Raw genomic sequence first — 56,780 nt, forward strand, 5'->3', positions numbered from 1 at the left:
GTTGGCGATGGTATCTTGCCATCTGGTTCATCGCTGGGCTGATGGCGACTGGCTTGTCTCTTTTGAACCCTCTAAGGATCGCCGCCGTGCTGCTCGCAGCCGCTGCAGCTAGCTATCTCTACTGGCTTCTCGCCGGAAAATCCGCAGGGGATCGGCTACAAGGCTGGCGGAGGCGGGAGCGCAACGGCGGCTTCAAATTTGTAAACTATGCCGCCTACGCCGTCCTGGCGTATATTGCCATTCAACTGGCGGCATACGCCTATCATGGCGGTAAGCTGCTCTGGGTTACCTTTGTTTCCGAGCCAGAACCCGGAACGCCTCCCTTTCAGGTGAGGTTCAAACGAGGACTGACTGCTTCACAGAAGGTCGCTCTGATGGATTTTCCTGATCCAGCTTCCTGTCTGAAGACGTCGGAAACGGATGGTCTGCCACTTGATCGCCTCAAGGAAATGGATTGGAATCGGATAGACAACACGGACGAAGCGAATGTCTGTATGTTCAGACTGCTGGGTTCCTATCCGAATTTGTCCTACGCAACCGATTGGTATGAAGCGCAGGGATTCAGGGTCCCGGACAACTTCAGTAGCGCTCAGCCCTACCTTGAGCAGGATGGTACGCAGCGCGTTTCCGCCTCTTACTCGATCCGAAAGAATGGCCCGAAATTCCCAACAACGGCATCGTTCGGCGGGCGTTTGGATCAATTCCATACGGTATGTCCGTGGATGCTACATGGTCGAAGGACGGTAAGCAGTTGCTATGGGTGGAGACGGGATTCAGCACTTTGTAGTCAGTGGCCGCTAGGTCTTCGGCTGGATGCAGCGAAATGGCCATTGAGCTTCCACGTTCAGGATTGGTCGCCAATTGCCGTCATCATAGCTTTGCAAGATTATCTGTTCCGGGCGCAAGAGGGGGATGCAAATCGTTGAGGCAGCTATCTGGCACCACTCTTCTTGTGAAAGAAGCTCCCAGTCGTCGACACTGCTCGCATAGAACGCCGGTTCCGCTCGAAGCGCTTCGAGGCGAATACGCTTGAAAGCGTCAACTTCGTCGGCGTTGATACGCCGGACAGTTGATCCGCGTATGTCCATCGTGATCTCCCGTGACGCACTGGTTTTGATTAATAGGAGCGGCAAAATAAGGGGAATACAACCGTGCCCGTGAAGCAATCGAAAAATACCTCTTGAGGTGGACGTTACATCATACCGTAAGAAGGTTGGCGCGGGAGCTTTCGATGGATGACGGGACAGAAAGAGAAACTTGGGTGACTGCAGCGGAATGCTCGCGCCGTATCGGTCTGAGCGTTCGCGCCCTACGCTTGTACGAGCACCATGGCCTGATCTCTCCACGCCGAACGGCCAAAGAATGGCGGCTCTATGGTGCTCAGGAGATTGCACGTCTGAACGAGATACTTGCGCTCAAGGCATTGGGCCTCAGCCTGCGAGAGATTTCCAAGCTCTTACGGGGACAGTCCAACGATCTGGCGCAAATACTCGCCTTACAGCGTGACACATTGGCCGACACCAAAAGTCGGGCTGAACGAGGGCTCCGCCTAATTGAAACCTTGGAGTCGCAGCTCCGGTCGGGAGCTGCAGCGTCGATTGACGACCTCCTGAAGCTTGCAAAGGGAACCAACATGACTGATTCAATGAAGGATACTGTTGCCTGGCGTCGCTATGAACAGATGCGACCGCGTAACGAGACTAACATCGATACCGCGCTCTACGACGACTACGTCGGAGCATATGAATTTGTCGATGGAACGCTTTCAGTTGTGTCACAGCATGATGGGCGGCTCTTTTACCGGATCGTCGGACAGTCTGATCTTGAGATTTTCCCTGAGAGCGACACAGATTTCTTCATGAAGGTCTTGCCGGTGCAGATAAAGTTCATGCGCGACCGTGATGGAAAGGCATGCAGCCTGGTTCATCATCAAGGCGGTTCAGAGGACCCTGCCGTCAGAACAACCGATCTCCGAGGGAGAGGTCGTCCATTTCCACATTTAGACCGCAGCCCTTTTTTCGGCATTCTGGAGCAAGTGCCACAAGATTCCTGTAATCTCTGATGCTATCGCCTGGGCCTGACCCAAGGAGTATCGCGCATGGCAGTCGTCGAGGAATTCTAGAAGAAAGTGGCGGGTTTAACTCCCAAATCCAATGGGAGCGCGACGAGATCGTCGGTCTCGAAAGCCCGTCCGCTGTCGATGGGATGTGGTCGTTCGAAAGAGAATGGGAATTGCCAATTGGCAGAAATATGCTAATATTTTGCCAGAAAGAGAGGATGCCATGCAGCTCCAACCTATTGCTTCGACTCCCTTCAACAGAACATCGGCTGAAATCACTGATGTGGAAGCAGGGGCGCTTGCTCGCACTACTGTGAACCTCTTCAACGCTTGGAAGCTCACAGACGCGCAGGCTTGCACCTTGCTCGGTGGTTTGTCAGCCCGCACGTGGGCACGTTGGAAAGAAGGCAACGTGGGACGTGTTGATCGAGACCTGAAAATGCGGATGGCTCACCTGATGGGTATCCATAAGGGAGTGCGACATCTGTTTAAGGACCCATCAAGGGGATATGAGTGGATCAAAGCGCCTAATACGGCGTTTGGCGGCAAGTCGGCGCTAGACGTGATGCTTCAGGGCGAGCTTTCTGATCTTTCCGTAATGCGTGAATGGCTCGATGCGGAGCGGAGCGCATGGTAAGTGGCCTTGCTGTCCGTTCCCACGTACAGTGGCCTAAAACCTACCGCATCATTAGATCGATCTATCCGCCTATCGATTTGTTCGAGGACATCGCCGACCCCCGCGACTGGGAGGCTCTTGTCGCTGTCGAGGCAAAAACGAATCCGCGCATTCGATTTGAGATAGGCGATCTTGGCAAGGTGCCCGCGGACCGATGCGTTTCGGGACCCGGCGCTAGTTGTGTAATGGCCCCATTTGTCCATTGCTCAACAGCGCGGCCGGGACGCTTCACGGACGGAAGCTATGGTATCTACTATGCAGGCGATAGTGAAGAAGTCGCTGTCGCCGAAACAATACATCACCATCAGAAGTTCATGAGTTCAACGCTCCAGCCTCCAGGGTGGACATCGGACTTTCGTGTCTTGGTGGGCAGCGTTGACCGGGCACTAGACGACGTGAACGCGGTGCCTGACGTCCTGCATCCGCACGATTACACTGCTTCCCAAGTTGAGGGACGTGGACTTCGGGCAGCGGGAAGCGATGGCCTCTTGTGGAACAGCGTTCGAAAGCCTGGTCAACGTTGTATCGGCATCTTCTGGCCGGACGCTATAACCATTCCTGTCCAAGGGCGGCACTACTGCTATCATTGGAACGGCATACGGGTAGATTTCGTGCGTCAGTACGACACTGGGGCGATACTGGCGGTAACTTAACAGGCGGCTTGCGGCACATGCTCCATAATGCCGCTTTTTTATCGACCTTAGCCTTGGCAATTCCACCTACAGCGTTGGACGCAAATAAAGATGGCTGATCTTTCCTCGACGGGTAATAGCGAAACCCCTTTGAACGACAGTGTCTTCAACGCACCTGCCTGCTTTACCTCATCGTGAATGAACTCCTTCCGCTCCTCCGCGAGAACTGCCAACGCTGGCGACATTTCGTCTAGGTTAGGTTCGCCGCGAGCATGTTCCTCAATCTCGCGACGCAGGATACGCTCACTTTCGGATACCGCCCTTTGATCCTTGATCCGTTGCTGTACCTCATTCTCAATCTGCAGAACCTCTTCCAAGTCCACCCTGGCGGCGTAATCCTCCGACCCGTTTTGATGATGAATCAGGTTTCGCACCTGGCCATCTGGACCCGTTCGAATATTTGAACGGGCAGGACCTTCATGAAGAAGGCGGTGTCACTCTCGGGAAAAATCTCAAGATCGGACTGTCCGACAATGCGGTAGAAAAGCCGATCATCACGGTGTGACACGATAGAGAGAGTGCCGTCGGCCGTCTCGTAGGCTCCAGCATATTCCTGGTATAAAGCGGGTTCGACGGCAAGCTGGGTTCTTGGACGCATCTGTTCGTAACGACGCCAGGCTACGGAGTCCTGTAAAGAGTCAGCCATATTCGTTTCCTTTGCCAAGTTCATGAGATCGTCGACCGAGGCAGTCTGGCCGGATCGAATCTTTGATTGCAGCGCTTCAATCGTGCGTAGCCCTTGTTCGGCTCGGCTCCTGGCATCCGCTAGCGTCTCCCGCTGGAGAGCGAGCGTTTGCGCACGAATGCTCAGGCCAATCCGGCTGGCGCATTCTTTTGCGGTCAATAAGATTTCTTCCTGAGCGCGACCGTGCATTGAAAGCTCCTTCGGAAACCTTCTTTACGGTCTGACGCAGGGTTCGGCCCAAGTGGTTTTTTCGGATGCCTGGCCAAACTCGCTGGATCACAGCGGGCCGATGCATAAAAACACTCGCAGCAGTCGGGAAGTGAGACCACCGCATGTCAATTCTGATTAGAAAAATGCAAACAGCCGATAGTTCCTGTTGGGCGGAAATGCGGTTCAAGCTCTGGGATTTCCTCCTCAAGGGTTAGACGCGATGTATCGAGAATCTCGCACCCAGCCTGCCACATCGGCTTCTGCCATAAACTAGGAACGCCGAAGCGCCCATCCTTTGGTTGGCTTGACCACCACTGAGCGCGATGTCGACGTTTGCGAATTGTTGCATGTAGAGCGGTTTGGATGTGCCACGTTTGATTGATCGCGGCAAGAAAATGGCCGGATCGCACCGAAATAGGAATACAATCCTACACTTCACTTCCGGCGCAGCGTTCAGAAAATCTTATGGGGTATTTTCGGAACTGAATTGCGATTTTTTGGAAAATCGAGCTTCGCTCTACAGTTGTCTTGGCATCTTGACGGGTCGGACTCTTTGAGAAATGCTAAGATGTCAGACCAATTTAGCGTCTGCTTGGGAAGACATCGGGGAACCATGAAGGCAAACGTCAGCGATAATCCCTTGATCCGGCCGCTTCCGGTAATGGATCGCGCGCGTCAGGTCACAGACGCGTTGGCTCACTACGTCGACGCCGCGAAGCTTAAAACAGGCGACAGGCTGCCTGCCGAACGCGAACTCATGGCAGCCCTTGCCGTCGGCCGTTCGACCATTCGCGAGGCGATCCGGCACTTTCAGGCACTTGGAGTCATCGAGACGCGCAAGGGAAGCGGCACCTATCTGCTGAAGCCTGTTTCCAAGGCGACCATCCACATGCCGCTGTCGCTCGACACGGCACATCTTCGCGACGTGCTTTTGCAGACGCTGGAGGTTCGCCGCGGTATCGAATGCGAAGCGGGCATGGTGGCCGCGCGGCGCAGAACAGCCAGAGATCTAGTGATCATCGAGGAGAAGCTCGGCGAGATGGAACGAGTGCACCATGCGAAGGGCACATCCGGTCCCGAAGACCTCGCCTTTCACATGGCGGTTTACGACGCAACTCACAATCCGCTGTTCGGTCAGCTTCTTGAACAGATGCGTGAGGCCTTCGAGCGCTTCTGGACCCACCCGTTCGACCGGGAAGACTTCGCGCGCCGGTCCTTTCCGTTCCACCGCACGCTTTTCAACGCGATCGGCGCTCAGGACGCGGAGGCTGCTCGCGAAGAAACATTGAAAATTCTCGAGGTCGTCGAGGAAGACATCAAGGAAATGTCCAAATGAGCAGCGGCTTGCAACCGTTCGATCTTGCTTCGCTGATCACCGCGCACGACGAGGGCAACTTTGCCGACGCGGTCGTTCCGCCGATTTTTCAGACATCGCTTTTCACCTTCACCGATTACGACGACATGATTGCCTCCTATCGCGGCGAGAAGGTGCGACCGATCTATACGCGCGGGCTCAACCCGACGGTGCGTATGTTCGAGGAAATGCTGGCAAAGCTCGAAGGCGCGGAAGATGCGGTCGGCTTTGCAAGCGGCATGTCGGCGATCTCGTCTGCAGTTTTAAGTTTCGTCGAGCCTGGCGACCGGATCGTGGCGGTCAAGCATGTCTATCCCGATGCTTTCCGTCTGTTCGGCACGATCCTGAAGCGCATGAAGGTTGAAGTGAGCTATGTCGATGGACGCGACGAGGAGGCAGTCGCCAAGGCACTGCCCGGCGCCAAGGTCTTTTACATGGAAAGCCCGACGAGCTGGATTATGGAAGCCCATGACGTCGGCGCGCTTGCGGCACTTGCCAGGGCGCACGGCGTCGTCACGATGATAGACAATAGCTGGGCTAGTCCTTTCTTCCAGCAGCCGCTGACCTTGGGTGTCGATCTCGTCATTCACTCGGCATCGAAATATCTCGGCGGCCACAGCGATGTCGTCGCCGGCGTGGTTGCAGGCTCCAAGGAAATGATCGCGCATATCAAGGCCGAGGCCTATCCTTATCTCGGCGGCAAGCTTTCGCCCTTCGATGCCTGGCTCCTGATCCGCGGTCTCCGTACCCTGCCGCTCCGCATGAAGGCCCACGAGGCTGCGGCGATGACGATCGCCCAGCGCCTGCAGGCGCTCGATGTGGTCGAGCAGGTCTGCCATCCTGGCCTTACCAACCGCCTGCCTGTGGGCCTCAACGGCACGTCGGGCCTCTTTTCGTTCATATTCCGCGATGGCGTCGATATCCGCGCCTTCGCCGATCACCTCAAGCTCTTCAAACTGGGAGTGAGCTGGGGTGGACATGAAAGCCTGATCGTACCAGGCGAGGTCGTGCTTCAGCAGAAAGCGCAGCCGAATTCCGCGCATGCCTTTGGCATTCATCCGCGGTCCGTACGCCTCCATGTCGGCCTCGAAGGAACCGAGGCGCTGTGGAGAGATATCGAAGCGGCGATTGCCGCCGCTTCATAATCTTCAACCTGAGAGAACACCAAAAAGGGGGAACTGAATATGAAAAGACTGATAACCGCAACGCTCTTCGCCACGATGATCGCAGGCACGGCCCTTGCCGATACGACGCTGAAGCTCGTCGAAGTCATCACCAGTCCGGAGCGCACCGAGACGCTGAAATCGATCGTCGGCAAGTTCGAAGCCGAAAACCCAGGCACCAAGGTCGAGATCATCTCTCTGCCGTGGAACGAAGCCTTCCAGAAGTTCGCGACGATGGTGTCGGCGGGCGATACGCCCGATGTGATGGAAATGCCTGACACCTGGCTTTCGCTCTATGGCAACAATGGCATGCTCGAAAGCCTTGAGCCCTATCTCGAGAAGTGGGAGCACACCAAGGAACTGACGCCGCGCGCGCTCGAACTCGGCCGCGATGTCAAGGACACGGCCTATATGCTGCCGTACGGCTTCTATCTGCGCGCCATGTTCTACAACAAGAAGCTGCTGCAGGATGCAGGTGTCGCCGAACCGCCGAAGACGATGGACGAATTTACCAAGGCCTCCGAAGCGGTCTCCAAGATCTCCGGCAAATACGGCTACTGCATGCGCGGCGGCCCGGGCGGGCTCAACGGCTGGATGATTTTCGCCGCCTCCATGGCAGGCGACAACAAGTATTTCAACGAAGACGGCACCTCGACCATGAACAGCCCCGGCTGGGCAAAAGGCATCGAGTGGATGGTCGACCTCTACAAGAAGGGCTATGCGCCGAAGGACAGCGTGAACTGGGGCTTCAACGAGGTCGTTGCCGGCTTTTACTCGGGCACCTGCGCTTTCCTCGACCAGGATCCGGATGCCCTGATCGCCATCGCCGAGCGCATGAAGAAGGAGGACTTCGGCGTCATCCCGCTGCCGAAAGGCCCGGACGGCAAATCCTTCCCGACGATCGGCTATGCGGGCTGGTCGATGTTCACGACGAGCCAGAACAAGGAACTTTCCTGGAAGCTGATTGCAACGCTCGAAGGTCCGGAAGGCAACATCGAGTGGAATAAGAAGATCGGCGCCCTGCCGGCCTACACGGCCGCCGAGAAGGATCCCTTCTATGCGGGCGACCAGTTCAAGGGCTGGTTCGAAGAACTGGCCGACCCAAACACGATTCCGACCGTCATGCCGACCTATCTCGAAGAATTCGCCTTCTTCAAGGATTCGCTGGCGATCAAGACCTCGCAGCAGGCACTTCTCGGCGACATCACACCGAAGGAATTGGCCGATCAGTGGGCCGATTACCTGACCAAGGCACAGCAGAAGTTCCTGGCTAAGAAGTAAAACGGCTGGCTTTGAGGCTGGAGCCTCTCATCCCACCCTTCGGGCCACCTTCTCCCCACTGGGGAGAAGGGACCCGAGAGGTCGCGCCATATCTCTTCCCGCCATCGGAGAGAGGGTGCCGGCAGGCGGATGAGGGGGCTGGGCGCCGGTCAAGACCTACGCGTAAAACATGATGAGAGCCGCAATCCGATGACTATGACCGCCGACACGCGCGACATGCGCCCCGACCGCAGGCCGTGGCTTCAGCGTCTTGCGGATGCCTCGGAACCTTATCTCTACAGCGCGCCGTCGCTGATCCTCATCATAGCGGTCATGCTGGTGCCACTCGTGGTGGGCATCTCCTATGCTTTCCGCGACATCCAGCTTCTGAACCCATTTTCCGGCGGCTTCATCGGGCTTGAGCATTTCCGCGCCCTTTCTGCGGATGCAGCCTTCTACGGCGCGCTTCGGAATACGCTGTGGTGGACCGGGGCTTCCGTCATCTTGCAGTTCATCTTCGGGCTCATCCTGGCGCTGCTCCTCGACAAGCCGTTCTGGGGCAGGGGTATCGTTCAGGCGCTGGTCTTCCTGCCGTGGGCGGTCCCATCTTTCCTTGCCGGTCTCAACTGGGCCTGGCTATTTAATCCTGTGATCGGGCCGATCCCACACTGGCTCTTCGGTCTTGGGCTGATGGGCGCGCCCAGCAATATCCTCTCTGATCCGCAATATGCGATGTGGGGACCGATCATCGCCAATGTCTGGTGGGGCATTCCATTCTTCGCGATCACGCTGCTTGCTGCACTTCAGGCAATCCCGCGCGACCTTTATGAAGCTGCGTCCATCGACGGCGCCGGCTGGTTCCAGCGTTTCCGTTCGATCACGCTTCCCTTCCTTGCGCCAACGATTGCCATCACCGTGCTGTTGCGCACCGTCTGGGTGTCGAACTTCGCCGACCTCATCGTCGTAATGACAGGCGGCGGACCTGCGGACCGGACGCAGATCGTCGCCAGCTACATCTTCACTCAGGCCTTCAGGCGGCTCGATTTCGGCTATGCCTCGGCGATCGCGCTGGTGCTGCTCGCGCTGCTGCTTGCCTATTCCATGCTGATCATCCTGCTTAGGCAGACTTTGCTGAACAAGGACTGAGCCGATGAGACGATCCATCATTCCGACCATCGCGCATCGGTTGGCGATCCTCTGCTATATCGTTTCGCGCTCTTCCCACTTTTCTGGCTGCTGAAGGTCTCGGTGACGCCGAACGATCTTCTTTATACCGAAGGCGTGCGCATGTGGCCGTCGCGCACGACGTGGACTCACTATTCCTTCGTGCTTCAGCACAGTGCCTTTCCGACCTTCTTCAAGAACAGCTTGATCGTGTCGGCGTCTACTGCGGTGGCGGTGACGATCTGCGCCTCGCTTTCCGGTTATGCGCTGTCGCGCTTCAACTTCCGGGCAAAATACTGGATCGTCGCGCTGATGCTTTTGACGCAGATGTTCCCGCTGGTCATGCTCGTCGCACCCATCTTCAAAATCCTCTCGCCGTTGCACCTGACGAACAGCCTGACCGGCCTCGTCGTCGTCTATACGGCCTTCAACGTGCCCTTCGCGACCTTCCTGATGCAGTCCTTCTTCGACGGCATCCCGAAGGATCTTGAAGAGGCCGCGCTGATTGATGGCGCCACACAGTTCACCGCGTTTCGGCAAATCATACTGCCGCTGACGCTTCCGGGGATTGCTGCAACGCTCGGCTTCGTCTTCACGGCGGCGTGGAGCGAGCTGCTCTTCGCGCTTATGCTCATCAACGGTAACGACGCGGCGACCTTCCCGGTCGGCCTTCTCACGTTCGTTTCGAAATTCTCCGTGGATTTCGGGCAGATGATGGCGGCGGGCGTCATGGCGCTCATTCCAGCCGGCCTCTTCTTCCTACTCATTCAGCGTTATCTCGTCCAGGGCCTGACGGCCGGCGCGGTCAAGGGTTAGTCACATGGCATCGATCGATATCCAGAACATCAAGAAAGCCTATGGCCACGTACAGGTGCTGCATGACATCGATCTGCGCATCAAGGATGGGGAATTCGTCGTGCTCGTCGGCCCGTCGGGCTGCGGCAAATCCACCTTGCTGCGCATGATCGCGGGCCTGGAAGACGTCACTGGCGGCGAAATCCGCATTGCCGGGAAGCGGGTCAACGAGCTGCACCCGAAGGACCGGGACATCGCCATGGTGTTCCAGTCCTACGCGCTTTATCCGCACATGAACGTCGCCGGAAACATGAGCTACAGCCTGAAGCTCAGGAAGACGGCGAAGGAAAAGATTGCGAGTGCGGTTGCAAATGCGGCCTCCAAACTTGGCCTCGATCCGCTGCTTGAACGACGGCCGAAGGCACTTTCTGGCGGCCAGCGGCAGCGTGTCGCCATGGGCCGGGCCATCGTGCGTCAGCCGAAGGCCTTCCTCTTCGACGAGCCGCTTTCGAACCTCGACGCGCGTCTTCGCGAACAGATGCGGGCGGAGATCAAGAAATTGCATGGTGACCTGAAGGCGACCTCGATCTATGTGACGCACGACCAGATCGAGGCGATGACGCTGGCGGACCGGATCGTCGCCATGCATGGCGGGGTCGTCCAGCAGGTCGGCAGCCCGCTCGAACTCTACGACAGGCCCGCCAATCTTTTCGTCGCAGGCTTCATCGGCTCACCGGGTATGAATTTTCTCGATGCAATTTACGAGGCGAGCGGGGTCAGGCTCAAGGACGGGACACTTGTTCCCCTATCGGCGCCGCTTGCGCTTTCGAGCGGCGCGAAAGTCACGCTCGGCGTCCGCCCGGAGCATGTGGTCATGACGGATCAAAGCGGCATCCGCGCTGAGGTCGAACTAGTCGAGCCGACGGGCTTCGGCATTATCCTGCATCTCTCACTGCATGGGTTGCCGTTCAAAGTCTTCACGCTTGACCGCGAAGCGCTGGCGTCCGGGCCGAAAGTCAACGTCTCCTTTCCGGCACAGCATCTGCATCTATTCGATAGTGAGGGGAACAGGGCAGGCTGAGGTCTTTTCCTCCGCCCCATCGGCTATACGGCTCCACAGGGCGGCCTGGCGCTCATTGCCGAGACTCTTGCTGACCTGCAGCCAGATCTCGTCGCCGCACCCGACGTCCAAAATACTGTCCAGCTCAAAAATTTCCTTCATGATGGAAAGCATACAAGCGGGTGATTTTTCCGTGTTCGTGCCGTGCTTTTGGTGCCAATCGAAATCACAGATGTGAGCAAGCTCCGTGATTAATGGATAGATGCCATTGCACAGCTGAAAAAATCGATGATGCGGTCTATCGGACCACTGGCCCGTTCGCCTTCTTCCAGGCGTCGAGGCCACCTTCGATGTGGCAGGCGCTGGCAAGTCCGGCATCATGGGCTGCCTGCACGGCCATCGCCGAACGTTCGCCGAAGGCGCAGTAGAACAGGACGCGCTTGCCGGCGGCGGTCGCCATTTCATGCAGCATGCCGCCCGCGCTGATGTTTTCCTGTAAATCCAGATAGGGGGAATGCAGAGAGCCGGGGATCGTTCCATGCTTCTCGCGTTCTGCCTTCTCGCGCAGATCGACGATTGCAATGTCGGGGCGGCCGCGCAGCGTCACGGCGTCGGCAGCGGAGACGGCCCAGCCTTTACGTGCGATCTCATCTTGATGCAGACCGACATGGATATTTGCGGGCACGGCCACATCCATCATCTTCGGGTTGGGTAGCTTCAGGTTGTTCATGAGGTCGGCATATTCGTCAGCCGATCGAACCTTGAGGCGCGGATTGAAGAGCTTCTCCTCGCCGATGGTCGAAACCGTGTCGCCCTTATAGTCGTGCGCCGGATAGACCAGCGTCTCGTCGGGCAATTTGAGGAGCTTGTTGAAGATGGAATCATATTGCTGAAGCGGATTGCCGTTCTGGAAATCGGTGCGTCCGGTGCCGCGGATGAGCAGCGTGTCGCCCGTGAACACGCGGCCGTTCATGAGGAAGGAATAGGAATCGTCGGTATGGCCGGGCGTATAGAGCACGTCGAGGCTCAGTCCCTCGATCGCGACACGGTCACCTTCGGTCACGCGCATCGAGACGACGTCGGCAAGCGTCTGTTCGCCCATCACGGTAATGCAATGGGTGCGGTCGCGCAGTGCGCCCAACCCGGTAATGTGGTCGGCGTGCAGATGCGTATCCACGGCCTTGACCAGCTTGAGGTCAAGCTCTTCCACGAGCTTGAGATAGCGATCGACCTTCTCGAGCACGGGATCGATGATGAGCGCCTCACCCCCTTGCCGGCTGGCGATGAGATAGGTGTAGGTGCCGGAAACGCTGTCGAAGAGCTGACGGAAGATCATCGGCACCTCCCTTTCGCAATGTTGCCCCGGACGAACCGGATGCTGCTGTTACGTCTCTGGCTGCGGGACGATCCGGATGTATGGCTTCGGCGCGTTCCATCCTTTCGGATAGATCGTCCTGGCTTCGTCGTCGCTCACTGAGCCGGCGATGATGACGTCTTCGCCTTGCTTCCAGTTCACCGGCGTCGCGACCCTGTGTTTGGCCGTCAGCTGCAGCGAGTCGATCACACGCAGCACTTCATCGAAATTGCGGCCGGTGGTCATCGGATAGACGAGGATCAGCTTGATCTTTTTGTCCGGGCCGATGACGAAGACGTTGCGCACCGTCTGGTTGTCGGCCGGCGTGCGCGTCGTCGGATCGCCGGATACTGCTGCCGGAAGCATGCCATAGAGCTTCGACACGTTGTAGTCGGTATCGGCAATCATCGGGAAATTCGGTGCTGCGCCCTGCGTTTCCTTGATGTCGCTTGCCCAGCCGGAATGGCGGTCGAGCGGATCGACAGACAGGCCAATGATCTTCACTCCGCGTCTATCGAACTCGGGCTTGATCCTGGCCATGTAGCCCAGTTCCGTGGTGCAGACTGGCGTGAAATCTTTTGGATGTGAGAACAGGACAGCCCAGGAATTGCCGACCCAGTCGTGAAACTGGATCTTGCCTTCGGTCGTTTCTGCCTGGAAATCCGGTGCGACATCGTTGATTGCGAGAGACATGATCTCCTCCACCTGACAAATGGTTGCCAAAACGTTTCGCAGGTATGGTTATTGGACATTTCTCTAAAATAAGCAATGCGTAATATAAAGCATGGCGCTTTCTTTGATGCCGCCGGCAACATATTTGAGAAGTCGTCGGCAATACATTTGAACTTTCGTGTCTCCTCTACTCCTTTTGGAGAGGCAAGGACCATCAAGCGCTCCTGAACAGCTTCCAGCGTTTCGGACGGAAGGCGATGCGGTTGCGGTCAAGGCTGTCAGCCTGTGCAGGCGGCAGTTCGAGCTCGATCGATGGGTGATCCTTGCCGATATTGACCTCGATATGGCGCGTGCCGGCCACGCGGCGGCTGGAGACGAGCAGGCCGGCAATGCAGCCGCCGCAGCCGTCGCGCAGTTCGATATCGTGCGGACGGAAATAGAGCTGCGCTTGGCCGTCCGCCTCGTTCTGCGCCGTGAGCCCCAGCGGGCGGTCTTCGAACCAGATTTCGCCGCTGGCAACGCGCACATCCAGACAGTTTGACTGACCGACGAAGCCGAAGACGAAAGGTGAATTCGGGTTGTCGTAGACCTGGTCCGGCGTGCCGACCTGTTCGATCGCGCCCTGGCTCATGACGACGACGCGGTCGGCGAGTTCCATCGCCTCGTCCTGGTCATGCGTGACGAAAACCGTGGTGTGGCCGGTGCGGTCGTGGATTTCACGCAGCCATTTGCGCAGGTCCTTGCGCACCTGGGCGTCGAGCGCGCCGAAGGGCTCATCGAGAAGCAGTACGTTCGGCTCAACTGCGAGCGCGCGGGCGAGGGCGACGCGCTGGCGCTGGCCGCCCGAGAGCTGGGCCGGATAGCGTTTCTCCAGGCCGGAAAGCTGCACGAGATCGAGCAGTTCCAGCGCGCGGCTGCGGATTTCGGTTTTTGATGGGCGGCGGGCCGTGTTGCGCACCTTGAGCCCGAAGGCGACGTTGTCGAGCACCGTCATGTAGCGGAAGAGGGCGTAGTGCTGGAACACGAAGCCGATATTGCGCTCTTGCACGGTCTTTTTCGAGGCATCTTCGTCACCGAAGTAGATCAGGCCCTCGGTCGGGCTCTCGAGGCCGGCAATGAGGCGCAGCAATGTCGTCTTGCCGGAGCCGGACGGCCCGAGCAGCGCGATCAGTTCGCCGGAGCGGATATCAAGAGAGACGTCGTGCAACGCCGGAAAACGCTCGAATTCCTTGCGCAGGTTCTGAATGCGAACTTCCATTTTATTTCCTTCAGTGCCGCCGGCTGGCGGCGATTTCTTCGCTGTATCGCATTTCGAGCAGCGTCTTCAAAACAAGGGTCACAAGGGCAAGCAAGGCAAGCAAGGTCGCAACGGCAAAGGCGCCGGTAAAGTTATATTCGTTGTAGAGAATTTCTACCTGCAGCGGCATGGTGTTCGTCTGGCCGCGGATATGGCCGGAGACGACGGAGACGGCACCGAACTCGCCCATGGCGCGGGCGTTGCAGAGCAGCACACCATAAAGCAGGCCCCATTTAATGTTCGGCAAGGTGACGTGCCAGAAGGTCTGCCAGCCGCTGGCCCCTAGCGACAAGGCAGCCTCTTCGTCCGCCGTTCCCTGCTCCTGCATCAGCGGGATCAATTCCCGCGCGACGAAGGGGAAAGTGACGAACATGGTGGCAAGGATCAGTCCCGGCACGGCGAAAAGAATCTTGATGTCGTGCGCATCGAACCATTTTCCGAGATAGGTATTGGCGCCGAAAAGCAGCACGAAGACGAGGCCGGAAATAACCGGCGAGACGGAGAAAGGCAGGTCGATCAAGGTCGTCAGGAAAGCCTTGCCCTTGAACTCGAACTTGGCAATCGCCCAAGCCGCCGCAACGCCGAAAAACAGGTTCAGCGGTACACTGATTCCGGCGACGACAAGGGTCAGCCGAATCGCGGAAAAGGTTTCCGCATCCTGCAGCGCCTCGAAGAAAGCACTCCCGCCCTTGCGAAAGGCCTCGACGAAGACCGCCGCAAGCGGCAGCAGCAAAATAAGGAGCAGGAAGATCAGCGACAGGATGATGAGCGTCCAGCGGGCGAACCTGGTTTCGGTGATGACCGAGCGGACCTTGGTTGAGCGAGCGATCGTGTCAAATGCCATTCCCATACCTCCGCCTGCTCCAACTCTGGATGAGATTGATGACCAGCAGCATGATGAACGAGATGATCAGCATGACTGCAGCAATACCTGTCGCGGCCGCGTAGTTGTATTCTTCCAATTTGATGACGATCAAAAGCGGCGCAATCTCCGATTTGAACGGCAGGTTGCCGGCAATGAAGATGACCGAGCCGTATTCGCCGACGCCGCGAGCGAACGCCAGTGCAAAGCCCGTCAGCACGGCAGGCGCGAGTGCTGGAAGCAGGACGCGGAAGATCGTCTGGAAACGATTGGCACCGAGCGTTGCGGCAGCTTCTTCTACCTCCTTGTCGATCTCTTCCATCACCGGCTGCACGGTACGCACCACGAAGGGTAGACCGACAAAAACGAGAGCGACGACGATGCCCACCGGTGTGAAGGCGATCCTGATGCCGAGCGGCGTCAGGAACTGGCCGATCCAGCCGTTCGGCGCATAGAGCGTCGTCAAGGCGATGCCGGCAACGGCGGTCGGCAGTGCGAAAGGCAGATCGACCATCGCATCAATGACGCGCTTGCCGGGGAAACGGTAGCGCACCAACACCCAGGCGAGGATGACGCCGAAAGCGGCATTGACGCAGGCCGCGACGAACGCGGCCCCGAAGCTAATGCGAAGCGCGCTTAGAGTACGCTGATCGAGCGCGATCGACACGAATTTGTCCCAGCCGAGTTCGCTCGAGCGCCAGGCGAGGCCCGAGAGCGGGATGAGGATCAGAAGGGTGAGCCAGGTCAAGGTAAGGCCGAGCGCTATTCCAAAACCTGGAATGACGCTCGGCCGTTTGAACCGCCACCGTGTGGGGCTATGTGCTTTCATGCGGCGTATTATTGGGCCGGCTTGTAGATTTGGTCAAACACGCCGCCATCACCGAAGAATTTCGGCTGCGCCTCCTTCCACCCGCCGAAGTCGTCGATAGTCGCGAGCTTCAGGTTCTGGAAACGGGCAATGTCCGCCTTGTCGGCGACTTCCGGCTTGCTCGGGCGATAGAAGTGCTTGGCAGCGATCTTCTGGCCTTCATCGGAGTAGAGGTAGTTGAGATAGGCTTCGGCGACCTTGCGCGTGCCTTTCTTGTCGACGTTGCCGTCGACGATTGCGACCGGGGGATCGGCGCGGATCGACAGGGTCGGCGTGACGATCTCAAACTCGTCCGGACCAAGTTCCTCCAGCGAAAGATAGGCTTCGTTTTCCCAGGCGAGCAGAACATCGCCCAGACCGCGCTGGACGAAGGTCGTCGTTGCGCCGCGAGCGCCGGTGTCGAGCACCGGAACGTGCTGTAGCAGCTGCGTCACGTATTCCTGGGCTTTGGTGTCATTGCCACCGTTTGCCTGCTTGGCCCAAGCCCAGGCGGCCAGGAAGTTCCAGCGTGCGCCGCCCGAGGTCTTCGGGTTCGGCGTGATGACCTGGACATCTTCCTTGATCAGGTCGCCCCAATCCTTGATGCCCTTCGGATTGCCCTTGCGGACGAGGAAAACGATGGTGGAGGTGTAGGGCGCCGAATTGTTCGGGAACTTGGACTTCCAATCGGCCGCGATCTTGCCGGTCTTCTTGGCGATCGCATCGATGTCGCCTTCGAGTGCGAGAGTTACGACATCGGCCTCAAGGCCATCGATGACCGAACGCGCCTGGGCGCCGGAGCCGCCGTGCGACGTCTGGATCGTGACCGTCTCGCCGGTATCCTTCTGCCACTTTTCGGCAAAGGCGGCATTGAAATCCTTATACAATTCGCGCGTCGGGTCGTAGGACACGTTGAGAAGCGTCTGATCGGCGAAAGCCGGGGCAGCGGCGCCGATTGCTGCGCTGCCTGCAAAGACAGCGGCCGCAAGCAGCCGGATCATCCTTATTGATCGCATGGGAACCTCCTTCGTTCTGCCTAAACTCTATCAACTTGGTCGTATAACGAAACGAACGTTCTTCCGGTTCCCCAGGTGCTTTTAGAATGTCATCCCATATGATGGGCAAATCTGAAATGAGCATCCTGCCCGGCGATATGTCCGCATTGCGAGCCATCCTAAGAAATGTGGCATTCCGGCCACAAGAAGGCTGCTGAATAACAGATTCGCGACAGGACGGGCGATGATGTCTCAAGGGATCAGGCGCTGCGCTCAAACCGCGCTCTCTCATGGTCGTGAATCTCCTATGAAACTCGAATAGAATTCATCGACGTTTTTTGCCTTGCGCATCGACATAAGGACGCCATCTGACTGCAGGCGCCGTGCGATGGCGGCAAGCACGTTTAGGTATGCGCCTCGATTGCTCTCTCCGAAAAGTAGCATGAAGGCAATGTCCGTCGGCACGTCGTCGATCGCCTCGAAATCCAGTGGCTGCGCGAAACGCACAAGAAGGCCGCGTGGGCTCGTCATGCCGGCGATCGCCGCATGCGGCACCGCGATGCCGTTGCCGATGCCGGTCGAGCCGAGGTTTTCACGGCTTTCCAGCGCCTGGAGGATGATCTTCTCCTCGATGTCGAATGCTTTGCCGGCCTTTTCCGCGAGGCTCCGCAGCGCACGCCACTTCGTCGCCCCCGAGACGCCGATGAAGGCATGCTCCGGCCGGATGATGTCTGCGAGGGTCATGTCTTTCCCGTTGTCATATTGACCGGATGAGGCGCCCGAAATCAATCCGGCTCTCTGAGCCGGTAGCCGACGCCGGTTTCGGTGGTGATATATTGCGGCTGGTCCGGAATCTGCTCCACCTTTTGCCGCAGCTGGCGGACATAGACGCGCAGATACTGAACGTCGGCTGCCGGTCCCCAAATCTGTTTCAGAAGGAACTGATGCGTCAGCACCTTGCCGGCGTGCTGGGCGAGCACTCGAAGGATATCGTATTCCTTCGGAGACAGCTTGATCTCCCTGTCGTCCACCTTGACGATCCGCTTGACGAGATCGATGGAAAGACCACCGGTTTGGAAGATGGCCTTTTCGCCCTGCTGCTGCAGCCGATGGCGGAGTGCCACACGGATGCGGGCACCGAGCTCGTTGATGCCGAAGGGTTTCGTCACATAGTCGTCAGCGCCGGTTTCGAGCGCCTTGACGATGCCCGCCTCGTCGGTGCGGCTGGAGAGGATGACGACGGGCATGGAAAGGCCATCTTCGCGCCATTCGCGCAGCAGGTCGTGGCCCGGCTTGTCGGGAAGGCCGAGATCCAGAACGATGAGGTCCGGCTCATTTTCTTTCACGGCCCGATCGGCACTAGCGGCATTCGGCGCCTCATGCACCTCGTAGCCTTGCGCACTGAGCCCGACGCGAAGCAGTTTGCGGATCGGCGGCTCGTCGTCGACGACGAGAATTTTCACGGCTGAACCGGTCATTTGAGCTCATCCAGTTTTGGAATGTCATTGGGTTTCGGCAGGCGGATGGTAAAGACGGCGCCGGAGCGGTCCTTGCGGTTTCCGGCAACGATCGTTCCTCCCATTGCCTCGATGAAACCGCGGCAGATGGAAAGGCCGAGACCTGTTCCGGCACGCACCTGGTCGCCCTTGCGGACGCGATGGAAGGTGTCGAAGACACGGGTGAGATCGTTGGGTGGAATACCCGGGCCCCCGTCGGCAATCTGAATGACGACGTGTCCGGCATCGGCCCAGCCCTCGATGCGGATCGCCGAACCTTCAGGCGCATATTTCGCAGCATTGTCGAGCAGGTTGAAGAGCGCCTGTTCGAAAAGCACCGGATCGACACGCACCATCGGCAGGTCGGCAGGCATGATCATCTCGGTCTTGTGACGCTCAAGGATCTTGATGGCCCGCCTCAGCGCGCTGCCGGCGATATCGCCTGGATAGTGCAGGCCGTAATTCGGCTCCATGGCTCCGGATTCGATTTTCGTCATGTCGAGCAGGTTGGCGATGAACCGGTTCAGGCGTTCGGATTCGTCGATAACTGTCGACAGAAGATCGTCGCGATCTTCTGCCAGCATGGAGCCGAAATAGTCGCGCAATGTGCCGGCGGCGCCAAGGATCGCGGCCAGCGGCGTCTTCAGGTCGTGCGAGATCGATGTCAGCAAGGCGGAACGCAACCGGTCGGCTTCGGCGGCGAGCTTGGCGCGATCGACATCGGCGACGAGCTGTATGCGCTCGATGGCAAGCGCTGCCTGGTCGGCAAGCGCATCCAGGAGCCGCTGCTGCTCGGGCGTAAAGAGCGGCCCGTCGCGGCGGTCGCTGTCGAGACCGATGACGCCGACGGCGGTGCGCCCGGTTCGCAGCGGCACATAAAGGCGTTTGGCGCCGGGAAGCGTGTCCGCGCCGCGCCCGGCGGCATGATTGTGTTCCCAGGCCCAGCGTGCCGCGGCAATATCGGCATCGTCCAGCGTGTCGTCAGGTGGATATCCTGCCTTGACCGCGATCGTACCTTCTTCGGGCAGAAGCAGGACGACACGGACCTTGAGCATCGAGGCGATCTGGAAGGCGGTTGCCCAGAGCACGTCGTCAAGCGTGCCGGTGCTCGCGAGCTTGCGGGAAAAAAGATAAAGGTCCTCGGTGGTGCGCGCACGCTGACGCGCGGCCGCTGCCTGCCGCTGAACGGCTGCCGTCAGGTTACTCGCAATCAGCGCAACGCCGATAAAGAAGAAAAAGGCGACCACGCTTTCCGGATCCCGGATCGTCAGGGTGAAACGCGGCGGCAGGAAGAAGAAGTTGAAGGCAAGCGCGCCCAGAAGGCAGCTGTAGAGCGCGGGCCGCAAACCGTGGAGGACGGCGGAGGTGAGCACTGCCATCAGGAAAACCAGGGCAAGGTTGCGCACGTCCAGAACCTGATCGAGCACCACGCTGAATCCGAGCGCTGCGGCAACATAGGCCGTTGCGAGCAGATAGGCCTTGATGTTGAAGGCCGGCAATGCAGGTGCCAGTCTGACGCCTCGGCCCGCGCTGTCGTCCTTCTCGTTGCCGGAGATGACATGAATGCTGATATCGCCGGCGAGCCGGATCAGATCGTCGACCGGCGAATGCTGAAACCATTGGCGCCATGTGGGCGCCTCGGGCGAACCGACAACGATATGCGTGACGTTGTTGGCGCTCGCGTGGCGAAGCAATTCCTCGGCGACCCGGTTGCCGGGAAGCGTGAGTGCCTCGCCGCCGAGCCGCTCGGCTAGGCGCAGCGTTGCTGCAATCGTATCCCGCTCTTCTTCTGTCAGGCTGATCGACCGGTTGGTTTCGATATAGACGGCGGACCATGGCCCGCGCAGCCGCGAAGCCATGCGTGTGGCATAGCGCACGAGCGAGGCAGATCGCGGATGGTGATCGATCGAGACGAGCACGCGTTCGCCGGCAGCCCATGGACCAGAGATCGCATGCGCCTGCATATGGCTTACAAGCTGGTCGTCGACACGCTGTGCAGTCTTGCGCAACGCAAGTTCACGAAGTGCCGTCAGATTCCCGGGCGTGAAATAGTTGGTCAGCGCGCGTTCGGCCGTTTTCGGCACATAGACCTTGCCATCGTGCAGGCGCTTGATCAGGTCGTCGGGCGTCAGGTCGATGATCTCGATATCGTCAGCCATGTCGATCACGGAGTCGGGCACCGTCTCGCGGACGCGGATGCGGGTGATCTGCGAAACGACGTCGTTCAGGCTCTCGACATGCTGGATGTTCAGCGTCGTATAGACGTCGATGCCGCGATCCAGCAGCTCCTTGACGTCGAGATAGCGTTTCGGATGGCGGCTGCCTTCGGCGTTGGTGTGGGCAAGTTCATCGACGAGGACGAGCCCCGGCTTGCGGGCGAGGATGGCGTCGAGGTCCATCTCCTCCAGGGTGTGGCCCTTGTAATGGACATTCACCCGCGGAATGATCGCAAAGCCGTCGAGCAGCGCATGGGTTTCCCTGCGGCCGTGGGTCTCGACGACCCCAACAACAACGTCGATGCCGTCCGCAAGCTTTGCCCGTCCGGAAACCAGCATTTCATAGGTCTTGCCGACGCCAGGTGCGGCGCCGAGGAATATCTTCAACCGGCCGCGCGTTTCGGCCCGCGCCTTCTCGAGAAGCGCGTCTGGCGAGGGCCTTGCAACCTGATCGCGGTTATCGTCCGGCATTCGCATGATCTTTCCGATGAGCAGGCCCTGGACCGCTCGCGAACCGTCCGGGGCCTACAACCTTTACTGAGTCATAGAAGCATCGAGGGCCCGGTTCAATGCCAGAACATTGACGTTCGGTTCGCCAAGGATGCCGAGTTCAGGGTGCTGTATGGCGCTATCCACCAGCGCCTTTACCGCGGCCTCGTCCATGTTGCGGGCCTTGGCGACGCGCGGCACTTGGAAGTAGGCAGCGTCCGGCGAGATATGCGGGTCAAGCCCGCTGCCGGAGGCGGTCACCAGATCGATCGGCAGTTCGGCATTCGGGTTTGTCGCCTTGGCGGCCTCGTAGTCGGCCTTCACACGGTCGATCAGCTTCTGGCTGGTCGGGCCGAGGTTCGAGCCGCCGGAGCTTGCGGCATTGTAGCCGTCGCCCGCCGCCGAAGGACGGCCGTGGAAATACGTGTCGCTGGTGAAGGCCTGGCCGATCAGCGTCGAGCCGATCACCTGGCCATCCTTCTCGATCAGGCTGCCATTTGCCTGCGTCGGAAACAGCGCCTTGGCGACGCCTGTCATGGCAAGCGGGTAAAGCAGGCCGGTGATGGCCGTGGTGGCAACGAACATGACGATCGCTGGTCGAAGTTGTTTCAACATTGCTGGTACTCCTTAGGCGAGGCCGGCAGCGGCGATCAGCATGTCGATCGCCTTGATGCCGATGAACGGAACGACAATGCCGCCGAGGCCGTAGATCAAAAGGTTGCGCGAAAGCAGGGCGCCCGCGCCAATCGGACGGTAGCGCACGCCTTTGAGGGACAAGGGGATCAACGCGATGATGATCAGCGCGTTGAAGATGATCGCCGAGAGGATGGCGCTTTGCGGCGACGACAAGCCCATGACGTTCAGCGCGGAAAGCTGCGGGTAGAAGGTGAGGAACATCGCCGGGATGATGGCGAAATACTTGGCGATATCGTTGGCGATCGAAAAGGTCGTCAGCGCGCCTCGGGTCATCAAGAGCTGCTTGCCGATCTCGACGATCTCGATGAGCTTCGTCGGGTCGCTGTCGAGGTCGACCATGTTGCCCGCCTCGCGGGCGGCGACGGTGCCGGTATTCATGGCGACACCGACGTCGGCCTGGGCAAGGGCCGGTGCGTCGTTCGTGCCGTCGCCGCACATGGCGACCAGCTTGCCTTTCGCCTGTTCCTCGCGGATGAGCGTCAGCTTGTTCTCGGGCGTTGCCTGCGCCAGGAAGTCGTCGACGCCGGCTTCGGCGGCGATCGCAGCGGCGGTCATCGGATTGTCGCCGGTGATCATGACGGTACGGATGCCCATGCGGCGCAGTTCGGCGAAACGCTCGCGGATGCCGCCCTTGACGATGTCCTTGAGCTGGATGACGCCAAGCAGACGGCCGTCACGGGCAACGGCAAGCGGCGTGCCGCCGGACTTGGCGATTTCGTCGGCGATTGTCTGCAACTGCTTCACGACGTCGCTGTTGATCCGCAATGCGACTGCGGCGTTGCCCGACATAGATGTTGAGCCTTCGCCGACATAGGCAAGCACCGCGTCGACAGCGCCCTTGCGTATTGATGAGCCCTCGACATCGACCCCGCTCATGCGGGTCTGGGCCGTGAAGGGCACGAAAGTCGCCTTCAGGCTCGCCATCTCGCGGCCGCGGATGGCGTATTTCTCCTTGGCAAGCACGACGATCGATCGGCCTTCCGGCGTTTCGTCGGCAAGCGAAGCGAGCTGGGCTGCGTCGGCAAGCTCCTGCTCGGAGACGCCGCGGACCGGATGAAAGGCGGTTGCCTGGCGGTTGCCGAGGGTGATGGTGCCTGTCTTGTCGAGCAGCAGCGTGTCAACGTCTCCGGCGGCTTCGACGGCGCGGCCGGACATGGCGAGCACGTTGAAGCGGACAAGACGGTCCATGCCGGCAATGCCGATCGCCGAGAGCAGGGCGCCGATCGTCGTCGGGATCAATGTCACGAAGAGCGCAACGAGCATGATGATGGGGATCGAGCCGCCGGCATAGATCGCAAAGCTCGGGATCGTCGCCGTCGCGAGAACGAAGATTAGCGTCATGCCGGCGAGCAGGATGTTGAGGGCGATCTCGTTCGGGGTCTTCTGGCGTTCCGCACCTTCGACGAGTGAGATCATGCGGTCGAGGAAGGTCGACCCCGCAGCCGCCGTGATGCGAACGCGGATCCAGTCGGAGAGCACCTGCGTGCCGCCGGTGACCGCCGAACGATCACCGCCCGATTCGCGGATCACCGGCGCGGATTCACCGGTGATCGCAGCTTCGTTGACCGAGGCGACACCTTCGACGACTTCGCCGTCCGACGGGATGATGTCGCCGGCCTCGACAAGGACAAGGTCGCCGACCTTCAGGCTCGTGCCGGGCACCATGCGATAGCCCGTGCCGTCATTGGCCATCAGCAGCTTGGCTTGGGTTTCGGTGCGGGCCCTGCGAAGTGAGTCGGCCTGCGCCTTGCCACGGCCTTCGGCAACAGCCTCGGCGAAGTTGGCGAAAAGCACCGTGAACCAGAGCCAGAGATTGATCTGGAAGGAAAAGCCGAGATTTCCGCGGCCGGTGATGAGATCGCGGAGGAAGAGAACGGTCGTGAGCGCCGAGACTGTGGCCACGACGAACATGACCGGGTTTCGGGCAAGCGTCCGCGGGTTGAGCTTCTTGAAAGCAGCGCTGACTGCCGGAATGAGGATGCGAGAATCCATGATGCTCGCGGATTTTGCCTGGCTCATAAGAGACTCCAGCTTGAAAGAGTAATGCGACCGTCGCGCGGTCAGCCATGTAGGATTCGAACGGCGGCGAGGATGACGAGGAGGCCGGCCATCATCACCAGGATGATGTCGGAGGCCCGCGCCATCCGCTCGCTGTCACATCCCGGTGAACCGGGATGTGACTTGAAGGGGCTGCGAGGTCTGTGACGAAGGATCATGTCTTCACCTCAGAAGGTCTGGCCGGCGATCATCATCAGGTGCTCGACGACCGGGCCGAGGGCCAGGGCCGGAAAGAAGGTCAGGCCGCCGACGATCAGGATGGTGCCGCCCAGAAGCCCGACGAAGAGCGGACCATCGGTCGGGAATGTGCCTGCTGAGGCGGGAACCGACTTCTTGGCGACCAACGAACCTGCGATTGCAAGGGCCGGGATGATGACCAGGAAGCGCCCAGCCAGCATGCCGATGCCGAGCGTGATGTTGTACCAGGGCGTGTTGCCGGTCAGGCCACCGAAAGCCGAGCCGTTGTTGGCCGCAGCCGAGGTATAGGCATAAAGGATTTCGGAGAAGCCATGCGGACCGGCCGTGCCGATCGAGGCGACGGCTGAGGGAAGCACGGTTGCGATTGCCGTGAAGATCAGCATTGCGGCCGGCAGGCAGAGAATGGCAAGCACGGCCATTTTCATTTCCTTGGCTTCGATCTTCTTGCCGAGATATTCCGGCGTACGGCCGACCATCAGGCCTGCGACAAAGATCGCGATGATGATGAACAGCAAGATGCCGTAAAAGCCTGCGCCCACGCCGCCGACGATGACTTCGCCGAGCTGCATGTTGATCAGCGGGATGAGGCCACCAAACGCGGTGAAACTGCCGTGCATCGCGTTGACGGCGCCGCAGGAGGCGGCGGTCGTGATGACGGCAAACAGCGAGGAGAGCGCGACGCCGAAGCGGACTTCCTTGCCTTCCATATTGCCACCGTTGAGCCCGAAGGCGTGCATCAGCGGATTGCCGGAGGCTTCCGCCCAGTAAGTGACGCCGACGCCGATGACGAACAGGATGCCCATCGTGGCAAGGATCGCCCAGCCCTGGCGCTGGTTGCCGACCATGCGGCCGAAAACATTGGTCAATGCGGCGCCGATCGCGAAGATGGAAAGCATCTGGACGAGGTTAGAAATGGCGTCCGGATTCTCGAAGGGATGCGCGGAATTGGCATTGAAGAAGCCTCCGCCGTTTGTTCCCAGCATCTTGATGGCAAGCTGGGAGGCAACGGGGCCGACAGCGATTGTCTGCTTGGCGCCTTCAAGCGTCGTTGCTTCCACATAAGGGCCGAGCGTCTGCGGAACGCCGAGATAGACATAGACCAGCGTCAGTATGATGCAGAGCGGCAGCAGCACGTAGAGCGTGCTGCGGATCATATCGACCCAGAAATTGCCGATTGCCTTACCGGACGCGCGCGCAAAGGCGCGGATTAGGCCGACGGCAATGGCAATACCGGTTGCAGCCGACACGAAGTTCTGAACGGTGAGCCCTACCATCTGCGTGAGGTAGGACATCGTGCTTTCGCCGCCGTAATTCTGCCAATTCGTGTTGGTGACGAAGCTTACGGCGGTGTTGAACGACAGCTCCGGCGGCACGGAGGTCATGCCGGCCGGGTTATAGGGGAGAACAGCCTGCAGGCGCATCAGCGCATAAAGGACGAGCACGCCCAGGAAATTGAAAAGCAGCATCGAAAAAGCATAGGAGGTCCAATGCTGCTCCTCGCGCTCGCTCGTGCCGGCAATGGCGTAAAGCCCGCGCTCGATTGGAACGAGGACCGGTGAAAGGAATGTGCGCTCGCCGTCGAAGACACGCGTCATGTAGCCGCCGAGCGGTTTGACGAGCGCGATGAGGATCCCGCAGTAAAGCAGGATCTGAAGCCATCCGTTGAGGGTCATGGGAGGTAACTTTCAGTACCCGGGCTTCTTGATCAGAAGCGCTCGGGGCGAATAAGAGCGTAGGTAAGGTAAACGGTCAGAAACACCGTCACCGCACCGCTTAAGATATAATCGAGTATCATGATGTTCCTCGGTTCAGAGCCTGTCGCAGGCGCTGGTATAGGCAAAGCACAGTGCGAAGAATGCGACCGCAATGCCGGGTAGAATGATGTCCATCATCGATCTTGACTCCTGTTGTTGTTCTTTGGAGTCAGACAAGACAAAGGGCACCGTCTTTGAAAGACGGCACCTTTCGGGCTTTCTGGCGCGGAGATGATCTTGCCGATCTCTCGAGCGTCAATATGCTGCCGAAGCGCATAAAGGTTCGAGACGGGGCGGAGGCCGCCGATATAAAAATCTTATAAGTGCCCATGTCCGCTGCTTGCGCTCAATCCCGTCAGCTTAGCCGAGCATTTCATCATGCGGTGAGCAAAAGCCTCGCATTTCTGTTGAATTGCGAGGCCCAGGGGTCGTATAGTCGGTCAAACGGTGTCTGCTGTGAATCGGACGAAATCATCAGGGAAGGAAACCGACATATGGCCAAAGTCCGTGCGCTGGTCCTGGAACGCCAGCATGAGCTTGCGCTTCGCGACGTCGATCTGCCGCTGGAAACAGGACCGGGAAAGGTGAAGATCAGGATCCATACCGTCGGCGTCTGTGGTTCGGACGTGCATTACTACACGCACGGCAGGATCGGACCCTTTGTGGTCCAGGAACCAATGGTGCTCGGTCATGAAGCTGCAGGCACGGTGGTCGAAGTCGGCGAAGGCGTAACGCATCTGAAAGCCGGCGACCGCGTCTGCATGGAGCCCGGTATTCCCGATCCGAATTCGAAGGCAAGTCGTCTCGGCATGTACAACGTCGATCCTGCCGTCACCTTCTGGGCGACGCCGCCGGTTCACGGTGTGCTGACGCCGGAAGTGGTTCATCCCGCCAATTATACATTCAAGTTGCCGGACAATGTGAGCTTTGCCGAAGGCGCCATGGTCGAGCCCTTCGCGGTCGGCATGCAGGCAGCGGCAAAAGCGAAGATTGCACCGGGCGACACAGCCGTCGTCGTCGGCGCCGGACCGATCGGAACGATGGTGGCGATTGCTGCCCTTGCCGGAGGCTGCGCCCGGGCCATCGTTGCCGATCTCGCCCAGCCGAAGCTCGATATCGCTGCGCAGTACCAGGGCGTCATTCCGGTCAATATCCGCGAGAAGAACCTCACTGACGAGGTGAGACGGCTGACGGATGGCTGGGGCGCGGACGTGATCTTCGAGTGCTCCGGATCGCCAAAGGCCTGGGAGACGATTATGGACCTGGCGCGCCCAGGCGGCGTCATCGTTGCCGTCGGCCTTCCGGTCAATCCGATCGGCTTCGACGTTTCGACCGCCTCGACCAAGGAAATCCGCATCGAAACGGTCTTCCGCTACGCGCACCAGTACGAGCGTTCGATCGCACTGCTCGGCTCCGGCCGCGTCGACCTGAAGCCGTTGATCTCGGAGACCTTCAAATTCGAGGATTCGATCAAGGCGTTCGACCGCGCAGTGGAAGCGCGGCCGACCGATGTGAAACTGCAGATCGTGATGGAGTGATCCATTTTTTTCGGGAATCCCCGTCGGGGTCGAAATGCCCGAGCAGTATCCGGACCGGACAGAATTCGCGAGTGGGCTCCCGGCAGCCCACTCTTTAGATCTCTAACGGCACATATGCGGCCAGCCGGCGATCGTCCATAGTCTTATTTGTACAGACCATTGTCTCGCGAGCGCCGAGCTTCGGATGAGCGCCATTGCGTACGACCGTCAAAGCGTGCATGTTGAATGCCTTCAGCAGCCGGATCAAGGGCGCTGCTGCTTCGGGGCCTCGATGTCCTGGCCCCAACGAAAGGAGGACGAAATGTCTTCCAGCCTCCATCTTTACAGTACCGCTCGCAATCTCGTCAGCGTCAGCGAGTTTGGATACGGCGAAAACATTCGGGTTCAGCAAATTGGCAAGAGCAGGCCATCGGACGTCTTGCCCCTCAAGCGGATCAATTTCGCAGCATCAGCCGCCAAGCCTTCCCGGGACGGTTGCGAAGTATCCGCTGCCAGCTTCTGGAACATTTCGTCGCCGCTGAGCGGACGCAGAAATACAACGCTGCCGCAGCATTGAAGCTGCGATCAAACAATCAACCGAAAAACCCAGGAGGACCAAATGGCCAAGGGCCAAGCGCGAAGCAATCGTGAAGTTCGAAAACCCAAAAAGGAAAAGACGGTGATACCTGTCGCCGCGGCGCAAGGCACTCAGGTCAAGTTCGCAAACAGCGGACTTAGCCTCGGCAAGAAGCAGAAATAGCTCCAATCTTGGAAGCAGCTTTTCGCATGCTTCTGCCGCCGCCGGTACCAAGGGCCTGGCTTTGTTGGCCGCAAGTGCGGGCCGCCTTGAATGAGGCGGCCCGCGTCACCACATCATTGTTGCGTTTTCAGCCTTTTGGCTACCTGATCTCGCCGGTTCGCCCGGCTGCTTGGCAATCTCAGAATTGCAAAACGTCCATAATTCCGCTCTGCGGCGGAAGATAGTCGCGCTGAAGCCATTGCCTCGCGCATCCACGTTTTAGGATACCCTCATGATAGACACGACCCGCCACGCGGCGGAGAGCCTGTTCCGACGCACAGCCCCCGAAGGCTCGAATGCCGCCAAGCTGCAGGACGTACGCACCAGACAGATCCTCAGAATGAGAGAACGCAGGCCCGTTGAAATGCAGCAGCGCCTCGAAAATCGTATGAGGCGCGCCAATCGCGAGACCCTGTTTGCCCTAAAGGAGCGTACGCATGGCGATATTTGATTACAGCACCGGTGCAGGACTATACCCCTGCAAGACCGTGAAGAGAACGAGCCGGCTTCGGTACAGAAGGTTTGATTCGGCCGCTGAAGCGCTTCGCTTTGCGATTGAGGACATGCCTGCCTCGATGCTTCGCGGTTCCATACTAGAGGTTGAGGAAGCCCGCTATGATGGTCAGCAGATGCAGAGGCTTTACGAAGCCGACGCATATCCTCTGCCCAGGCGGGACAAGAGCGATTCTTTGGAACTCGAACCGCGCCGAGTTCGGCGATCCGGCTGACGCGACTTCTTTTGGGGATTGCCATCTTAAGTGGTATTATCGCAGGCGTCAAAACAAGAAGTTGACGCGACCGTCGAAAGTGTCTATACAAAAACCCATCGATACTTTGTTTGCCGATAGTTGTTTTTGCTGCGCCTCGCGCTTCGCGACGAACTTCCTTCTCTCAAAAGTCGAAAACCCGCTGTGCGTCGCCCAGCGGTGATCAATGTTGCTAAGAAAGGGTTCGTTATGACCACTGGCACAGTTAAATGGTTCAATTCCACCAAAGGTTTTGGCTTCATTCAGCCTGACGACGGCAGCGCCGATGTGTTCGTTCACATCTCGGCCGTCGAACGCGCAGGGATGAGCTCGATCGTCGAAGGTCAGAAGCTCGGTTTCGAGCTCGAGCGCGACAGCAAGTCGGGCAAGATGTCTGCCGGCCAGCTCAAGGCCGCCTAAGCTTTAGCCGCCGATGACCACGGATGTACCGACACGGCGGCAAGAGGTTACAAGAGGCCAGGCTCATGTCTGGCCTCTTTCCGTTCCGAGGCACCTTCCGCAGCGCACGATACCAGCGCAGGTCTTCCCTGGCAGCGCGATCGTACAAGCCTCCATACCTTACGAGATCCAAAGGAATACCTATTGAGACGTTCCAACGACAACGGTTTTGCCGAACGCCGCAATGCCGCGGCGGAGGCAAAGCGAGAGCTTCTGGCAAAGTTCGCCTCCGCCCCGAAATCAGCCGATCCCGGGATGCAGGAGCGGCTTGCTGCGCGTGACGCGGTGATCCGCGCCCGCGAGGCCCGCCGTGCCGAGCGGGAAGCATTGAAGACAGCAGAGAACCAGCGAATTCTTGCCGCTGCGGCGGCGATGGCGGCTGCGGCCCAGGCCGAGGAAAAGGCAGAAGCCGAAGCCCGTCAGGCAGAAATCGCAGATCGCGTTTCACGCGGCGTGGCGGACGAAGCCGCACGCAAGGCCGAGCGTGATCGCCGTTATGCCGCGCGCAAGGCCCGCCAAGCCTGAGGTCCCAAACCACTGCGCCTATGGGCGCAGACAACCATGCGTGCGCAGATGACGCAAGGCGCGCGATAGGAACCGCTTTTGATGAATGCACATGTCCATACACCAGCCCCGCTTGCTGAAGACAATGTCGGAGCATGGTTGAAGACTCTGGCGAAATATCGCCGGCCTCGTATTGGCCGCTCCGCCTTCGAGCTTATCGTCACCGCCGTCCCGTTCGTGGGATTCTGGGCTATCGCCTATTTTTCCCTCGTTTACGGCTTCTGGTACGGGCTGGCCGCAATCATTGCGGCCGCAGCCTTCCTCCTGCGACTGTTTATGATCCAGCACGATTGCGGTCACGGCTCGTTCTTCGCCCGTCGCGGCATTGACGATTGGACAGGGCGTGTCATCGGCGTGCTTACACTGACACCTTACGACTATTGGCGCCGGGCGCACGCTGCCCATCATGCGTCGGCCGGCAATCTCGATGAGCGGGGCGTTGGTGATATCACGACCCTGACGGTTGCAGAGTACCGCGCGCTTTCGCCCATGAACCGCCTCGGCTATCGCCTCTACCGGCACCCGCTGGTGATGTTCGGCATCGGCCCTGCCTGGCTCTTCCTCTTCAAACAGCGCCTACCATTCGGGATGATGAATTGCGGAGCGCTTCCCTGGGTTTCGACCATGGGTACAAACCTCGCGGTTGTCACACTTGCAGGCCTGATGATGTGGATTGTGGGGGTCGGGCCATTCCTGATGATCCACCTGCCGATCGTGCTTCTGTCGGGTGCGGCCGGCATATGGCTCTTCTATGTCCAGCATCAGTTCGAGGACACGCACTGGTCGACAGGCGACGACTGGAAGTTTCCAAAAGCCGCTCTCCACGGCGCATCCCATTACGATCTGCCGCTGGCGTTACGATGGTTGACTGGCAATATCGGCATTCATCACGTGCATCATCTTTCGAGCCGCATACCTTATTACAGGCTGCCGGAAGTGCTGCGCGACCACCCCCAACTTGCCGGAATCGGGCGCATTACACTCTGGCAAAGCCTGCAGTGCGTCAGGCTCGTGTTATGGGATGATCGGCGCCAGAAACTCGTTTCATTCCGTGAGATCGCGGCAGCGGCGGCTTAGCGCGTACATTCGGCAAGGTTCCCGGCGGGCCGCCGAATGGCCTTCACAATTAGCGTGACCGACGCAACCATGCTTGAGCTCACGCCGCCGACCCCAAGATACCCGACAATCGAGGTCGGGTTGATGGTGGCCATTGGGGACCGCCGTTGCAGCCAGCCGGCGCTCCACTCTTTCGTTTCGTCTAGAACTCCTCAGGCAAATGCATAGGAGCCGTCCGGCCGTTTCGGGACGCGCCGTTGCCAATGAACATAACCCTCCTCGGTCATTGCCTTCTCATCCATCTCGACGCCCCAGCCGGGCCGGTCGGGCCGCAGCTCCAGATAACCATCCTTCGGCAGATAGGGATCGGCAACGTACCGCGTTTCGCCCTGCCGCTTCTCGATGTCGATGCCGCCATAAACGTAGGCCTGGCCCTTCGGCAGCCGGTATTCGAGGATCCGGAAGTTCTGCGCAGCGGCCGAGAAATGGACGTTAACTGCAGTTGCCAGCGGACCCATGGGATTGTGTGGAGCGACGCCGACGAAATAGGCTTCGGCGAGTGTCGCAATCCGCCGCATTTCGCTGATGCCGCCGACGACGCAGATGTCGGGCTGTATCAGGTCCGCGCCCTTGACCTGCAGAAGGCGCAGGAACTCGTTTCGATTGTAGAGTGACTCGCCCGTTGCGAGGACGCAGTTGAGTCCCTGCTTGAGGTCGCCCCAGGCCTCGATGTTTTCCGGGCGAAGCGGTTCCTCGTAGAACAGCGGATCATAGGGTGCCAGTGCATTGCCGAGCTGGCGGGCTGCGACCGGCTCGAAGATCTTCGCATGCGCGTCAAACGCGATCTCATAGTCGTCGCGCACGGTTTCACGAAGCGAGCGGAAATAGTCCGCCGAAGCCTTGACGACGTTGCCCCAGCGATGGGCGTGCATGTCGATGCGCCACGGGCTGAGCTTGAAAGCGGTGAAGCCCCATTCCTCATTCAAGCGATCGAACTCGTCGCGAGCCGCCGGCGCATCCGGTGCCGTGTAGACGCCTGCATAGACCTTGATGCGATCGCGCACTTCACCGCCGAGCAGTTTGTAGACCGGAACGTTCGCAGCCTTGGCGGCAAGGTCCCACAGGCAGTGATCGAGCGCCGAGATTGCGGCCAGGCCGAGTGCGCCCGGCGGGAACCTGCTTTGCTGGATCAGCAGATTGACGAGATAGTCAACGCGTGTCGGATCCTGGCCTGACAGGAAGGCGTAGAGATAATCCAAAATCGGCGGTAGCGCCTTATCCGGACCATGATTGTAGCATTCGCCCCAACCTGTCAGGCCGTCATCCGTATCGAGTGCGACGATGACGCGGGGACGGTCCTTGTCGCGGGTCATGAAAACCCGCATGCGGTCGATCTTCATCTTTCTGTCCTTCTACCGATTGAAATAAGTCCGGCGCGAGAGGCGCGTCTGCACATAGAGGTGCTCGTTGTAGGTTCCGGGATTGTAGGAGCCGGCATTCTCCGGCACGGGTACGGAGACGTTGCCGCCGCTTGGGAAGCGGGCCACGAAGGCCTCGTCGATGTCGCAGCCAAGCCCCGGCGCATCAGGAACCGCAATCGATCCGTCGACCTGTTCAGGATGCGGAACGATCGTCTGCCGGCGGCCGTCCCAGTCGTCGTCGATGCGCTCGAGGATAAGCGCGTTGGGAATCGCCGCAAGCACTTGCAGGGCCGCATATTCGGCGACCGGGCCAAGCGAGCCGGAATGCGGAGCCATCTGGATATGGTGCGCCTCGGCCATCGCCGCGATCTTTTTCATCTGTGTGATGCCGCCGGCCCGGCCGGTATCCGGCTGGATCACGTCGACCAGTTCTTTCTCGATGAGTTCCCGTTCGCCGAAGATGGTCGCCGAGCGCTCGCCGGCCGCCAGTGGCACGTGCGCCGCATCGCGAATGCGCCGGTAGCCGTCGATATTCTCCGGCGCAATTGGATCTTCGACCCAGAAGAGTTCGTAAGGCTCCAACGCCCTGACTAGGCGGCAGGCATCCGCAGGCGTCAGCCAGGGCGGTCCATGCAGATCGATCGCAATGTCGATATCGTTGCCGACCGCCTCGCGCAACGCAGCGACTTTGCGGACGGGATCGGCGACCCCGCCGCATTTAATCGCCTTGATGCCGCGCTCCTTGACCGCAAGCGCGCGCTCGGGCGTGTTTGCGTGGGAGTAGATCGGGATCCTGTCGCGAACCTTGCCGCCGAGCAGCATCCAGACCGGCACGCCGAGCGCTTTTCCCTTAATGTCCCAAAGTGCCATGTCGATGCCCGTCATGGCGCCGGCGCCGACCGTTCCCAGCATGCCGTGGCCCATCATGGCGATGTGCATCTTCTGCCAGAGACGCTCGATATGGGCCGGATCCTCGCCAATGAGAAGCGGCGCCAGATCGTGGATCGCCGTCTCGATGACCCGCGGCCAACCCGAGCATTCACCGATACCGGTGATGCCTTCGTCGGTGTCGATCTTCAAGAACAGCCAATTTCGTGTGCCGGGCAGCTGTTTGGATGCGCCGTCTCCCGAGCGCTCATCGGAGGCCCATTTCGAGGGGTCTGGTTGCCCGGCATGCATGAGAAAGGTTCTAATTCCGGTGATTTTCATCGCACAGAACTCCCGTTCTTGAGATTGGCTGGTTCGATGTAGCGGAAACGCCGCGAGCGATCCCGGTCGCGTGGATCGGGGCGCGGAATGGCGGAGATGAGCGCTTGGGTATAGGCGTGCTCCGGCGTGTTGCAGATCTTGTCCGCATCTCCAACCTCGACAAGCCGGCCCTTGTACATTACGCCGACACGATCGCACATGTAGCGAATGACGCCGATGTCGTGGCTGATGAAGATGTAGGCAAGGCCGAGCTCGTCCTGCAAGCGCATCAAAAGGTCGAGGACCTGCGAGCGCACGGATACGTCGAGCGCCGAAGTCGCTTCGTCGGCAACGATGATGCGTGGGCTGAGTGTGATGGCGCGGGCAATCCCGATGCGCTGACGCTGGCCTCCGGAAAAAGCATGCGGGTAACGTTCACGGGTCGTCGGATCGAGGCCCACCTGCTCCATCAGGTGACAAATGCGTTCATCGAGTGCCCGGCCGCGTGCGATGCCGTTGACAAGCAGCGGCTCGCCGATGATTTGCGAGACGGTCATACGGGGATTGAGAGAGCCGAAGGGGTCCTGGAACACCATGCGCAGTTCGCGCCGCGCAGCGGCAAGCGGTTGCCCCTTCGCGGTTGCCAGATCGATCATGCCGCCATCAGCGCGGCGATACAGAATCTCGCCCGCGGTCGGATCGATGAGGCGCATGATCGAACGTCCCATCGTCGTCTTTCCGGACCCGCTTTCGCCGACGATGCCGAGCGTCTCGCGCGGTAGGAGAGAAATGGAGACATCGTCAAGCGCTTTGACCTCGCCGAAATCCATGGACACGTTGCGGAGCTCGAGAATTGGCGCTGCCGTCCTGTCGAGCGGCGCCCGCGCCAGCCTGATTTCGGCCTTGGCTTCCAGTTTCAAAACGGAGCCGATCAGCATCCGGGTGTAATCGTCTTTCGGGGCATGAAAAATCTGCTCGACCGGGGCGTATTCCTTGGCGACGCCGTCGTGCATGACGAGCACGTCGTCAGCGATTTGCGCCACGACGCCCATGTCGTGCGTTATGAAAAGCACCGCCATGCCGTAAGCCTTTTGTAGTCGGGCAATCAGGTCGAGGATTTCGGCTTGCGTGGTGACGTCCAAAGCCGTCGTAGGCTCGTCGGCGATCAGCAACTGCGGCTTGCATGCGAGCGCCATCGCGATCATGGCGCGCTGGCGCATGCCGCCCGAATATTGGAACGTATAGCGATCCACGGCTTTTTCCGGGAAAGGAATCTCCACCTGCTTCAGGAGTGATATCGCTTCGGCGCGTGCTTCCGCCTTGCTCATCCTGGTGTGAAGACGAAGTGCTTCGATGATCTGGTCGCCCACCGTGTGGACCGGCGAGAGTGACGACATCGGTTCCTGGAAAATCATGGCAATGTCGCGGCCGCGTATGGCGCGGATGTGGCGCCCGCGCGGGTTAAGACTGACGAGATTAACGGAGCGACCGTCTTTGCCATTCAGGACGATGGATCCGCCGCAGATACGGCCTGGCGCGTCTAAGATCTGCAGGATCGAGCGGGCCGTCACGGACTTGCCGGAGCCGCTCTCGCCGACGACGCAAAGCGTCTTTCCCGGCTCGATCGAAAAGGAAAGATCATCGACTGCGCGAAAGGCGCCGTTGCGCAAGGCAAAGTCGACCGTCAGGTTCTGCACCTGCAGGAGCACCCTGCCAGCCGTGATCGGAACGATGTCGGTCATGCCGGCCTCATTTGTTGTATGGGTCAGCCGCATCGCGCAGGCCGTCGCCGAGAAGGTTGAGCGCCATAACCGCGACGACGACGGCCGCGCCCGGCATGAAGAGCCATGGCGCCGTGGCGATCGAGCGGATGTTTTGAGCCTCGCGCAAAAGCACACCCCAGGAGATGGTCGGCGGCTGCAGGCCGAGGCCCAGGAAGGAGAGGGAGGTCTCCGCAAGGATCATCGCCGGCACGGCAAGCGTGATCGACGCTATGATGTGGCTCGCGAAACTCGGCAGCATGTGCCGGAAGATGATGCGCCTTTCGCGAACGCCGTCCAATCTCGCGGCAGCGACGAATTCCTCGGTGCGCAAGGACAGAAAGCGGCCCCGTACGACACGGGCAAGCTGCGCCCAACCGGTCAGCGACAGGATGATGGTGATCATCATGTACTGAAGCGTTGCCGGCCAGCCCTGCGGGAGTGCCGCCGCCATCGCAAGCCAGATCGGGATCGTCGGCAGCGACAGCACGAAATCGATGACGCGCTGCATGAAGAAATCGATGCGGCCGCCGTAATAGCCGGAAATGCCGCCGAGCACGATGCCGAGCAGCAGCGAAAAGAAGACACCGACAAGGCCGATCGACAGCGAGATCTGGGAGCCCTGAACCGTCCGGCTAAAGACGTCGCGCCCGAGCCGGTCGGCGCCGAACAGCAGAAGGGGGCTCGCCTTGTCGGACGAAGCGATCAGATGGATGTTCGTTCTAAACAAGCCGAGCACCGAATATTCATAGCCGCGCCCGAACAGCTGGACGTCGACCCGTTTCGTCCTGTCCTCCTTGTAGATCGCAGCAAGGGTTTCCGGGTCGCGGGTGAGCTTCATCGCATAGTAGTGCAGATCGATAGAGAGGCCATTGTCCGCGTCGCCGAAATGCAGCGCCTGCGGCGGATGAAAGGTCGCCCGAGCGTTCTGCAGGTTAGGATCGTTGATGGCGAAGAAGCCCGGAACGACGGCAACGATGTACATCAGGATGGTGACGACGAGGGCAACCATGGCAAGCCGGTGCCGGCGGAAGGCCCACCAGATGAGCTGCCATTGCGAGGCGACGGCGGCACGATCCGGCGAGAGATTTGTGACAGCAATGTCGGTCACGACCAGCTCCTATTCCAACCGGATGCGGGGATCGACTAGCGCAAGCAGGATGTCGCTGATCAGCGAGCCGATCAGCGTGAGCGCGCAGATCAAAAGCACGAAGGCGCCGGCCAGATACATGTCCTGCGCCATCAGGGCCTGCAGCAACAGGGGGGCGGCCGTCGGCAGATTGAGGACGATCGCCACGACGACGGAACCGGAAATAAGGTTGGGAAGCAGCCAGGCAATCGTCGAGATGAACGGATTGAGCGCGATCCGTAAGGGATACTTCACGAGCAGCCTGAACTCGGAGAGACCCTTTGCCCGTGCCGTCGTGACGTAAGGTTTTGGCAATTCGTCAAGCATGTTCGCGCGCATGACGCGGATCAAGCTTGCGGTCGAGGATACGGCCAGGATGATCACCGGAAGCCATATATGCGAAAACAGGTCGAGTATCTTGGCGAAGCTCCAGGGCGCGGTCTCGAACTCGGACGAAAAGAGACCGCCGACGTCCTGACCGAATTCGACGGCAGCGATATACATCAGCACGAGCGCCAGCAGGAACGAGGGGATAGCCAATCCCAGGAAGGTGAAGGCGGTAAAAAAATAGTCGCCAATCGAATATTTACGCACGGCGGAAAAGACGCCAATCGGAAGTGCGATCGCCCAGGTGGCGATCAGCGTCGAAAGAGCAAGCACCAGCGTCAACGCAATGCGCTCCCAGATGAGGCCGGAGACTGGTTGCTGCCATTCGAAGGAGATGCCGAAGTCGCCGCGGGAAACGATGCCCCATATCCATTTGAAATATTGCACGAGCATCGGATCATCGAGGCCGAAGCGCTCACGCAATTGCGCCGCGGTATTCTGATCGATGACCTCGTTCGACGCAGCAAGCGTTGCGATATAGGTCGTGACGTAATCGCCCGGCGGGAGCTGGATAAGTACAAAGGCCAGGAAGCTGACAGCGAAAAGGGATGGGATCATCCACAAAAGGCGTTTAGCGATGAAGATAAGCATGAGGCATCTCTTGCAATGAACACCGCTTCCGAAGTTTCCGGACAGCGTGCTTGAAAGAAGCGCCGCCCCAAAGGGCGGCGCGGGAACGGCAAATCAGCTCGTGAAGCTAAACTGCTGGGGCAGTGCCGGTCCCGGATTTGGCCAGGACCAGCTATCCGGCTGCTTTTCCGGGACATTGCGCAGGTTGTTGCGGATGATGCCGAAGCCGCCGACGGCAAGGCAGAGGCCGACTGTCTCGAATTCGTCAGCCGCGATGTCGAAGATCTGCTTCATGATCGCACCGCGCTTGTCGAGATCGGCGGTCGAGCGGGCGCCGTCGAAGAGCTTCATGCGTGTCTTCTGACTTTCCGGCGGTTCTTCGCCGCGTGCGCCGTTCGACGTATACCAAAGCGACCACGGAATGGCGTAGCGCGAGCCTTGCGGGTGGAAGGCGAAGAAGTCGCGCGGATCAAGCATCGGATCAAGTCCGCCCGGACCCGGCCAGACCGCCGCATCATGCGCGTTGTCGTCGCCGCGGGTATAATAGAGGGCGCGCTCGATCGTATTGACCTTCATGTCGATGCCGATCTGCGCCCAATGCGCCTTGACCAGTTCCAGGGCATCGACGAGGTCGGGATAGAGCGTCGGAATGACGTCAACCGTGAAAAACACCTTCTGGCCGTCGGGCCGGAGGCGGAACCCGTTCCCGTCCTTCTTGTCGTAGCCTGCCTGATCCAGCATCGCGCCCGCTTTGTCAGGATCGTATTCGGTAAACTGACGCGCGAGCTTTTCGTGATACCACGGATGCTCAGGGCGCGGTCCGGCCTGGTAGCCTTCGCTCTGCCCGAAATACACGATGTCGATCAATTCTGGCCGGTTGATTCCAAGCGAAAGCGCCTGCCTGAACGCCTTGTCGGCAAACATCTTGCGTAGGGCAGGATCCTTGTGGGTCATGTTGAAGTAGATCTGGCACTGCTGCGAGGCGGACGGCACCAGCGACAGCAGGCGGTAGTCGCCTTTGTCCATGTTCTGGGAGAGCGTCGGCTTGTTCGAGAGAACGCTGATATGGCGCTCCTGGATGTCGATCTTCCCGGAGATGACATTCAGCATCAGCGACTCGACGTCCTGCGAGATGCTGAAATTGATCTCATCGACATAGGGAAGCTGGTTGCCTTGGGTATCGACCTGCCAGAAATAGGGGTTCCGGGTCATGACGACGCGCGTCGCGCCGCCGCTGTAAGGCTCCTTCACGACCCATGGATCGAGCGTCGGCTTGGCCGGGTTGCCCCACCGCGACGGAATCTCGATATCGCCGCAGCGCGCGCGGAAGAGATCCGTCCAGCTGCCGGCGCCTGCTTTCGTGACGTCTTCGGCGATATTGGGATTGTATTTCGGCAGGAACTGGCTGCAATAATGCTTCGGAAAGAGTGTCGGATGCTGGCCGAGCGGCGTCGCGAGGTTTTCCAGATAGAGCGCGTTTGCCGCAGCAAAGGTGAATTTCACCGTAAAGTCATCGATCTTCTCGACATTGACGGCCTTGCCTGCAACCGACAGCTGCGCAGGCGTCGAGCTGTAGAGCTCGCTGTTCTTCACGCAATCCTCAATAGCAAAAACGATGTCATCGGCGGTGAAAGGATGGCCATCGGACCAGCGGACCCCTTCGATGAGGTGAAAGGTAAACTGGGAGGCGTCGTCGTTGATTTCCCAACGTTCGGCGAGGTTGGGCACAACCTGCGTAAATTCCAGATTCCAGCGCACGAGGCTCTGATTGCCGACCATGCGCAGGATGCCGTTATGGTCGGATGAACCTCGGAGCCCGCGGCGGAGAGTTCCGCCATAAGTGCCGACCTTTTCGAGAGGCGTCACGACCATCGGCTTTTTCGGCAGCCGTTCAGCGAGCGGCGGCAGCTTTCCGTCCTTGGCAAGCTGCGCCAATGCGGGCGCTTCGCCGCCTGCCGCAGCGACGCGGCCAGCAATAGACAAGGCTGCCACTCCGGCCATGCCTCCGAGCACGGCGCGCCGAGTGACGCCGCGAGACAGTATTTCATCACGCATAGAGTTCCCTCCCGTTTTGTGCCGGCACGACTGTGATCAACCGGCGCGACGAGCTCCCTACCCGTCGCAAGGCGCTCTTCTTAACGCCGTGGGCAGACCATAGACACCTTCTCAAATAATTACAAGAGTTGACAGATAATGACAGATTTAGTAGCCCTGCGGCATAGAAAATGGCTGTCGCTGCCGGAAAAGACCGCCTCGGGAGTTTGAAAAACATGGAACTGTCAGATGCTGTGCGCGAAAAACTGAAAGCTGTTTCGACGGCGACGCTGACGACGGTGCTGCTGAAGCGCGGCTTGAGGAACGTCTTCATTTGCGGCGTCCACAAGATCAATCCGCAGGCCCCGCGCCTGGTCGGCCCTGCCTTCACGCTGCGCTACATTCCCGCCCGCGAGGACATCGATCACCTTGGCGTCTTTGCCGATCGGAGCCATCCGCAGCGCCGCGCCATCGAGGAGTGTCCGCCGGGCTGCGTGCTGGTCATCGACAGCCGCAAGGATCATTCTGCGGCATCGGCTGGCGGTATTCTGATTACGCGCCTTTTCAAGCGGGGTGCGGCCGGCGTCGTCACAGACGGCGGTTTCCGGGATTCGCCGGATATCGCCGCTTTGCCGTTCGCCGCTTATCACGCGGCACCATCGGCGCCGACGAACTTGGTGCGCCATCATGCGCTCGACATCAATCAGCCGATCGGCTGCGGCGATGTGCCCGTCTACCCGGGCGATATCATGGTTGGCGACAACGAGGGCGTGGTCGTCATCCCCGCTGCGATGGCCGAGGAGGTGGCAAACGAGGCCTTCGAGCAGACGGTCTTCGAAGACTTCGTCGAGGAGCGGGTGCAGGCCGGGCAAGGCATATTCGGCCTTTACCCTCCCGGCGAGGAGGCAGCCGCGGAATTTGCTGCCTGGCGGCAGAAAGAAGGGCGATGATGAAACTGTCGGCCGTTGCCGATTCGAACAAGGGCGCAACGCGCTTCAGCGACATCATCTACGAGAAGATCGTGGGGATGATTGCGGACGGAAACTTTCCGGTGAACGAGCGGTTGCCGCCGGAATCGAAGCTCGCCGTCATGTTCGGCGCATCAAGGCCTGTCGTGCGCGAAGCGCTCGAGCGTTTGAGGGCTGACGGACTGGTCGTCTCGCGCAAGGGTTCAGGCTCCTACGTGCGGCAACGACCGGATTCGTCCATGCTGAAAATGGTCCCGGTCGGCTCCCTTGCCGACGTGCAGCGTTTTTTCGAATTCCGCGCCGGCCTCGAGGCCGAGGCCGCGGAGCTTGCCGCACGCAACTGGCAGCCGGCCGACAAGGAGCGGATAACCGCCGCGCTCTTTGCTATCGAACAATGTCTGCGGGACGGCAAACTTGGCGCCGAGGAGGACCAGGCGCTTCACGATGCGATTGCCATGGCAACCGGAAACCAGTTCCACATCACGGTTCGCGAGTGGTTCAGGCCGCATTTCGCCATCGGGCACTCGGTGACGCGAAGCCTGAGCCTCAAGCGGACGCCCGAACAGATACGCAGCGTCCAGGACGAGCACGCGGTGATCGTGGAGGCAATCTTCGCGCGCAACGAAGCCGAGGCCCATGACGCGATGAAAAGACACATACTGAATGCGCGCGCCCGCATGTTCCAGGGCGTTTGAGCGATGATGGGGAGGAAGGGACGATGAAACGGCTGGCTCTCACAGGCGCTGCCGGACGCATAGGGACGTTGCTGCGCCCGCTTCTTCGGCCGTATGTCGAGCACCTGCGCCTGATCGATTTCCATGAACCTGCCCGGCTCGGTGAAAATGAAAGCTTCGTCAGGGCTGACCTTACAAAGCTCGATGAGGCAACGGCCGCGCTTGAGGATGTTGATGGCGTCGTCCATCTGGCCGGCATTGCAAGCGGCATCGACATGAACGCCATTTTGCAGGCGAACGTGCTTGGGACATACAATCTTTACGAGGCCGCACGGATCAACAGCGTCCGGCGGGTCGTCTACGCATCGAGCAATCACGCCACGGGCTTTTACCCGCGCGGCCAGATCGTGTCTCCGCTGGATCCTATGCGCCCGGACAGCCCTTATGGGCTTTCCAAATGCTGGGGCGAACTGGTGGGAGGGCTTTACTACGACACCTGCGGCATTCGCACTCTTTCCATCCGCATCGGCAACGCCGGAACCTACCCCAACAGCGAGCGGTCGGTGGCAATCTGGATCAGTGCGCGGGATCTGGCGCAGTTGGTCAGGATCGGCCTGTCCCACCCGCTTATCGCCGCAACAGTGGTCTACGGCGTTTCCGATACCGAGGAGCCATGGTGGGACAACGAGGTCGCGGCCAAATTGGGCTATCAGCCGCAAGACCGCCCGCGGGATCATGCGCGCATCGAGGGGCCGTCAGAAGGGCCGGTTGCTCTTGCGTTCCAGGGCGGCGGGTTCTGTGAGATCAATCACGACGGCGTCATCCGCATGCGGGACGCCGAGGGTTTGGCCAAGAGCCTGGAGACGGTTCCGTGACGGCGCCGCGGATCATCCATCCGGAAGTCCGTCCGATGCTGCAGCAACCGCTGGGCGTCGGCGAATCGCCGGTATGGGACGAGAAGACCGGATGTCTTTGGCTCGTAGACATCCAGGCGCCGGCTATCGTCCGGCTTTCGGCGCAGGGGAAGATCGACAGCTTCCGAATGCCTTCGGCGATCGGCAGCCTTGGGCTTTGCCGTGACCGCCGTATCGTTGTTGCCCTTCGATCGGGCATTCACCTTTTCGACCCCGCTTCCGGAAGCCTCGAGTTTTTATGCGATCCAGTGGGGAGAGGCGTAAATTGCCGCCTCAACGATGGCAAGGTTGGTCCTGACGGCCATTTCTGGGTGGGGTCGATGAGCGAAGCCAAGCCGCAGGTCAACGATGCGGCGCTTTACCGGGTGAGTTCCGATGGCAGCGCGCGGACCATCGCAACAGGATTGACCAGCTCCAACGGCCTTGCCTGGTCGCCAGACGGCCGGCGAATGTATCACTCCGACAGCCGCCAATGCTTCCTGCAGGCTTTTGATTTCGATCCGGCCACAGGCGAGCCTGGAAACGCCGGACGGCTTCGGGTCTTCACGGAGGAGGAGGGCCGGCCGGACGGCGCCGCAACCGACCGGGACGGCACCTATTGGAGTGCAGGCGTTTCTGCGGGCCGGCTCAACCGGATTTCTCCAGATGGCGACATCGTCGAGATTTATGTTCTGCCGGTCGCCGCACCAACGATGCCCTGCTTCGGGGGGCCGGATATGCGGACGCTCTTCGTTACTAGCCTATCGAGCGATCGCGGCGGCCTTTTCGAAGCAGGTACCGTCATCGCCTTTGACGTGGATGCGGAGGGCCTGCCGCCCTTCCGGTTCAGCAATTGATGGAAGGGAACAGGGAAAGAAGATGAGCATCGCAACCATGCGTCAAGCGCTTAGAGGCGTGTCGGGTGTTCCCGTGACGGCCTATGACGGAAATGGCGAGGTCGAACCCCGGACCACGGCGATGGTCTATCGGCGGGTGGCGATCGCTGGCATTCACAATATCGTCGCTGCAGGAAACACCGGCGAATTCTACGCTTTGACCCCGGAGGAGATCCGCAGCGTGCACGAAGCTGCGGTTTCCGGCGTTGACGGCAGAGCCCCTGTGACGGCCGCAATCGGCAGGTCGCTGCGCGAAGCAATCCGGATGGCCAAGGATGCAGCCGCGATCGGTGCAACTGCGGTCATGTCACACCAGCCCGTCGATCCCTTTGCCGCGCCGTCCGCGCAGATCGACTATTTCTGCAGTCTTGCGGACGCTTCGCATTTGCCGCTGGTTGCCTATGTGCGGGCGGACGGCTTCAATGTCGACGACATGGTCCGTCTTGCAGCCCACGGCAACATTGCCGGCATCAAGTTCGCGACGCCGGATCTGATGCTTCTCTCCAGGGCCATCGCAGCGTCGGATCCGGCGGGAGCGCTGTTCGTCTGCGGCCTTGCAGAAAGCTGGGCGCTGTCCTTCACGGCCGCTGGTGCGCGGGGCTTCACATCCGGCCTTGTCAACGTTGCGCCACGGTTGTCGCTTGCGGTCCACGATGCACTGGCCAAGGGCGATTTCGAAGCTGCACGCGCCATCATCAATCAGCTCGAGCCCTTTGAGCGCATGCGGACGAAATTCCGCAACGGCGCGAATGTTACGGTCGTAAAGGAGGCTGTGGCGCATGCCGGCCTCAACGTCGGACCCGTGCGCGTGCCGGGACTGCCGCTGCTTGATCAAAAGGATCGCGAAGAATTGGTTCGCCTGCTCAAGGGCTGGGAGGTCGCAGGCGATATCCTTGCGCCTGCGGACCAATAGGTTTCCGCGCGGGCGGCAAGCTGAGTTTGAATTCATAACTGAAGGCAAAAGGCGCCGAAACTGCTGCGCCGCGAGATTGGGAGGTCTTGAGATGCTGAAGAACTTGCTGACGACGATCACACTTGCTGGCGCTTTGATCACGGCGCAACCATCCTTTGCGGCGTCACCGCCAAACATGCTGGTGATCGGTACCAATCTTACCGGCATCCGGACACTCGACCCAGCACAGAACAACGCCCGCACGGTTTCCGAACTGATCTCGAACATCTATGACAACCTCGTCCAGCTGTCGCCGGATGATCTTAAGACGCTGAAGCCGATGCTTGCCACGAAATGGCGCGTTTCCGAAGACGGCAAGATCATCACCTTGACCTTGCGCGACGATGCGGTCTTCCAGAGCGGTAATCCGGTCACGGCCGAAGACGCCGCGTGGTCCATCCAGCGTGTGATCAAGATGGGGCAGGTCGGGTCAACCGATATCGCGCTCTGGGGCTTCACGCCCGAGAACGTGGACAAGCTCGTCCGGGCCAAAGACGAGCACACGCTGGAGATCGAATTGCCACTGGCCGTCAATACCGATCTTGTGCTTTATTCCCTCGCCGGCTCGTCGATCGGCGTCATCGACAAGAAAACGGCGTTATCGCACGAGGCGAACGGCGACCTCGCTGGTGCGTGGCTGTCGGCCAATTCGGCAGGAAGCGGACCGTTCGCGCTGGCGCAATGGCGCCCGAACGACGTCGCGATCTTCAATGCGCAGAAGGACTATTGGGGCGGCGCACCGGCCATGGCACGTGTTGTCGCCCGCCACATACCGGAATCTGGCAACCTCAGGCTGCAGCTCGAAGCCGGTGACGTCGACGTCGGCCAATACATCGCAAGCGGCGACCTTGATGCCTTGTCGAACAGCAAGGATATGGTGATCGAGAGCGTTCCGGGCCTCGGCTTCTACTATGTTGCGCTCAACCAAAAGGATCCGGACCTGCAGAAGCCCAAGGTCCGTGAGGCGTTTCAGCACGCGTTCGACTGGAAGGCGATCTCCGGCAACATCATGCGTTATACCGGCTTTCCATGGCAGTCGATGATCCCTCGCGGAATGATCGGAGCGCCGGAAGATGCGGCCTCGCGCTACGATTATGATCCCGCCAAGGCCAAGAAATTGCTGGCCGAGGCCGGATATCCGAACGGCCTGAAGAAGGTGCTCAACCCGTCGGGTGCGGCAACGTTGCCTTTCGCAGAAGCGCTGCAGGCGAGCGCCCGCGCCGCCGGCCTTGATCTCAATCTCGTGCCCGGCGAATTCACCCCCGCATTCCGCGAGCGCAAGTATGAGGTCCTGCTCGGCAACTCGGGTGCCCGGCTGCCGGATCCGTTCGCCGTTGCCACGCAGTACGCCTACAATCCCGACAACAGCGACGAGGCGCGTCTCGGCAGCTACTACCTCTGGCGGGCCGGGATGAAGGTCGACGAGCTCAATACGCTCGTCGATCAGTCGATGAAGGAACGCAATGCGGGCAAGCGCGCGGAGATCTTCCAGAAGATGGACGGCATCTACAGCGGCATGGACGCCCCGCTCGTCATCTTCTTCCAGCGCACTGACCCGTATGTCATGCGTGCCAATGTCAAGGGCTATCATGGGCATACGACCTGGTCGACGCGCTGGCACGACGTGACGAAGGAGTAATTGCCCGTGGTGAATGCCGATCTGACATCGAAACGGGATGCGGACCGCAGTGTGGACGAGGACGGCGCCGCCCACGCGCCGCCGCATCGGCTCGTGACCATCCTGCGGCGACTGGCAGGGCGTGTCGTGGCGGTCGTGACAACGCTCCTCGGCCTGCTGTTCCTCACCTTTTCGATGGGCCGCCTGCTTCCAGCCGACCCGGTGCTCGCCATTACCGGGGCGGAGGTGAGCAAGGACGTCTATGATCGCGTCTATAACGAGTTGGGGTTGGGACAGCCGATTTGGGTGCAGTTCCTGAGCTATGTGCGGAAGGTTGCGACGGGCGACCTCGGCACATCTGCGACGACCGGTCAGCCGATACTCACCGATCTGCTGACCATCTTCCCGGCGACCATTGAGCTTGCCATCATCGCCATGATTGTCGGCGCCCTTGTCGGCGTTCCGCTTGGCATCACTGCGGCCGTCAGGCGCGGCACGATCATCGACCACATCGCGCGCATCGTTGCGCTCGCTGGCCACTCCATCCCGATCTTCTGGACCGGGCTGATGGCGCTCTTCATCTTCTATGCGAAGCTGAAACTCGTCGGCGCATCCGGCCGGGTGGACGTATTCTACGAGGGGCTCGTCACGCCGGTCACCGGCTTCCTGCTGATCGATTCGGCGATCGAGCGCCAGTGGGATGTGTTCCGAAGTGCGCTCGGACACATCATCCTGCCGGGCGCGATCCTCGGCTATTATTCCGTGGCTTATATCAGCCGCATGTCGCGCAGCTTCATGCTGGAACAGCTCAGTCAGGAATATATCATAACGGCGAGGGCAAAAGGGCTCGGACTGCGGAAGGTCGTCTGGCGACATGCCTTCAGAAATATCCGCGTGCAACTGCTGACGATCATGGCGCTCACCTTCGGGGGCCTTCTTGAAGGGGCAGTGCTCATCGAGACCGTCTTCGGTTGGCCGGGACTCGGCCAGTATCTGACCCGCGGACTTCAGATGAACGACATGAATGTCGTGATGGGCGCGGTGCTGACCATTGGGGCTGTCTTCCTGACGATCAACATCTTTTCGGATGTGCTTTATCGCATTCTTGATCCGAGAACACGGTGATGCCGATGACAATCTCCGCCGAACGCACAGATCGCGCCAACGACAGCGGCTTTCGCAAATGGCTGCGCGCGCCCGAACCGCGGGGCTGGTTTCAGTCGTCGGTACAGCAATTCCATCAGGGGTGGCTGAAGTTCCGCTTGCATCCGCTCGGTTTGGCCGGGCTGGCAATCATCGGACTGCTGATCCTGGTCGCGGTCGCCGCGCCACTGCTGACGCGTTACGATCCGATCGTTCAGGACATGGCGGGGCGCCTCGCTCCGCCTTCGGCAGAGCATTGGCTTGGCACCGACAATTTCGGCCGCGACGTCTTTTCCCGTGTGATCTACGGCGCGCGCACCACGCTTTACATCATCATGCTCGTTACGGTCATCGTTGCGCCGATGGGCCTTCTGATTGGCACTTGCTCCGGTTATTTCGGCGGCATCGTCGATGAAATCCTGATGCGGATCACCGACATCTTCCTTTCCTTTCCAGGCCTGGTGCTGGCATTGGGCTTTGCTGCAGCGCTCGGTCCCGGCATTACCAACGCGATCATCGCAATTTCGTTGACCGCATGGCCGCCGATCGCCCGGCTTGCGCGTGCCGAGACGCTCAGTCTGCGCAAGGCCGATTTCATCGCCGCCGTGCGTCTGCAGGGGGCGACGCCAATGGCCATCATCACCCGCCACATCCTGCCGATGTGCATTCCGTCGGTGATCGTGCGCGTGACCCTCAACATGGCCGGCATCATCATCACGGCCGCAGGGCTCGGGTTCCTCGGCCTCGGCGCGCAGCCGCCTTGGCCAGAATGGGGAGCGATGGCGGCGACCGGGCGTGAATTCATGCTCGACAGTCCCTGGGTCATTGCTGCACCCGGCATTGCGATTGCGCTGGTGAGCCTTGCGTTCAACCTCGTCGGCGACGCACTTCGGGACGTCCTTGATCCGCGAGGTTCGGAATGAGTTCTTCCCTCATCGACATCCGCAATCTCGAGATCGCCTTCGGCGGCGGAGCCGTGCGGGCGGTGCGCGGCGTCAGCTTTTCGCTCGGACAGGAAAAACTCGGGATCATCGGCGAATCCGGATCGGGCAAGTCGACGGTTGGGCGTGCCATCATGAAGCTGCTGCCACCGACTGCGGTCGTCACCGCGGACCGGATGACGTTTCGGGATGTGGATCTCATCAAAGCCGGCGAGCGTAGAATGATGACAATACGGGGGCGACGCATCGGACTGATCCTGCAAGACCCGAAATATTCGCTGAACCCCGTCATGCGGATCGGCGAGCAGATCGCCGAAACCTATCGTTTTCACTATCCGAAGGCGAACGCAAAGCAGGCTCATCAGCAGACGCTCGCGATGCTCGAAGCCGTCCAGATCCGCGATCCGGAAAGCGTGGCTCGCCTCTATCCGCACGAGATATCGGGCGGCATGGGCCAGCGCGTGATGATCGCCATGATGCTGATTGCGGAACCGGAGGTTCTGATCGCTGACGAGCCGACATCCGCCCTCGATGTCACAGTACGGCTCGAAATCCTGGCACTGCTTGATGAACTCGTCGCTCGCCGCAACCTCGGCCTGATTTTCATCAGCCACGACCTGAACCTCGTCCGGAACTTCTGCGACCGGGTGCTGATCATGTATGCCGGCCGCGTTGTCGAGGTCCTCAGGGCCTCTGACTTCGCAAATGCAAGGCATCCCTATACGCAAGGCCTGCTCGCATCGCTGCCGTCAATCGACGATCCGCCCGTACGGCTGCCGATATTGAAGCGCGACCCGGCCTGGCTCACTGACATTGGTTTGGAGACGGCACGGTGATCGAAATCGACAATCTCACGATCCGTTTTGATCCCAGCCAGAGGCCGGTCGTCAGGAACGTCAGCCTTGCCATCAAGAAGGGCACGGCTTTCGGCTTGGTTGGGGAATCCGGCTGCGGCAAGTCCACAGTGCTGCGCGCGATATCCGGCCTCAATCCGAATTACGACGGCCGGATCAAGCTGGATGGAAGCACATTGGACCGGCGGCGCGACCGGCCGTTCTTCCGCCGCGTGCAGATGGTCTTTCAGGACCCCTACGGATCACTCCATCCTCGCAAGACAATCCGCGCGCAGCTCAAAGAGCCGCTCCGGAACCAGGGGCTCGCGATCAACTCGGTGGACGTGGATGCCGTGCTGCGGTCGGTTGGCCTCGATCCGTCGCTCAGTTACCGATTTCCGCACCAGCTCTCCGGCGGGCAACGGCAGCGCGTGGCCATTGCTCGCGCTCTGGTACTTGATCCGGCCGTCCTGCTCCTCGACGAACCGACGTCTGCGCTGGACGTGTCGGTCCAGGCGGAAATCCTCAATCTGCTGCAGGATCTGCGCAAGGAGCGCGGCCTGACCTATTTGCTCGTCAGCCACGATCTCGCCGTCGTGTCCCACATGTGCAGCCACGTCGCCATCATGGAGGCAGGCGAGATTGTCGAGCAGGTGGATATCGAAAGGTTGCGCAAAGGAGCGGTCGAGCATGGCTATTCCCGACATCTTTTGGGCGCGAGCAAGATTTACGGAAGGAGGCATTAACCGGTTGGTGATCCTCGATCGCGCCTAAAACCGAGACAATGCTCAGCGTTCCACCGATGGGTGAAGCTTTGGTGAGTTGCCATCAGATTTTCATCCAGCATCGACCGGGCCCGGCGGCTTTGAATACGCCAAGTGGCGCGTGGGAGCAACCGGCGGAAACGCGAAGCTTTCATCTCGCGCAGCGTTGGAGCCGGTTGTGGCGATGTATCTGGCATAGCCCGCCGGTGTTGGCATCCGAGCGATGAGTGCGACCGAATGAGGTCCGCCGTCGCCATACCGTCGAACCAGCCGATCAGGCCGTTGCGCGCATCCATGGCGGCGGTCTCGGCGCGCTTGCGCACGATCGTAATCTCGATGTCGATCCCGCCGGTGATCTTTACGCCGTAGTCGGCGCCGCGGCGGGCGACATGGTCGGCACGGGCACTGGCGACCAGCGTCTTCGTCGGCATGTAGCCGGCATTGACGCAGGTGCCGCCGAGATATTTGCGCTCGATCAGCGCCACCTTCATGCCCTTCCCGGACGCCCAGATCGAGGCCCGATGCTCAGGACGTTGCCTATGAAAGTGGAAAATGCGCCCATGGGATTGGCGGTTTTTATTTCCATGTGAGCTCGCAGCCTAAGTTACGGGACGCTGAGAACCAACACATCCTTGATTAAAAAGCATTTTTTTGGAGTCCAAAGAGATTAAAACAAGAATCTCGTAAATTAGAAAAATTTAATATTTTGCGCCAAGCATATTTATGGTATCTCAGCATTGCAAATTCGGCGGGCCTGTGTGCCCCGATCTATCACCCTACGGCAACGGAACTGCGGCGATCTCGCGATTGGGGGCTGGCGCGGGTGATTTCATTGATGACGACCAGCAAAGCAGCCGGTGCTTAAAGCAGCATCAGTCATGTCTGAATTGGGAGCGAGCGAATTATGAGCTATTTACAGAAGCCGAGCGAGAATAAAAGCAAAGAAGAACTTCAAGCGGCCATTGAGCGCCTTGCGCCGTTCCACCACGCCATCGACTTGCCTTACGGCTTGAGTACCTTCGTAGCGACCGCTTCCCGTCAAGATCGAGAACGGACACGAATGCAAACACTCCTTGATCACGCATGGCCAAATATTCTGGCGGCCTGCGGAGGGTCATTGATGGGCAAAAGGGTACTTGACATAGCCTGCAACTGCGGTGGATTTTCTGTGCACGCGGCGAGATCAGGAGCCGATTATGTCCTTGGAATTGACATCGAACCTCACTATATCCGACAGGCAAAGCTGGTAAAAGAAGCAGTATCTTTACAAAACCTAGAGTTTCAACAACTTGATCTATTAGAACTCGATCCGTCCAAATACGGCATGTTCGATCTCGTCTTGTGCTTTGGCATCCTTTATCACCTGGAAAATCCTGTTCTAAGCCTAAAACGTATTTCGGCGGTCACAAGGAATGTTATTGCAGTCGACACCACACTCATGAAAGTGCCGATCATAAATCGCATACTCGATCGGTGGCCGATGTGGCATATGCGTACGGTGTCGAGTGTCAGTCCCGAGGCAAGCAACATCACGACCTCGCGTTGGCGTCCGGAGAAATTCTGTCAGTTTTCGCCTAATGCCTCCGCCGTCACGGGCTTACTGGAATACTGTGGATTCACCGATATCGAACGCCTCAAGCCAAAAGCAAGCGGACTTGAGAAGCGCTATTATAGCGGACAGCGGGCAACGTTCATTGCCGTAAAAGAACCTGAGCGGAAAACGGTAAGGCTTCATTAGCAAGCGGATGAGAGGTCTTGTCCACGATTGCGCCCAGGCGCCACGAGTCGTTCGATATAGGCAGATGATGCATGCATCTCGAGGTCGGCCGTTGACGGAAGCGGTGTCTATTTCTATGGCAGAGAATGCGGTGTCCTGCCAGAAAATCGTCGAGCGCTGTCGCGGCGCGCAAGCGGCGCGGCATTGATGTCTAGTCGAACGCTTAATGGGACGGCTGATCGAGCCCAACCAGATGGATAAATTTTTCAACCGGCAGGAAAAGAGGCGAAATCGGACGGAAACCTTCGACGGTGAAGTAGACCCGCCCATTCTCGATGGCTGTGACAACAATCTTCTTTCCCGTTTTTCGGGAGAGATATGTGCCGCCAACCTTTGGTTTTAGATGCTCCGCCATTGCCGCCCGGCACTTTCATATAGAATCAAAACCGAACTCGGTAACCGGTTATACTAGTAGACGTCGAAGAGCGAGTTGAGAATGGCTCTTCGGAGAGGAGCATCAAGTGGTCGGGCGGGCGTCGCCTTCGTTTCCGTGGCGTAGCTCTTGACCGCGACTTGCAAATGGAGATCGTGCAGGCGCGCCTCCATGTTGCTAGGCACGCGATGGGGTAGTGGGCTTGGCGCCGTAGAAGCTCCCATGTTGGGTTCGCCACTGCCAGAAACGACGCCGCGTTGATCCAGAAAATCAATCCTGCTGGTATTCCGCCGGTTTGCGGGATGTCTCGCTCTTATTTAAATAATCTTCTATTGTTGCGGCCAGCTGGCCCGGATCCACGCCGACAGTGCTGAGGCGGATTTCGGGCTCCAAGGGGGTCTCGTAGGGTGAAGTGATCCCCGTAAAGTTCTTAAGTTCGCCTGTCTGTGCCTTCTTGTATAGGCCCTTCGGGTCTCTCTTGGCGCATTCCTCGATCGGCGTATCAACGAAAACTTCAACGAAATCATCCTGCATAAGATTGCGGGCCATCTGCCGTTCCGAACGGAAGGGGGAAATAAAAGACACGAGGACGATAAGGCCTGCGTCCAGCATCAGCTTTGCCACCTCAGCCACCCGGCGAATGTTCTCCACGCGATCTGCATCCGTAAAGCCTAAATCACGATTGAGTCCGTGTCGGATATTATCACCGTCGAGGATGTAGGTGTGCAGGCGGTTGGCTGTGAGCCGCTTTTCAAGCAGGTTTGCGATTGTGGATTTGCCGGAGCCAGAAAGACCAGTAAACCAGATCACGCGTGGCCGTTGACCGAGGCTCTGAGCCCGCGCAGCCTTGTTAACCTCGAGGGCCTGCCAATGAACATTGTCGGCCCGGCGTAGCGCAAAATCAATCATTCCTGCGCCGACCGTGGCATTGGTCAGCCGATCGATGATTATGAAATTGCCCGTAACGCGGTTTTTGGCAAAAGCGTCGAAGGCGATCGCGGATTGCGTGGAAAAATTGCACACGCCAATCTCGTTCATACGCAGTGACTTTGCAGCCAACTGAGCACAGCTGTTAACGTCGATGCTATACTTGAGGTCGGTGATAGTTGCCCCGACGCACTCAGTCTCGGTTCGCAAAAGATACGAACGGCCAGGAAGCATGTCCTTGCGATCGAACCAGATTACGTGCGCTTGAAACTGGTCGGCAATGTCTGGCCGATCGTCTGGCGCCACCAGCATGTTCCCGCGGGAGAGCTCCACTTGATCTTCCAGGAGAATGGTTACGGCATCTCCTTCGCGCGCCGTCAACAGTGATCCGTCGTATGTGATTATTTCTTTGATTCGGGTTTGCTGCCCTGACTTTGCGACCGTCACTCGATCTCCGACCGATGCCTCGCCGGAGGCAACTTGGCCCGCGTAACCGCGAAAGCTTGAGTCCGGACGGTTGACGAGCTGAACCGGAAATCGGAACGGTCCGCCTGCTTGCCTGGCGGCGACGGGGACAGTTTCAAGATAGTCGAGCAATGAGGGCCCGTCATACCACGCCATCTTGATGGAGGGCGCACTGACATTGTCTCCGGAAAGGGCTGAAATTGGGATCACCTGGACGTTATCGAACGCCAATTTCTCCGCGAAATGCATGAACTCATCGGCGATGTCGTCGAATACGCGCTGATCATATGCGGCGAGATCGATTTTATTGACGGCCAGCACAACGCTGCGGATGCCAAGCAGTGACGCAATAAAGGCGTGCCGCCGTGTCTGCTGCTGTACACCCTGGCGCGCGTCGACCAACACGAGCGCTAAATCCGCCGTTGAAGCACCCGTTGCCATATTGCGCGTATATTCTTCATGCCCAGGCGTGTCGGCGACAATGAACTTGCGCCGATCTGTCGAAAAAAAACGGTAAGCGACGTCGATCGTTATGCCCTGTTGTCTCTCGGCCTCCAAGCCGTCAACGAGCAGCGCGAAGTCTATTTCATCGCCGGTCGTTCCGAATAGTTTGCTGTCGCGCTCCAGCGCGACGAGCTGGTCTTCGAGAATGCAGTTTGTTTGGTATAAGAGGCGTCCAATGAGTGTCGATTTCCCGTCATCGACAGAGCCACAAGTTAGAAAACGCAGCAGCGTTTTTTCGTCTTTCGGGCCTGGCAGCGACGCTGCATCAGTTTCCTTTAATGGTCCGTCCGTATATCGCATCAGAAGTACCCCTCGCGCTTCTTCCTCTCCATTGCGCCGGCCTCATCTTTATCGATCATTCGTCCATGTCTTTCCGACACGCGGGAGGTGAGCATCTCCTCGACGATCTCTTCGACGTTGACCGCATCGGACTCTATTGCAGCCGTGAGCGGGTAACAGCCAAGCGTGCGGAAACGCACGCGCCGGCGTTCCACAATATCGGACGCGGTGAGGGGCATACGATCATCATCGATGACTATGAAGGAACCATCACGCCTCACGACCGGCCGCTCGGCGGCGAAGTAGAGGGGCACGACGGGAATTTTTTCTCTCTGGATGTAGTGCCAGATATCGAGCTCAGTCCAGTTGGATAGCGGAAAGACGCGTATCGATTCATTGCGGGCGACACGCGTATTATACGTCTTCCACATCTCAGGCCGCTGGGCTTTCGGATCCCAGCCGTGCTCTGCACTGCGAAATGAGAATATTCGTTCCTTGGCTCGCGACTTGTCTTCGTCACGACGAGCTCCGCCAAAGGCCGCGTCGAAGCCATATTTGTCGAGAGCCTGACGGAGTGCAAGCGTCTTCATGATATGGGTGTGGAGGTTGGACCCATGTGTGAAGGGATTGACGTTTTGCTGCAAACCGTCCTCATTTATGTGGACGAGTAGCTGAAGTCCAAGTTCTGCAACGACCGCGTCACGGAAGGCGATCATTTCCCGAAATTTCCATCCCGTGTCGACGTGCAGGAGCGGAAATGGTGGCTTTGCCGGGTAAAAGGCTTTCCTCGCAAGATGAAGCATGACACAGGAGTCTTTGCCGACCGAGAAAAGCATCACCGGCTTTGAGAATTCAGCGGCGACCTCGCGCATGATATGGATGGCTTCAGCTTCCAACCGACGAAGGTGGCTCGCCTTATAGCTATTCGGCGCGTTGAGCACGGCTTCTCCATTGTTCATTCGTTCACCGGGAGTTGAGAGATCTGCGTATTTTGAATCCACGGCGTCAGATCGACATCCATCAGCGTGCCAAGTTTGTCGATTTGCGGCTCGTAATAGCCGATGAGCCGCTTTTTCAGATCCTCTGAAAGCGTTGCGTAATTTATTTCTCGAGCGATGAGCGAACGGGCCTTTTTAAAGGCGACCGTATGTCGGAATGGCTTGACCGTCGTTTTGAAAGGTGCCAACCAGCGTCGCATTCCCGGGCCGATAAGGGGCTGCTTCTTGTCCTTGACTTTTTCTGCGACGGGCGGCACCTGAAGCTCTGCCCGAAGCCCGAGAAAGCTTCCTACACGATCGAGCTGACGACGTGGTTCGATCGCAATGTTTTCATAAAGTAGGACCAGCAGCTTGTCCGAACCGAAACGGTCAAGGAAACCTTGCAACTGATCGTAATAGAGGCCGCCGTTTAAAAATCGACCGCCCTGGCCGGCTCGCGGGTCGAGATATTGGCCTATTTCGCGGCTCACCTCACCCCTTCTATAAAGCATGCAATAGTCCGAGTATGCGCGCTCGACAGGATTTCTGAGCTGAGCAATTAACCGCACGCTTGGAAAGTCACCATGAACGCGTGCGGCAGCCTCCGGCGTATCCATATATGAGTTCGATTTTTCGCCAATAACAAGGCCGTCGCGCGGCGGCCGAAACTGATCCGCGTACCATGCAGCCCCGTTTCCGTAGACCCGGCTGAAATAGTGCAGTTCGGGGTCTGGCATATAGACATCCGGGTGCCGCTGAAGCGACTGCTGCAGCCATGTCGTAGCGCTCTTCGTCGCGCCGATGATCAGGAAGTCCAAATGGTCCATGTCTGCCCCTCGCGTCGCAGCTGCCATTGCAAGCATGCGGCCTGTGTTAGCTCCTCATGCGTTCATAGATGTTCGTGATCCCCTCGATATGGCTGCTTGCGCTGTAATGCGACAAAGCGGCCAAGCGAGCAGTTTCGCTGACGCGTTCCCACTGGGTCTGATTGGTCAAAAGGTGATAGAGGGGCTCGACGAATGCCTCGGGGCATTCGGCCGGAACGAGATACCCGTTCTCGCCGTCGATAATAGCTTCCGGATTGCCGCCGTGGTTTGTCGCGATTACCGGCGTGCCGAGCATCATGGCCTCAATCAGCGTGCGCCCAAAGGGCTCGTTGATCGCCGGAACGAGGAGCGCATCAAGCGCGCACATCAATGGGGAGATAGGCGAACGAAACCCCATAAGATGTATCCTATCGCCAATCCCGAGTTCATCCGCATAGGAGCGGACTTTCTCATCAAGCCGGTCGCCGCCGGGCTCGGGCAAGCCAAGTAGAACACCGTGCAACGCGATCCCGGGATAGCGTTTCCCAAAGGCTGCTATCGTCTCCACGAAGTGCAATGGCCGCTTGCGCGCTGTGAGAACGCCAATATATCCGGCAATACGGATATTCCCCTTCAGGTTCAGTTCCTCGCAGAGCTGATGATGACAGTTGACTCTGTCAGGCACCGACGTTGGGTGCTTAAAGGGACTGTGCAAGACGGTCACGCGGTGGCTAATCGGAAGAATAGGTCGGCTTGGCCGTGCGAAATTCGAGACGGTCACAATCTCATTGGCAAGGACCGGGGCCAGGATATTCGCAGCGCGCGCGGTCGGATCTCCACGATGGTGCCATAGCAATCGGGCACCCGAAATCCGCGCGGGTACTGCCCAGGTCGCATGCATCTGACCGTCATTTGTATGTACCACGTCGACAAAGTGGCCGCGCAGGAAGCGAACGAGACGGGGAAGGTAGGCGGCATAGCCTGCAGCAACCTTCAACCTGTTTTGATGTGGCAGCCGATGCGCGGGCGACAGGACCTGTCCTTCAGGAGCAGCAATAAAGGCCATGCCACGCGTCCTCAGATAGCTTGCAAGTGCGCCATCGGTCACGTGCAGTATGATCAAAGATCTGATCGACGTGGAATTTAGGCCCGCGATCAAATCAACCGCGGAAATATGGCTTCCTCCCACTTCATCTCCAAGAAAGGGAAATGCTACGACGACTGGTTTGATGGACACGTGACGACATCCTCACCATAACCAACTCAAATCCGTAATGCCCGGTGTTGTTCGGCCACTTTACGTGATGC

Annotated in this window: 52 protein-coding genes and 3 pseudogenes (1 of these 55 only partly in view); 27 read left to right on the forward strand and 28 right to left on the reverse strand. The window is 59.2% G+C overall.

Annotated features, from left to right (window positions below; translation table 11 throughout):
• Positions 1 to 926, forward strand: partial view of a hypothetical protein gene (locus ACZ9BX_RS28595; protein WP_476221559.1) — the 3' portion only. It extends 268 nt beyond the left edge of the window; 926 of the gene's 1,194 nt are visible here — the last part of the coding sequence; its start codon lies off the left edge, out of view; it ends in the stop codon at positions 924 to 926.
• 15 nt (positions 927 to 941) lie between these two features.
• Here the strand turns inward: ACZ9BX_RS28595 and ACZ9BX_RS28600 are convergent.
• Positions 942 to 1,088, reverse strand: a pseudogene (locus ACZ9BX_RS28600) (GNAT family N-acetyltransferase); the annotation flags it as partial.
• A gap of 143 nt (positions 1,089 to 1,231) precedes the next feature.
• Here ACZ9BX_RS28600 and ACZ9BX_RS28605 point away from each other — a divergent pair.
• From ACZ9BX_RS28605 to ACZ9BX_RS28615, 3 genes are all read left to right on the forward strand, one after another.
• Complete coding sequence (locus ACZ9BX_RS28605) at positions 1,232 to 2,062, forward strand: MerR family transcriptional regulator (RefSeq protein WP_476221561.1); 831 nt, start codon at positions 1,232 to 1,234, stop codon at positions 2,060 to 2,062.
• 220 nt (positions 2,063 to 2,282) lie between these two features.
• Positions 2,283 to 2,696, forward strand: coding sequence for an antitoxin Xre-like helix-turn-helix domain-containing protein (locus ACZ9BX_RS28610; protein WP_476223073.1), 414 nt, complete (start codon positions 2,283 to 2,285; stop codon positions 2,694 to 2,696).
• Entirely contained in the window at positions 2,690 to 3,388 is a 699-nt protein-coding gene (locus ACZ9BX_RS28615) for an RES family NAD+ phosphorylase (RefSeq protein WP_476221562.1), read from the forward strand. The genes ACZ9BX_RS28610 and ACZ9BX_RS28615 overlap by 7 nt, the downstream gene beginning before the upstream one ends.
• Positions 3,389 to 3,788: 400 nt before the next feature.
• Here ACZ9BX_RS28615 and ACZ9BX_RS28620 read toward each other — a convergent pair whose 3' ends face one another.
• Entirely contained in the window at positions 3,789 to 4,301 is a 513-nt protein-coding gene (locus ACZ9BX_RS28620) for a hypothetical protein (protein WP_476221563.1), read from the reverse strand.
• A gap of 634 nt (positions 4,302 to 4,935) precedes the next feature.
• Here ACZ9BX_RS28620 and ACZ9BX_RS28625 point away from each other — a divergent pair.
• The 6 genes and pseudogenes from ACZ9BX_RS28625 (at position 4,936) to ACZ9BX_RS28650 (ending at position 11,139) form a co-directional block, all read left to right on the forward strand.
• Positions 4,936 to 5,658 carry a FadR/GntR family transcriptional regulator gene (locus ACZ9BX_RS28625; RefSeq protein WP_476221565.1) on the forward strand — a complete coding sequence of 241 codons (723 nt, stop codon included), beginning with the start codon at positions 4,936 to 4,938 and terminating at the stop codon, positions 5,656 to 5,658.
• Positions 5,655 to 6,821: a PLP-dependent transferase gene (locus ACZ9BX_RS28630; RefSeq protein WP_476221566.1), complete on the forward strand. Its 1,167-nt coding sequence runs from the start codon at positions 5,655 to 5,657 to the stop codon at positions 6,819 to 6,821. Before ACZ9BX_RS28625 ends, ACZ9BX_RS28630 begins: the two co-directional genes overlap by 4 nt.
• Positions 6,822 to 6,860: 39 nt before the next feature.
• Positions 6,861 to 8,120 (forward strand): ABC transporter substrate-binding protein, encoded by a 1,260-nt coding sequence (locus ACZ9BX_RS28635; RefSeq protein WP_476221567.1) that lies wholly within the window; start codon positions 6,861 to 6,863, stop codon positions 8,118 to 8,120.
• 189 nt (positions 8,121 to 8,309) lie between these two features.
• Positions 8,310 to 9,245: a carbohydrate ABC transporter permease gene (locus ACZ9BX_RS28640; RefSeq protein ID WP_027511037.1), complete on the forward strand. Its 936-nt coding sequence runs from the start codon at positions 8,310 to 8,312 to the stop codon at positions 9,243 to 9,245.
• A gap of 4 nt (positions 9,246 to 9,249) precedes the next feature.
• Positions 9,250 to 10,079 (forward strand): annotated as a pseudogene (locus ACZ9BX_RS28645) (carbohydrate ABC transporter permease).
• Between the two features lie 4 nt (positions 10,080 to 10,083).
• Positions 10,084 to 11,139 (forward strand): ABC transporter ATP-binding protein, encoded by a 1,056-nt coding sequence (locus tag ACZ9BX_RS28650; RefSeq protein ID WP_476221570.1) that lies wholly within the window; start codon positions 10,084 to 10,086, stop codon positions 11,137 to 11,139.
• Here the strand turns inward: ACZ9BX_RS28650 and ACZ9BX_RS28655 are convergent.
• The 14 genes from ACZ9BX_RS28655 to ACZ9BX_RS28720 form a co-directional block, all read right to left on the reverse strand.
• The gene (locus ACZ9BX_RS28655) at positions 11,107 to 11,292 is read right to left on the reverse strand and encodes a hypothetical protein (RefSeq protein WP_476221572.1); all 186 of its coding nucleotides are present in this window, start codon (positions 11,290 to 11,292) and stop codon (positions 11,107 to 11,109) included. The genes ACZ9BX_RS28650 and ACZ9BX_RS28655 overlap by 33 nt on opposite strands.
• Before the next feature lie 124 nt (positions 11,293 to 11,416).
• Positions 11,417 to 12,454, reverse strand: coding sequence for an MBL fold metallo-hydrolase (locus tag ACZ9BX_RS28660; protein WP_476221574.1), 1,038 nt, complete (start codon positions 12,452 to 12,454; stop codon positions 11,417 to 11,419).
• A 48-nt stretch (positions 12,455 to 12,502) separates the two neighbouring features.
• Positions 12,503 to 13,165, reverse strand: coding sequence for a peroxiredoxin (locus ACZ9BX_RS28665; protein ID WP_476221575.1), 663 nt, complete (start codon positions 13,163 to 13,165; stop codon positions 12,503 to 12,505).
• 193 nt (positions 13,166 to 13,358) lie between these two features.
• Positions 13,359 to 14,402, reverse strand: coding sequence for a sulfate/molybdate ABC transporter ATP-binding protein (locus tag ACZ9BX_RS28670; RefSeq protein ID WP_476221576.1), 1,044 nt, complete (start codon positions 14,400 to 14,402; stop codon positions 13,359 to 13,361).
• A 10-nt stretch (positions 14,403 to 14,412) separates the two neighbouring features.
• A complete protein-coding gene (gene cysW, locus ACZ9BX_RS28675) occupies positions 14,413 to 15,285 on the reverse strand; it encodes a sulfate ABC transporter permease subunit CysW (protein ID WP_027511031.1) in 873 nt (290 codons plus the stop codon).
• Positions 15,275 to 16,132: a sulfate ABC transporter permease subunit CysT gene (gene cysT, locus ACZ9BX_RS28680; protein ID WP_476221577.1), complete on the reverse strand. Its 858-nt coding sequence runs from the start codon at positions 16,130 to 16,132 to the stop codon at positions 15,275 to 15,277. Before cysT ends, cysW begins: the two co-directional genes overlap by 11 nt.
• 8 nt (positions 16,133 to 16,140) lie before the next feature.
• The gene (locus ACZ9BX_RS28685; RefSeq protein WP_476221579.1) at positions 16,141 to 17,166 is read right to left on the reverse strand and encodes a sulfate ABC transporter substrate-binding protein; all 1,026 of its coding nucleotides are present in this window, start codon (positions 17,164 to 17,166) and stop codon (positions 16,141 to 16,143) included.
• A gap of 267 nt (positions 17,167 to 17,433) precedes the next feature.
• The gene (locus ACZ9BX_RS28690) at positions 17,434 to 17,889 is read right to left on the reverse strand and encodes a PTS sugar transporter subunit IIA (protein WP_476221581.1); all 456 of its coding nucleotides are present in this window, start codon (positions 17,887 to 17,889) and stop codon (positions 17,434 to 17,436) included.
• 41 nt (positions 17,890 to 17,930) lie between these two features.
• Entirely contained in the window at positions 17,931 to 18,623 is a 693-nt protein-coding gene (locus ACZ9BX_RS28695; protein WP_476221583.1) for a response regulator transcription factor, read from the reverse strand.
• On the reverse strand, positions 18,620 to 21,328 hold the full coding sequence (locus tag ACZ9BX_RS28700) for a DUF4118 domain-containing protein (protein WP_476221584.1): 2,709 nt from the start codon (positions 21,326 to 21,328) through the stop codon (positions 18,620 to 18,622). The genes ACZ9BX_RS28695 and ACZ9BX_RS28700 overlap by 4 nt, the downstream gene beginning before the upstream one ends.
• Before the next feature lie 63 nt (positions 21,329 to 21,391).
• Positions 21,392 to 21,961, reverse strand: a complete 570-nt coding sequence (gene kdpC / locus ACZ9BX_RS28705) for a potassium-transporting ATPase subunit KdpC (protein WP_476221586.1) — start codon at positions 21,959 to 21,961, stop codon at positions 21,392 to 21,394.
• 12 nt (positions 21,962 to 21,973) lie between these two features.
• Entirely contained in the window at positions 21,974 to 24,061 is a 2,088-nt protein-coding gene (gene kdpB / locus ACZ9BX_RS28710) for a potassium-transporting ATPase subunit KdpB (protein ID WP_476221587.1), read from the reverse strand.
• 206 nt (positions 24,062 to 24,267) lie between these two features.
• A complete protein-coding gene (gene kdpA / locus ACZ9BX_RS28715; protein ID WP_476221588.1) occupies positions 24,268 to 25,971 on the reverse strand; it encodes a potassium-transporting ATPase subunit KdpA in 1,704 nt (567 codons plus the stop codon).
• Positions 25,972 to 26,003: 32 nt separating this feature from the next.
• Positions 26,004 to 26,093, reverse strand: coding sequence for a K(+)-transporting ATPase subunit F (locus ACZ9BX_RS28720; RefSeq protein WP_183754975.1), 90 nt, complete (start codon positions 26,091 to 26,093; stop codon positions 26,004 to 26,006).
• A gap of 453 nt (positions 26,094 to 26,546) precedes the next feature.
• Between ACZ9BX_RS28720 and ACZ9BX_RS28725 the strand changes: the two genes are divergently transcribed.
• The 6 genes from ACZ9BX_RS28725 (at position 26,547) to ACZ9BX_RS28750 (ending at position 31,214) form a co-directional block, all read left to right on the forward strand.
• Positions 26,547 to 27,590, forward strand: coding sequence for an NAD(P)-dependent alcohol dehydrogenase (locus ACZ9BX_RS28725; RefSeq protein WP_476221590.1), 1,044 nt, complete (start codon positions 26,547 to 26,549; stop codon positions 27,588 to 27,590).
• Positions 27,591 to 27,891: 301 nt separating this feature from the next.
• Positions 27,892 to 28,146 carry a hypothetical protein gene (locus ACZ9BX_RS28730; protein WP_476221592.1) on the forward strand — a complete coding sequence of 85 codons (255 nt, stop codon included), beginning with the start codon at positions 27,892 to 27,894 and terminating at the stop codon, positions 28,144 to 28,146.
• 454 nt (positions 28,147 to 28,600) lie between these two features.
• Positions 28,601 to 28,819, forward strand: coding sequence for a hypothetical protein (locus ACZ9BX_RS28735; RefSeq protein WP_476221593.1), 219 nt, complete (start codon positions 28,601 to 28,603; stop codon positions 28,817 to 28,819).
• 505 nt (positions 28,820 to 29,324) lie between these two features.
• Complete coding sequence (locus tag ACZ9BX_RS28740; protein ID WP_027511019.1) at positions 29,325 to 29,534, forward strand: cold-shock protein; 210 nt, start codon at positions 29,325 to 29,327, stop codon at positions 29,532 to 29,534.
• 183 nt (positions 29,535 to 29,717) lie between these two features.
• Complete coding sequence (locus ACZ9BX_RS28745) at positions 29,718 to 30,098, forward strand: DUF6481 family protein (RefSeq protein WP_476221595.1); 381 nt, start codon at positions 29,718 to 29,720, stop codon at positions 30,096 to 30,098.
• An 81-nt stretch (positions 30,099 to 30,179) separates the two neighbouring features.
• On the forward strand, positions 30,180 to 31,214 hold the full coding sequence (locus tag ACZ9BX_RS28750; RefSeq protein WP_476221596.1) for a fatty acid desaturase: 1,035 nt from the start codon (positions 30,180 to 30,182) through the stop codon (positions 31,212 to 31,214).
• A 191-nt stretch (positions 31,215 to 31,405) separates the two neighbouring features.
• On the opposite strand, the gene ACZ9BX_RS28755 is transcribed toward ACZ9BX_RS28750, so the two are convergent.
• From ACZ9BX_RS28755 to ACZ9BX_RS28780, 6 genes are all read right to left on the reverse strand, one after another.
• Positions 31,406 to 32,593, reverse strand: coding sequence for a galactarate dehydratase (locus tag ACZ9BX_RS28755; protein ID WP_027511016.1), 1,188 nt, complete (start codon positions 32,591 to 32,593; stop codon positions 31,406 to 31,408).
• Between the two features lie 12 nt (positions 32,594 to 32,605).
• Positions 32,606 to 33,823 carry a mandelate racemase/muconate lactonizing enzyme family protein gene (locus tag ACZ9BX_RS28760; protein WP_476221597.1) on the reverse strand — a complete coding sequence of 406 codons (1,218 nt, stop codon included), beginning with the start codon at positions 33,821 to 33,823 and terminating at the stop codon, positions 32,606 to 32,608.
• Positions 33,820 to 35,544 (reverse strand): ABC transporter ATP-binding protein, encoded by a 1,725-nt coding sequence (locus ACZ9BX_RS28765; RefSeq protein WP_476221598.1) that lies wholly within the window; start codon positions 35,542 to 35,544, stop codon positions 33,820 to 33,822. Before ACZ9BX_RS28765 ends, ACZ9BX_RS28760 begins: the two co-directional genes overlap by 4 nt.
• 7 nt (positions 35,545 to 35,551) lie before the next feature.
• A complete protein-coding gene (locus ACZ9BX_RS28770; RefSeq protein ID WP_476221599.1) occupies positions 35,552 to 36,673 on the reverse strand; it encodes an ABC transporter permease in 1,122 nt (373 codons plus the stop codon).
• A gap of 9 nt (positions 36,674 to 36,682) precedes the next feature.
• On the reverse strand, positions 36,683 to 37,669 hold the full coding sequence (locus ACZ9BX_RS28775) for an ABC transporter permease (protein WP_476221601.1): 987 nt from the start codon (positions 37,667 to 37,669) through the stop codon (positions 36,683 to 36,685).
• Between the two features lie 93 nt (positions 37,670 to 37,762).
• A complete protein-coding gene (locus ACZ9BX_RS28780; RefSeq protein WP_476221603.1) occupies positions 37,763 to 39,703 on the reverse strand; it encodes an ABC transporter substrate-binding protein in 1,941 nt (646 codons plus the stop codon).
• A gap of 215 nt (positions 39,704 to 39,918) precedes the next feature.
• On the opposite strand from ACZ9BX_RS28780, the gene ACZ9BX_RS28785 reads away from it, so the two are divergent.
• The 10 genes from ACZ9BX_RS28785 to ACZ9BX_RS28830 all read left to right on the forward strand — a co-directional run bounded on the left by ACZ9BX_RS28785 (position 39,919) and on the right by ACZ9BX_RS28830 (position 49,346).
• Complete coding sequence (locus ACZ9BX_RS28785; RefSeq protein ID WP_476221605.1) at positions 39,919 to 40,632, forward strand: ribonuclease activity regulator RraA; 714 nt, start codon at positions 39,919 to 39,921, stop codon at positions 40,630 to 40,632.
• On the forward strand, positions 40,632 to 41,345 hold the full coding sequence (locus ACZ9BX_RS28790) for a FadR/GntR family transcriptional regulator (protein WP_476223074.1): 714 nt from the start codon (positions 40,632 to 40,634) through the stop codon (positions 41,343 to 41,345). Before ACZ9BX_RS28785 ends, ACZ9BX_RS28790 begins: the two co-directional genes overlap by 1 nt.
• A gap of 23 nt (positions 41,346 to 41,368) precedes the next feature.
• Positions 41,369 to 42,199 (forward strand): NAD-dependent epimerase/dehydratase family protein, encoded by an 831-nt coding sequence (locus ACZ9BX_RS28795; RefSeq protein ID WP_476221607.1) that lies wholly within the window; start codon positions 41,369 to 41,371, stop codon positions 42,197 to 42,199.
• Positions 42,196 to 43,074, forward strand: a complete 879-nt coding sequence (locus ACZ9BX_RS28800) for an SMP-30/gluconolactonase/LRE family protein (RefSeq protein ID WP_476221609.1) — start codon at positions 42,196 to 42,198, stop codon at positions 43,072 to 43,074. Before ACZ9BX_RS28795 ends, ACZ9BX_RS28800 begins: the two co-directional genes overlap by 4 nt.
• Before the next feature lie 22 nt (positions 43,075 to 43,096).
• Positions 43,097 to 44,026, forward strand: coding sequence for a dihydrodipicolinate synthase family protein (locus ACZ9BX_RS28805; protein ID WP_476221611.1), 930 nt, complete (start codon positions 43,097 to 43,099; stop codon positions 44,024 to 44,026).
• 91 nt (positions 44,027 to 44,117) lie between these two features.
• On the forward strand, positions 44,118 to 45,704 hold the full coding sequence (locus ACZ9BX_RS28810) for an ABC transporter substrate-binding protein (protein ID WP_132563135.1): 1,587 nt from the start codon (positions 44,118 to 44,120) through the stop codon (positions 45,702 to 45,704).
• A gap of 6 nt (positions 45,705 to 45,710) precedes the next feature.
• Positions 45,711 to 46,808, forward strand: a complete 1,098-nt coding sequence (locus tag ACZ9BX_RS28815) for an ABC transporter permease (RefSeq protein WP_476221613.1) — start codon at positions 45,711 to 45,713, stop codon at positions 46,806 to 46,808.
• A gap of 5 nt (positions 46,809 to 46,813) precedes the next feature.
• Complete coding sequence (locus ACZ9BX_RS28820) at positions 46,814 to 47,749, forward strand: ABC transporter permease (protein WP_476221615.1); 936 nt, start codon at positions 46,814 to 46,816, stop codon at positions 47,747 to 47,749.
• Positions 47,746 to 48,603 (forward strand): ABC transporter ATP-binding protein, encoded by an 858-nt coding sequence (locus ACZ9BX_RS28825; protein ID WP_087001611.1) that lies wholly within the window; start codon positions 47,746 to 47,748, stop codon positions 48,601 to 48,603. Before ACZ9BX_RS28820 ends, ACZ9BX_RS28825 begins: the two co-directional genes overlap by 4 nt.
• Complete coding sequence (locus tag ACZ9BX_RS28830) at positions 48,600 to 49,346, forward strand: ABC transporter ATP-binding protein (protein ID WP_476221617.1); 747 nt, start codon at positions 48,600 to 48,602, stop codon at positions 49,344 to 49,346. The genes ACZ9BX_RS28825 and ACZ9BX_RS28830 overlap by 4 nt, the downstream gene beginning before the upstream one ends.
• 242 nt (positions 49,347 to 49,588) lie before the next feature.
• Here the strand turns inward: ACZ9BX_RS28830 and ACZ9BX_RS28835 are convergent.
• Positions 49,589 to 49,861 (reverse strand): annotated as a pseudogene (locus ACZ9BX_RS28835) (pyruvate/2-oxoglutarate dehydrogenase complex dihydrolipoamide dehydrogenase); the annotation flags it as partial.
• A gap of 407 nt (positions 49,862 to 50,268) precedes the next feature.
• Between ACZ9BX_RS28835 and ACZ9BX_RS28840 the strand changes: the two are divergent.
• The gene (locus ACZ9BX_RS28840; protein ID WP_476221619.1) at positions 50,269 to 51,102 is read left to right on the forward strand and encodes a class I SAM-dependent methyltransferase; all 834 of its coding nucleotides are present in this window, start codon (positions 50,269 to 50,271) and stop codon (positions 51,100 to 51,102) included.
• A gap of 202 nt (positions 51,103 to 51,304) precedes the next feature.
• Here ACZ9BX_RS28840 and ACZ9BX_RS28845 read toward each other — a convergent pair whose 3' ends face one another.
• The 5 genes from ACZ9BX_RS28845 to ACZ9BX_RS28865 form a co-directional block, all read right to left on the reverse strand.
• Positions 51,305 to 51,496, reverse strand: a complete 192-nt coding sequence (locus tag ACZ9BX_RS28845) for a hypothetical protein (protein WP_476221620.1) — start codon at positions 51,494 to 51,496, stop codon at positions 51,305 to 51,307.
• Positions 51,497 to 51,784: 288 nt separating this feature from the next.
• The gene (gene cysN, locus ACZ9BX_RS28850; protein ID WP_476221621.1) at positions 51,785 to 53,710 is read right to left on the reverse strand and encodes a sulfate adenylyltransferase subunit CysN; all 1,926 of its coding nucleotides are present in this window, start codon (positions 53,708 to 53,710) and stop codon (positions 51,785 to 51,787) included.
• Positions 53,710 to 54,648 (reverse strand): sulfate adenylyltransferase subunit CysD, encoded by a 939-nt coding sequence (gene cysD, locus ACZ9BX_RS28855; protein WP_476221622.1) that lies wholly within the window; start codon positions 54,646 to 54,648, stop codon positions 53,710 to 53,712. The genes cysN and cysD overlap by 1 nt, the downstream gene beginning before the upstream one ends.
• The gene (locus ACZ9BX_RS28860; protein WP_476221623.1) at positions 54,645 to 55,529 is read right to left on the reverse strand and encodes a sulfotransferase family protein; all 885 of its coding nucleotides are present in this window, start codon (positions 55,527 to 55,529) and stop codon (positions 54,645 to 54,647) included. The genes cysD and ACZ9BX_RS28860 overlap by 4 nt, the downstream gene beginning before the upstream one ends.
• 10 nt (positions 55,530 to 55,539) lie before the next feature.
• Positions 55,540 to 56,538: a glycosyltransferase family 4 protein gene (locus ACZ9BX_RS28865; protein WP_476221624.1), complete on the reverse strand. Its 999-nt coding sequence runs from the start codon at positions 56,536 to 56,538 to the stop codon at positions 55,540 to 55,542.
• Positions 56,539 to 56,780 lie beyond the last annotated feature (242 nt).

Source organism: Rhizobium sp. USDA 3886, from assembly GCF_056279785.1.

Coding starts and splice junctions, on each gene's coding strand:
- ACZ9BX_RS28760 (WP_476221597.1), bottom strand. CDS start 33,823: ATGAAAATCACCGGAATTAGAACCTTTCTCATGCATGCCGGGCAACCA.
- ACZ9BX_RS28685 (WP_476221579.1), bottom strand. CDS start 17,166: ATGCGATCAATAAGGATGATCCGGCTGCTTGCGGCCGCTGTCTTTGCA.
- cysT (WP_476221577.1), bottom strand. CDS start 16,132: ATGAAAGCACATAGCCCCACACGGTGGCGGTTCAAACGGCCGAGCGTC.
- ACZ9BX_RS28630 (WP_476221566.1), top strand. CDS start 5,655: ATGAGCAGCGGCTTGCAACCGTTCGATCTTGCTTCGCTGATCACCGCG.
- ACZ9BX_RS28730 (WP_476221592.1), top strand. CDS start 27,892: ATGTCTTCCAGCCTCCATCTTTACAGTACCGCTCGCAATCTCGTCAGC.
- ACZ9BX_RS28775 (WP_476221601.1), bottom strand. CDS start 37,669: ATGCTTATCTTCATCGCTAAACGCCTTTTGTGGATGATCCCATCCCTT.
- ACZ9BX_RS28695 (WP_476221583.1), bottom strand. CDS start 18,623: ATGACCGGTTCAGCCGTGAAAATTCTCGTCGTCGACGACGAGCCGCCG.
- ACZ9BX_RS28810 (WP_132563135.1), top strand. CDS start 44,118: ATGCTGAAGAACTTGCTGACGACGATCACACTTGCTGGCGCTTTGATC.
- ACZ9BX_RS28635 (WP_476221567.1), top strand. CDS start 6,861: ATGAAAAGACTGATAACCGCAACGCTCTTCGCCACGATGATCGCAGGC.
- ACZ9BX_RS28840 (WP_476221619.1), top strand. CDS start 50,269: ATGAGCTATTTACAGAAGCCGAGCGAGAATAAAAGCAAAGAAGAACTT.
- ACZ9BX_RS28795 (WP_476221607.1), top strand. CDS start 41,369: ATGAAACGGCTGGCTCTCACAGGCGCTGCCGGACGCATAGGGACGTTG.
- kdpB (WP_476221587.1), bottom strand. CDS start 24,061: ATGAGCCAGGCAAAATCCGCGAGCATCATGGATTCTCGCATCCTCATT.
- ACZ9BX_RS28605 (WP_476221561.1), top strand. CDS start 1,232: ATGGATGACGGGACAGAAAGAGAAACTTGGGTGACTGCAGCGGAATGC.
- ACZ9BX_RS28765 (WP_476221598.1), bottom strand. CDS start 35,544: ATGACCGACATCGTTCCGATCACGGCTGGCAGGGTGCTCCTGCAGGTG.
- ACZ9BX_RS28860 (WP_476221623.1), bottom strand. CDS start 55,529: ATGCTTGCAATGGCAGCTGCGACGCGAGGGGCAGACATGGACCATTTG.
- ACZ9BX_RS28660 (WP_476221574.1), bottom strand. CDS start 12,454: ATGATCTTCCGTCAGCTCTTCGACAGCGTTTCCGGCACCTACACCTAT.
- ACZ9BX_RS28780 (WP_476221603.1), bottom strand. CDS start 39,703: ATGCGTGATGAAATACTGTCTCGCGGCGTCACTCGGCGCGCCGTGCTC.
- ACZ9BX_RS28735 (WP_476221593.1), top strand. CDS start 28,601: ATGATAGACACGACCCGCCACGCGGCGGAGAGCCTGTTCCGACGCACA.
- cysW (WP_027511031.1), bottom strand. CDS start 15,285: ATGGCATTTGACACGATCGCTCGCTCAACCAAGGTCCGCTCGGTCATC.
- ACZ9BX_RS28625 (WP_476221565.1), top strand. CDS start 4,936: ATGAAGGCAAACGTCAGCGATAATCCCTTGATCCGGCCGCTTCCGGTA.
- cysD (WP_476221622.1), bottom strand. CDS start 54,648: ATGAACAATGGAGAAGCCGTGCTCAACGCGCCGAATAGCTATAAGGCG.
- ACZ9BX_RS28865 (WP_476221624.1), bottom strand. CDS start 56,538: ATGGCCTTTATTGCTGCTCCTGAAGGACAGGTCCTGTCGCCCGCGCAT.
- ACZ9BX_RS28820 (WP_476221615.1), top strand. CDS start 46,814: ATGACAATCTCCGCCGAACGCACAGATCGCGCCAACGACAGCGGCTTT.
- ACZ9BX_RS28650 (WP_476221570.1), top strand. CDS start 10,084: ATGGCATCGATCGATATCCAGAACATCAAGAAAGCCTATGGCCACGTA.
- ACZ9BX_RS28610 (WP_476223073.1), top strand. CDS start 2,283: ATGCAGCTCCAACCTATTGCTTCGACTCCCTTCAACAGAACATCGGCT.
- ACZ9BX_RS28720 (WP_183754975.1), bottom strand. CDS start 26,093: ATGATACTCGATTATATCTTAAGCGGTGCGGTGACGGTGTTTCTGACC.
- ACZ9BX_RS28700 (WP_476221584.1), bottom strand. CDS start 21,328: ATGCCGGACGATAACCGCGATCAGGTTGCAAGGCCCTCGCCAGACGCG.
- cysN (WP_476221621.1), bottom strand. CDS start 53,710: ATGCGATATACGGACGGACCATTAAAGGAAACTGATGCAGCGTCGCTG.
- ACZ9BX_RS28725 (WP_476221590.1), top strand. CDS start 26,547: ATGGCCAAAGTCCGTGCGCTGGTCCTGGAACGCCAGCATGAGCTTGCG.
- ACZ9BX_RS28665 (WP_476221575.1), bottom strand. CDS start 13,165: ATGTCTCTCGCAATCAACGATGTCGCACCGGATTTCCAGGCAGAAACG.
- ACZ9BX_RS28790 (WP_476223074.1), top strand. CDS start 40,632: ATGAAACTGTCGGCCGTTGCCGATTCGAACAAGGGCGCAACGCGCTTC.
- ACZ9BX_RS28805 (WP_476221611.1), top strand. CDS start 43,097: ATGAGCATCGCAACCATGCGTCAAGCGCTTAGAGGCGTGTCGGGTGTT.
- ACZ9BX_RS28640 (WP_027511037.1), top strand. CDS start 8,310: ATGACTATGACCGCCGACACGCGCGACATGCGCCCCGACCGCAGGCCG.
- ACZ9BX_RS28825 (WP_087001611.1), top strand. CDS start 47,746: ATGAGTTCTTCCCTCATCGACATCCGCAATCTCGAGATCGCCTTCGGC.
- ACZ9BX_RS28755 (WP_027511016.1), bottom strand. CDS start 32,593: ATGAAGATCGACCGCATGCGGGTTTTCATGACCCGCGACAAGGACCGT.
- ACZ9BX_RS28670 (WP_476221576.1), bottom strand. CDS start 14,402: ATGGAAGTTCGCATTCAGAACCTGCGCAAGGAATTCGAGCGTTTTCCG.
- kdpA (WP_476221588.1), bottom strand. CDS start 25,971: ATGACCCTCAACGGATGGCTTCAGATCCTGCTTTACTGCGGGATCCTC.
- kdpC (WP_476221586.1), bottom strand. CDS start 21,961: ATGTTGAAACAACTTCGACCAGCGATCGTCATGTTCGTTGCCACCACG.
- ACZ9BX_RS28655 (WP_476221572.1), bottom strand. CDS start 11,292: ATGCTTTCCATCATGAAGGAAATTTTTGAGCTGGACAGTATTTTGGAC.
- ACZ9BX_RS28740 (WP_027511019.1), top strand. CDS start 29,325: ATGACCACTGGCACAGTTAAATGGTTCAATTCCACCAAAGGTTTTGGC.
- ACZ9BX_RS28785 (WP_476221605.1), top strand. CDS start 39,919: ATGGAACTGTCAGATGCTGTGCGCGAAAAACTGAAAGCTGTTTCGACG.
- ACZ9BX_RS28620 (WP_476221563.1), bottom strand. CDS start 4,301: ATGCACGGTCGCGCTCAGGAAGAAATCTTATTGACCGCAAAAGAATGC.
- ACZ9BX_RS28690 (WP_476221581.1), bottom strand. CDS start 17,889: ATGACCCTCGCAGACATCATCCGGCCGGAGCATGCCTTCATCGGCGTC.
- ACZ9BX_RS28615 (WP_476221562.1), top strand. CDS start 2,690: ATGGTAAGTGGCCTTGCTGTCCGTTCCCACGTACAGTGGCCTAAAACC.
- ACZ9BX_RS28750 (WP_476221596.1), top strand. CDS start 30,180: ATGAATGCACATGTCCATACACCAGCCCCGCTTGCTGAAGACAATGTC.
- ACZ9BX_RS28845 (WP_476221620.1), bottom strand. CDS start 51,496: ATGGCGGAGCATCTAAAACCAAAGGTTGGCGGCACATATCTCTCCCGA.